Source organism: Alkaliphilus hydrothermalis, assembly GCF_016908555.1.
Taxonomy (GTDB): Bacteria; Bacillota; Clostridia; order Peptostreptococcales; family Natronincolaceae; genus Alkaliphilus; species Alkaliphilus hydrothermalis.
The window spans coordinates 1-57,671 of the sequence record NZ_JAFBEE010000014.1; the positions used below are offsets into that span (position 1 = coordinate 1).

General features: G+C 34.1%; 57 protein-coding genes and 2 tRNA genes. 9 read left to right on the forward strand and 50 right to left on the reverse strand.

What is annotated here, in order from left to right; all coding sequences use genetic code 11:
* Window positions 1-151 precede the first annotated feature (151 nt).
* Window positions 152-2,089, reverse strand: a complete 1,938-nt coding sequence (locus JOC73_RS10235; protein WP_204402837.1) for an alkyl/aryl-sulfatase — start codon at window positions 2,087-2,089, stop codon at window positions 152-154.
* Window positions 2,090-2,415: 326 nt separating this feature from the next.
* Between JOC73_RS10235 and JOC73_RS10240 the strand changes: the two genes are divergently transcribed.
* Window positions 2,416-2,619, forward strand: coding sequence for a hypothetical protein (locus tag JOC73_RS10240; protein ID WP_204402839.1), 204 nt, complete (start codon window positions 2,416-2,418; stop codon window positions 2,617-2,619).
* 356 nt (window positions 2,620-2,975) lie between these two features.
* Here the strand turns inward: JOC73_RS10240 and JOC73_RS10245 are convergent, their stop codons facing one another.
* The 6 genes from JOC73_RS10245 to JOC73_RS10270 all read right to left on the reverse strand — a co-directional run bounded on the left by JOC73_RS10245 (window position 2,976) and on the right by JOC73_RS10270 (window position 7,000).
* On the reverse strand, window positions 2,976-3,188 hold the full coding sequence (locus JOC73_RS10245) for a hypothetical protein (protein WP_204402841.1): 213 nt from the start codon (window positions 3,186-3,188) through the stop codon (window positions 2,976-2,978).
* A gap of 78 nt (window positions 3,189-3,266) precedes the next feature.
* Window positions 3,267-3,716 (reverse strand): SRPBCC family protein, encoded by a 450-nt coding sequence (locus tag JOC73_RS10250; RefSeq protein ID WP_204402843.1) that lies wholly within the window; start codon window positions 3,714-3,716, stop codon window positions 3,267-3,269.
* 320 nt (window positions 3,717-4,036) lie between these two features.
* Entirely contained in the window at window positions 4,037-4,576 is a 540-nt protein-coding gene (locus tag JOC73_RS10255; protein ID WP_204402845.1) for a TetR/AcrR family transcriptional regulator, read from the reverse strand.
* Window positions 4,577-4,637: 61 nt separating this feature from the next.
* A complete protein-coding gene (locus JOC73_RS10260; protein ID WP_330613170.1) occupies window positions 4,638-5,114 on the reverse strand; it encodes a pyridoxamine 5'-phosphate oxidase family protein in 477 nt (158 codons plus the stop codon).
* A gap of 227 nt (window positions 5,115-5,341) precedes the next feature.
* Window positions 5,342-6,382 (reverse strand): DUF4846 domain-containing protein, encoded by a 1,041-nt coding sequence (locus JOC73_RS10265; protein WP_243427931.1) that lies wholly within the window; start codon window positions 6,380-6,382, stop codon window positions 5,342-5,344.
* A 183-nt stretch (window positions 6,383-6,565) separates the two neighbouring features.
* Entirely contained in the window at window positions 6,566-7,000 is a 435-nt protein-coding gene (locus tag JOC73_RS10270; RefSeq protein ID WP_204402850.1) for a MarR family winged helix-turn-helix transcriptional regulator, read from the reverse strand.
* Between the two features lie 158 nt (window positions 7,001-7,158).
* On the opposite strand from JOC73_RS10270, the gene JOC73_RS10275 reads away from it, so the two are divergent.
* Entirely contained in the window at window positions 7,159-8,160 is a 1,002-nt protein-coding gene (locus tag JOC73_RS10275) for a YhdH/YhfP family quinone oxidoreductase (RefSeq protein ID WP_204402852.1), read from the forward strand.
* A 209-nt stretch (window positions 8,161-8,369) separates the two neighbouring features.
* On the opposite strand, the gene JOC73_RS10280 is transcribed toward JOC73_RS10275, so the two are convergent.
* The 4 genes from JOC73_RS10280 to JOC73_RS15420 all read right to left on the reverse strand — a co-directional run bounded on the left by JOC73_RS10280 (window position 8,370) and on the right by JOC73_RS15420 (window position 12,989).
* A complete protein-coding gene (locus JOC73_RS10280) occupies window positions 8,370-9,038 on the reverse strand; it encodes a DNA alkylation repair protein (protein ID WP_204402854.1) in 669 nt (222 codons plus the stop codon).
* A 210-nt stretch (window positions 9,039-9,248) separates the two neighbouring features.
* Window positions 9,249-10,622, reverse strand: a complete 1,374-nt coding sequence (locus tag JOC73_RS10285; RefSeq protein WP_204402857.1) for a Na+/H+ antiporter NhaC family protein — start codon at window positions 10,620-10,622, stop codon at window positions 9,249-9,251.
* A 178-nt stretch (window positions 10,623-10,800) separates the two neighbouring features.
* The gene (locus JOC73_RS10290; protein WP_204402859.1) at window positions 10,801-11,472 is read right to left on the reverse strand and encodes an ABC transporter ATP-binding protein; all 672 of its coding nucleotides are present in this window, start codon (window positions 11,470-11,472) and stop codon (window positions 10,801-10,803) included.
* Window positions 11,473-11,486: 14 nt separating this feature from the next.
* A complete protein-coding gene (locus tag JOC73_RS15420) occupies window positions 11,487-12,989 on the reverse strand; it encodes an ABC transporter permease (RefSeq protein ID WP_204402861.1) in 1,503 nt (500 codons plus the stop codon).
* Window positions 12,990-13,214: 225 nt separating this feature from the next.
* Between JOC73_RS15420 and JOC73_RS10300 the strand changes: the two genes are divergently transcribed.
* Window positions 13,215-13,397 (forward strand): hypothetical protein, encoded by a 183-nt coding sequence (locus JOC73_RS10300; protein ID WP_204402863.1) that lies wholly within the window; start codon window positions 13,215-13,217, stop codon window positions 13,395-13,397.
* A 91-nt stretch (window positions 13,398-13,488) separates the two neighbouring features.
* On the forward strand, window positions 13,489-13,677 hold the full coding sequence (locus JOC73_RS10305) for a hypothetical protein (RefSeq protein WP_204402866.1): 189 nt from the start codon (window positions 13,489-13,491) through the stop codon (window positions 13,675-13,677).
* Between the two features lie 98 nt (window positions 13,678-13,775).
* On the opposite strand, the gene JOC73_RS10310 is transcribed toward JOC73_RS10305, so the two are convergent.
* The 13 genes from JOC73_RS10310 to JOC73_RS10370 form a co-directional block, all read right to left on the reverse strand.
* Entirely contained in the window at window positions 13,776-14,558 is a 783-nt protein-coding gene (locus tag JOC73_RS10310) for an epoxyqueuosine reductase (RefSeq protein WP_243427932.1), read from the reverse strand.
* A gap of 107 nt (window positions 14,559-14,665) precedes the next feature.
* Window positions 14,666-15,100 (reverse strand): NUDIX hydrolase, encoded by a 435-nt coding sequence (locus JOC73_RS10315; RefSeq protein ID WP_204402868.1) that lies wholly within the window; start codon window positions 15,098-15,100, stop codon window positions 14,666-14,668.
* Window positions 15,101-15,290: 190 nt separating this feature from the next.
* Window positions 15,291-15,770: a 23S rRNA (pseudouridine(1915)-N(3))-methyltransferase RlmH gene (gene rlmH / locus JOC73_RS10320; protein WP_204402870.1), complete on the reverse strand. Its 480-nt coding sequence runs from the start codon at window positions 15,768-15,770 to the stop codon at window positions 15,291-15,293.
* A 169-nt stretch (window positions 15,771-15,939) separates the two neighbouring features.
* Window positions 15,940-16,107: a CxxH/CxxC protein gene (locus tag JOC73_RS10325; RefSeq protein ID WP_204402872.1), complete on the reverse strand. Its 168-nt coding sequence runs from the start codon at window positions 16,105-16,107 to the stop codon at window positions 15,940-15,942.
* Window positions 16,108-16,324: 217 nt separating this feature from the next.
* Window positions 16,325-17,617: a serine protease HtrA gene (gene htrA, locus JOC73_RS10330; RefSeq protein ID WP_204402874.1), complete on the reverse strand. Its 1,293-nt coding sequence runs from the start codon at window positions 17,615-17,617 to the stop codon at window positions 16,325-16,327.
* A 117-nt stretch (window positions 17,618-17,734) separates the two neighbouring features.
* The gene (locus JOC73_RS10335) at window positions 17,735-18,535 is read right to left on the reverse strand and encodes an MBL fold metallo-hydrolase (RefSeq protein ID WP_204402876.1); all 801 of its coding nucleotides are present in this window, start codon (window positions 18,533-18,535) and stop codon (window positions 17,735-17,737) included.
* 57 nt (window positions 18,536-18,592) lie between these two features.
* Window positions 18,593-19,849, reverse strand: coding sequence for a UDP-N-acetylglucosamine 1-carboxyvinyltransferase (locus tag JOC73_RS10340; RefSeq protein WP_204402879.1), 1,257 nt, complete (start codon window positions 19,847-19,849; stop codon window positions 18,593-18,595).
* Between the two features lie 261 nt (window positions 19,850-20,110).
* On the reverse strand, window positions 20,111-20,983 hold the full coding sequence (gene yycI / locus JOC73_RS10345) for a two-component system regulatory protein YycI (RefSeq protein WP_204402881.1): 873 nt from the start codon (window positions 20,981-20,983) through the stop codon (window positions 20,111-20,113).
* 14 nt (window positions 20,984-20,997) lie between these two features.
* A complete protein-coding gene (locus tag JOC73_RS10350) occupies window positions 20,998-22,458 on the reverse strand; it encodes a hypothetical protein (RefSeq protein WP_204402883.1) in 1,461 nt (486 codons plus the stop codon).
* Between the two features lie 15 nt (window positions 22,459-22,473).
* Complete coding sequence (locus tag JOC73_RS10355; protein WP_204402885.1) at window positions 22,474-22,986, reverse strand: hypothetical protein; 513 nt, start codon at window positions 22,984-22,986, stop codon at window positions 22,474-22,476.
* Window positions 22,987-23,096: 110 nt separating this feature from the next.
* Window positions 23,097-24,896 carry a sensor histidine kinase gene (locus tag JOC73_RS10360; RefSeq protein WP_204402888.1) on the reverse strand — a complete coding sequence of 600 codons (1,800 nt, stop codon included), beginning with the start codon at window positions 24,894-24,896 and terminating at the stop codon, window positions 23,097-23,099.
* 2 nt (window positions 24,897-24,898) lie between these two features.
* Window positions 24,899-25,588: a response regulator YycF gene (yycF, locus tag JOC73_RS10365; RefSeq protein WP_204402890.1), complete on the reverse strand. Its 690-nt coding sequence runs from the start codon at window positions 25,586-25,588 to the stop codon at window positions 24,899-24,901.
* Window positions 25,589-25,725: 137 nt separating this feature from the next.
* The gene (locus JOC73_RS10370) at window positions 25,726-26,538 is read right to left on the reverse strand and encodes a peptidase MA family metallohydrolase (RefSeq protein ID WP_204402892.1); all 813 of its coding nucleotides are present in this window, start codon (window positions 26,536-26,538) and stop codon (window positions 25,726-25,728) included.
* 183 nt (window positions 26,539-26,721) lie between these two features.
* Here JOC73_RS10370 and JOC73_RS10375 point away from each other — a divergent pair, with 183 nt between their 5' ends.
* On the forward strand, window positions 26,722-28,014 hold the full coding sequence (locus JOC73_RS10375; protein ID WP_204402895.1) for a S8 family peptidase: 1,293 nt from the start codon (window positions 26,722-26,724) through the stop codon (window positions 28,012-28,014).
* A 43-nt stretch (window positions 28,015-28,057) separates the two neighbouring features.
* Here the strand turns inward: JOC73_RS10375 and JOC73_RS10380 are convergent, their stop codons facing one another.
* Window positions 28,058-29,542, reverse strand: a complete 1,485-nt coding sequence (locus JOC73_RS10380; protein ID WP_204402897.1) for a peptidoglycan DD-metalloendopeptidase family protein — start codon at window positions 29,540-29,542, stop codon at window positions 28,058-28,060.
* 198 nt (window positions 29,543-29,740) lie between these two features.
* The gene (locus tag JOC73_RS10385; protein ID WP_243427933.1) at window positions 29,741-31,243 is read right to left on the reverse strand and encodes a M1 family metallopeptidase; all 1,503 of its coding nucleotides are present in this window, start codon (window positions 31,241-31,243) and stop codon (window positions 29,741-29,743) included.
* 133 nt (window positions 31,244-31,376) lie between these two features.
* On the opposite strand from JOC73_RS10385, the gene JOC73_RS10390 reads away from it, so the two are divergent.
* Together JOC73_RS10390 and JOC73_RS10395 are read left to right on the forward strand one after the other, a co-directional pair.
* A complete protein-coding gene (locus JOC73_RS10390; protein WP_204402899.1) occupies window positions 31,377-32,474 on the forward strand; it encodes a DnaD domain protein in 1,098 nt (365 codons plus the stop codon).
* Window positions 32,475-32,493: 19 nt separating this feature from the next.
* The gene (locus JOC73_RS10395; protein WP_204402902.1) at window positions 32,494-33,474 is read left to right on the forward strand and encodes an ATP-binding protein; all 981 of its coding nucleotides are present in this window, start codon (window positions 32,494-32,496) and stop codon (window positions 33,472-33,474) included.
* Window positions 33,475-33,534: 60 nt separating this feature from the next.
* Here JOC73_RS10395 and JOC73_RS10400 read toward each other — a convergent pair whose 3' ends face one another.
* The 17 genes from JOC73_RS10400 to JOC73_RS10480 form a co-directional block, all read right to left on the reverse strand.
* A complete protein-coding gene (locus JOC73_RS10400) occupies window positions 33,535-33,975 on the reverse strand; it encodes a hypothetical protein (RefSeq protein ID WP_204402904.1) in 441 nt (146 codons plus the stop codon).
* 169 nt (window positions 33,976-34,144) lie between these two features.
* Window positions 34,145-34,219, reverse strand: a tRNA-Glu gene (locus JOC73_RS10405).
* A gap of 56 nt (window positions 34,220-34,275) precedes the next feature.
* Window positions 34,276-34,351 (reverse strand) — tRNA-Lys (locus tag JOC73_RS10410).
* Window positions 34,352-34,576: 225 nt separating this feature from the next.
* Window positions 34,577-35,860 (reverse strand): adenylosuccinate synthase, encoded by a 1,284-nt coding sequence (locus tag JOC73_RS10415; protein ID WP_204402906.1) that lies wholly within the window; start codon window positions 35,858-35,860, stop codon window positions 34,577-34,579.
* A gap of 274 nt (window positions 35,861-36,134) precedes the next feature.
* Window positions 36,135-36,338 (reverse strand): DUF1858 domain-containing protein, encoded by a 204-nt coding sequence (locus JOC73_RS10420; RefSeq protein WP_204402907.1) that lies wholly within the window; start codon window positions 36,336-36,338, stop codon window positions 36,135-36,137.
* A 172-nt stretch (window positions 36,339-36,510) separates the two neighbouring features.
* Window positions 36,511-37,023, reverse strand: coding sequence for a GNAT family N-acetyltransferase (locus JOC73_RS10425; RefSeq protein WP_243427934.1), 513 nt, complete (start codon window positions 37,021-37,023; stop codon window positions 36,511-36,513).
* Between the two features lie 237 nt (window positions 37,024-37,260).
* Window positions 37,261-38,457, reverse strand: coding sequence for an FprA family A-type flavoprotein (locus JOC73_RS10430; RefSeq protein ID WP_243427935.1), 1,197 nt, complete (start codon window positions 38,455-38,457; stop codon window positions 37,261-37,263).
* Window positions 38,458-38,517: 60 nt separating this feature from the next.
* The gene (gene dnaB, locus JOC73_RS10435) at window positions 38,518-39,849 is read right to left on the reverse strand and encodes a replicative DNA helicase (RefSeq protein ID WP_456298334.1); all 1,332 of its coding nucleotides are present in this window, start codon (window positions 39,847-39,849) and stop codon (window positions 38,518-38,520) included.
* Window positions 39,850-39,910: 61 nt separating this feature from the next.
* Window positions 39,911-40,357 carry a 50S ribosomal protein L9 gene (rplI, locus tag JOC73_RS10440; RefSeq protein ID WP_204402910.1) on the reverse strand — a complete coding sequence of 149 codons (447 nt, stop codon included), beginning with the start codon at window positions 40,355-40,357 and terminating at the stop codon, window positions 39,911-39,913.
* A complete protein-coding gene (locus JOC73_RS10445; protein ID WP_204402912.1) occupies window positions 40,354-42,354 on the reverse strand; it encodes a DHH family phosphoesterase in 2,001 nt (666 codons plus the stop codon). Before JOC73_RS10445 ends, rplI begins: the two co-directional genes overlap by 4 nt.
* A gap of 27 nt (window positions 42,355-42,381) precedes the next feature.
* A complete protein-coding gene (locus JOC73_RS10450) occupies window positions 42,382-43,305 on the reverse strand; it encodes a DUF2232 domain-containing protein (protein ID WP_243427940.1) in 924 nt (307 codons plus the stop codon).
* Window positions 43,306-43,330: 25 nt separating this feature from the next.
* Window positions 43,331-43,660 carry a MazG-like family protein gene (locus JOC73_RS10455; protein ID WP_204402916.1) on the reverse strand — a complete coding sequence of 110 codons (330 nt, stop codon included), beginning with the start codon at window positions 43,658-43,660 and terminating at the stop codon, window positions 43,331-43,333.
* 175 nt (window positions 43,661-43,835) lie between these two features.
* On the reverse strand, window positions 43,836-44,843 hold the full coding sequence (locus tag JOC73_RS10460; protein WP_204402918.1) for an FUSC family protein: 1,008 nt from the start codon (window positions 44,841-44,843) through the stop codon (window positions 43,836-43,838).
* A 311-nt stretch (window positions 44,844-45,154) separates the two neighbouring features.
* A complete protein-coding gene (locus tag JOC73_RS10465; protein WP_243427936.1) occupies window positions 45,155-45,421 on the reverse strand; it encodes a pro-sigmaK processing inhibitor BofA family protein in 267 nt (88 codons plus the stop codon).
* A 132-nt stretch (window positions 45,422-45,553) separates the two neighbouring features.
* Window positions 45,554-45,853 carry a YaaL family protein gene (locus JOC73_RS10470; protein ID WP_204402923.1) on the reverse strand — a complete coding sequence of 100 codons (300 nt, stop codon included), beginning with the start codon at window positions 45,851-45,853 and terminating at the stop codon, window positions 45,554-45,556.
* A gap of 126 nt (window positions 45,854-45,979) precedes the next feature.
* Complete coding sequence (locus tag JOC73_RS10475; RefSeq protein WP_204402925.1) at window positions 45,980-47,311, reverse strand: PhoH family protein; 1,332 nt, start codon at window positions 47,309-47,311, stop codon at window positions 45,980-45,982.
* A gap of 335 nt (window positions 47,312-47,646) precedes the next feature.
* Window positions 47,647-47,973, reverse strand: a complete 327-nt coding sequence (locus JOC73_RS10480; RefSeq protein ID WP_204402927.1) for a cupin domain-containing protein — start codon at window positions 47,971-47,973, stop codon at window positions 47,647-47,649.
* Window positions 47,974-48,069: 96 nt separating this feature from the next.
* Between JOC73_RS10480 and JOC73_RS10485 the strand changes: the two genes are divergently transcribed.
* Window positions 48,070-48,735, forward strand: a complete 666-nt coding sequence (locus JOC73_RS10485; RefSeq protein ID WP_204402930.1) for a Crp/Fnr family transcriptional regulator — start codon at window positions 48,070-48,072, stop codon at window positions 48,733-48,735.
* Between the two features lie 334 nt (window positions 48,736-49,069).
* Here the strand turns inward: JOC73_RS10485 and JOC73_RS10490 are convergent, their stop codons facing one another.
* The 7 genes from JOC73_RS10490 to JOC73_RS10520 form a co-directional block, all read right to left on the reverse strand.
* The gene (locus JOC73_RS10490; RefSeq protein ID WP_204402932.1) at window positions 49,070-49,552 is read right to left on the reverse strand and encodes a hypothetical protein; all 483 of its coding nucleotides are present in this window, start codon (window positions 49,550-49,552) and stop codon (window positions 49,070-49,072) included.
* Window positions 49,553-50,754: 1,202 nt separating this feature from the next.
* Entirely contained in the window at window positions 50,755-51,354 is a 600-nt protein-coding gene (gene recR / locus JOC73_RS10495) for a recombination mediator RecR (protein WP_204402934.1), read from the reverse strand.
* Window positions 51,355-51,378: 24 nt separating this feature from the next.
* The gene (locus tag JOC73_RS10500) at window positions 51,379-51,723 is read right to left on the reverse strand and encodes a YbaB/EbfC family nucleoid-associated protein (protein ID WP_204402936.1); all 345 of its coding nucleotides are present in this window, start codon (window positions 51,721-51,723) and stop codon (window positions 51,379-51,381) included.
* 73 nt (window positions 51,724-51,796) lie between these two features.
* Window positions 51,797-53,500 (reverse strand): DNA polymerase III subunit gamma/tau, encoded by a 1,704-nt coding sequence (dnaX, locus tag JOC73_RS10505; protein WP_243427937.1) that lies wholly within the window; start codon window positions 53,498-53,500, stop codon window positions 51,797-51,799.
* A 78-nt stretch (window positions 53,501-53,578) separates the two neighbouring features.
* The gene (locus tag JOC73_RS10510; RefSeq protein ID WP_204402938.1) at window positions 53,579-54,259 is read right to left on the reverse strand and encodes a CvpA family protein; all 681 of its coding nucleotides are present in this window, start codon (window positions 54,257-54,259) and stop codon (window positions 53,579-53,581) included.
* A gap of 15 nt (window positions 54,260-54,274) precedes the next feature.
* Complete coding sequence (locus JOC73_RS10515) at window positions 54,275-55,390, reverse strand: DUF5711 family protein (protein ID WP_204402940.1); 1,116 nt, start codon at window positions 55,388-55,390, stop codon at window positions 54,275-54,277.
* 180 nt (window positions 55,391-55,570) lie between these two features.
* A complete protein-coding gene (locus JOC73_RS10520) occupies window positions 55,571-56,674 on the reverse strand; it encodes a YkvI family membrane protein (RefSeq protein ID WP_204402942.1) in 1,104 nt (367 codons plus the stop codon).
* A gap of 408 nt (window positions 56,675-57,082) precedes the next feature.
* Between JOC73_RS10520 and yyaC the strand changes: the two genes are divergently transcribed.
* Window positions 57,083-57,670 (forward strand): spore protease YyaC, encoded by a 588-nt coding sequence (gene yyaC / locus JOC73_RS10525; protein WP_204402945.1) that lies wholly within the window; start codon window positions 57,083-57,085, stop codon window positions 57,668-57,670.
* Window position 57,671: the final 1 nt, after the last annotated feature.

The following is a 57,671-nucleotide window of genomic DNA, read 5'->3' on the forward strand; positions in this document are numbered from 1 at the left end:
GCCCAAGACTCGCTATGAGTGATTTGCTAAATCTTTCTCAGCGGGGTTCCCACCCACTATATGGTGCGCCCTTTGCTTGGCGCACGAACCGTCCCTTTGACTCAAGAACGGTCCCTTTGACTCCTTTCGGCTCCTAAACTAGTTAGCTATTTTAATTATTTGATACTGGTGTCATTATATTGAAGTCTAAATTAATTATATCTTGTACCCATAAAAATAACTGCCACTTACAAATATCTCCTTCTACAATTATTTTCGAACTATCTGGTCTATTGTTAGTTGTTGCAATCTCATATAATGTATCTTTTGACATCGTAACCGTTACCGCTGCATCTTCTGCAAGCTTATTATCTAAATATCTAAATATACCACGTTTCACCTCAGCTGAGGCTACTTCTTTTTTATCTGGAATTACAAAATTTATTTTATAATCAAAATCTCCAGCCTTAAATCCATCTATTCTTATACTAAACAAGTATAATACATTCTCAAGAGGAATTGCATTTAGTACATCTTCAGTTATGACAGAACGCTTTACTTTAATAATACCATGACGTAGTTCTTGTGCTCCTGTCAGGTATACATTTCTCCATGGACCTGATTCTGCAATATATGCTAATTGTTCTAGCGCATCTGCACAAAGTAACTTTGCATTTTTATTTTCAGAGTTAGCAAAGATAAGTTGTTTAGTAACCTCTGCTACCCATTGATATTCTCCATCTTTAAAAGATTTCTTTGCTCTTTCTAATACTACATCCTCTCCACCCATATATTCTATATATTTCTTGGCTGATTCTTCTGTGGGTAACTTATTTAGGTCTACCGGGTTTCCATTATACCAACCCATATATTTCTGATAAACTGCCTTTGAATTGTGATTTACCGTTCCATAAAATGAACTATTATACCATTCATCGCTCAAACTCTCTGGAAGTTTTACCATCCTACCAATATCCTCTAATGTATATCCTTTGTTTATTAACCTGAGGGTCTGGTCATTTATATATTGATATAAATCTCTTTGTTTTTCCATATATTCTATACAATACTTATTACCAAATCTTGGCCAAGTATGCACTTCAAAGATAGATGTTAAACTATCTCCCCACAAGTCTATAGCTTTTTGAATATCTTTAGCCCATGCAACAGGATCTCTTACCTCCGCTCCCCTTAAAGTATATATATTATGGAGCGTTGCGCTACAATTTTCTGCAATGCATAAAGATTTTTCGCTTGGTATATATATATCCATTTCTGAAGGTGCTTCGGTATCCTCAGTCAATAGAAACTGCATAACAACTCCATCTATTTCTTTTTCTACATATTCCTGATTAGCAATTGGAGATATTTCATGTACACTGTTTATAAAGGTTGTTGTTCCTGAAGATACATACTTCCCAATTCCACAATCTATTTGACCTTTTTCATCTCGTGGTAGCACTTCGCCATACATATATATTCCACGTCTTGACATCGCAATTCCAGCGTTTACATTTTCCTCTATAACTGCATCTGTAAATCCTTTTGGAGCATACACTTTAATACCTTTTTCTGCATTACTATTTAAAACACCTATAATTCCTCCGTAGTGATCTACATGACTATGGGTAAATATTACTGCACTTATAGGTATATCTTTAAAATATTCATTAGCTAAATCTATTGCAGCTTCTGCTGTTTCCTGTGATGTTAAACAGTCAATTACAATCCAACCAGTTTCCCCTCTTACAAGGCTTAGATTTGCAAGATCAAACCCTCTAACCTGATATATTTTGTCTGAAACTTTAAATAAACCTGCATTTAGATTCATCTTACCCTGTTCCCAAAGCTTTGGGTTAACAGTATGTGGCATTTTTTCCTTCAGTAAAAAGTCATATCTTTCTAAATCCCAAACAGGTAATGATGATTGATTGCTTCTAATAATAGGTAACTCCTTTTTAACGACTACGTTCTTTTTAGATAGCTCTTCATCTATCTTTAATTTATCCCAGTTTATATTATCGTAAATTTCTTCATTTATTAGACGTGTTTTAAGTGTTGCATCTTTTCTTAAAGTGTTTAAGTCCTTCTTGCTTTTTTTATTGCTCATATTGACACCTCCCTAAATTATATTTATGCTGTCTATATGTTTATTGTGTTAGTAATCGATATATGCAACTTTTAAGTTAGTTAAAAAGTTATTATATTGCTTTTTACTTCAATTTATATTCTATTGTATGTATTGATATCACTAAGTTGCAAAAAAAACCGCCATTGCTTGTGGTAGGTTTCTCCATTTAATATTTATCCCATCAACGATATTGTCATCCATTTATTTTTTGAATTATATCTTGAATTTGAACTAAGGTTTTATATTTTGTATAATAAAATAAGAACAAAACTGTGTTTAAATATGAACGGGGAGGAAAAATAGATATGTCAGTCATTACTTTTATCATTGTTGGCTGGATTCTTAGCTGGTTTCAATTCGAACGGTTGATTATCCAAGCTTTTAAAGAGTTGTTTGGTAAAGAAATAACTAAGGCAACTTATTATTTTGTGTTTTTTTGTATAGGGATTTTTGGTGAAATTGTTTTACTCTTTCAAGGTGCTTATTATCAATACTTCTTGCATAGATGACTTAACAGCTTACTGAGAATATTTTCAAAATATTCCCTTAAGACGACTTTAAGGAACCCTAGATGAGGTTCCTTAAAAAATGAGGTAATATCAACAGTATTCTTAAGCATAGCCTTTAATTTAGATCCCTCTCTATATTGAAAAACTAAAATTCAGAGAAAACCGCAGTCACTTATGATACGGCTCACCGTAATTATATAATCGACAAACATATCTTACTATATGTGTATACTCATTAGGGGAAGCTTGTTAAGCTCCCCCTCTTTTTTTACACATTAAGGAATATTTATTAACCTTATATAGTAGTAAGACAATATAGTAATACCTAAAAATTTTATATAATGATTTTTGTCTTCCTATTCAACCCAAATAATTCCAAATGTATAAAGTATACCTAAAGCTATTAGAATTATGCCAACAATGCTATGAAAAATATATACTTTCTTTTTCCATAATATTTCAGAGCGTTTTACAAAAATCTGATATAATTTATTTTCACTCTTTGTAACACTGAAAACCAAAAATAATACACCTATAATTGTCATTATTACTCCAAAAAATACATCCACAAAAATCCCCCTCCCGCACTCTAATTTACTTTAGAAACTAAATAACGTTACCGTTAAATGTTTCACACCTACAATATATTAGGTTTCTGATAGTTTTTTAATCTTTTCAACATGTGTCTTTACTACAGAAGAATCGTTCCCCATCATTCTCATCATTATCTTTGCAAAAAACTTCATTGGTCTATTTGTTGTAGAATATACTAAATGAGTTTTATTTTCATCAACTTTTTTTAGCACATATTTCACAGTTATATCAAACCAATTACCTAGCTCAAATCCAATCTCAAACATTTTGTTATTATCGTCTTCTAGATAATCCTTTACTTCAACTACATACTCCATAACTTTCCTACCTTCTTTGTATTCTTGAAGGTATCTAGAGCCTATACGTTTTTCAGTTTCTTCTATTACCTTACTTGATATAATTTTAGGATCCAACTTCTTTAAATTTTCTTCACTTCCATCAATTACTTTCCATACTGTCTCAATGGGCGCATTTATTTCTATTTCCTCTGTCCACGTTTTCATAAAGTTCCCTCCTAGACACTGCCATTTTATTTTGATTTTACCCTTTAAATACATATAAAAACATATTTCAATAAGACTAATTCATTATAATTCTACTTTGCTTTATATCTTCTTTCTTATTGAAAAAAGTAACATCCGCATATATAGCATAAATTTATCATAGTGCTTTACACCCTCCGGAATCAAAGATCTTAAAAACAGGTGTTGAAAAGTTGCTTGTTGTAATTCAACGCTTGATTCAGATGTGTTCTTGTTCGTAATTCAAATAGAAAAGAGATGATTTACTTAAAAACCATCCCTTACTAAAATATATTGCATTCTTATATAACTAAAATACTATAAAAAGTGTACTTATTAAATATTTCGAAATGAACATCATTCTTGTCCAGCTTTGATAAAAGCATTGTACCTTCAAAAGCAGCTATTAATGCCTTAGCTTTTTCATGTGAATTTGCCACCTTTTCTTCCTCTAATACTTCTATTATCCATCTTTCTAAAATATTGTACCATTCTAAAAGCTTTAATCTAAATCTTTCATTCTCGTCTGATAATTCTAATATTAGGTTTCCTACAGGACAACCACGTTTCAAGCTAAGTTCAATTAAACGATTAAAGAATATATTAAAGAATTGATTTATTCCTTCTATTGATTTTTCTACTTGATTTAGACAGTTGGTTGTATCAGCTATATAAAAATCTATGATAGATAAGCCTAGTTCTTCCTTACTTTTAAAGTAATGATAAAAAGATCCTTTAGGCACATTCACTTCATCAAGTATAGCCTTAATCCCAACATTATTATAACCTTTTTCATGTATAAGTCTTGCAGCAGTAAACAATAAAGTTTCTCTTTTATTCATCACGTCACCTTCACTTCCTATCGTGATAATTATAGAGAAATAATGCTTTATTGTCAAATCTTTAGTAGTTAAATATATCTACGTGACCAAATCCTAAGCTGTTATCAGTAACTTTAACTTCTTTAAGATCTATTCTAAACAAACTCATCATTGAAGGATCACCTGGTAAGTCTTTTAAAAATGGATATTTGGTGATAAGTAGTCCCATAGCCTTTTGTATTTCTTCAGGTGAATCTAACTCTGTTGTAACACCTGTCCCTCTTATGTATTGAATCTGAGCAAGTTCTTCGATAGAATTAGCCGTCTTATCTACAACTACATATACCTTGTTATTCTTAGCAAGCTCTTTAACTTTGTTCGTTTCTTTAAATGTAGTAAAGTAAATTTTCGACTCATCCTCTTCATCATTTGCAAAATCTACTGATCTTACATTTGGAAATCCATTTTCATCTAATGTAGCTAATCTTAATAATTCATGTGATTCTAGAATTTTTTTGATTTTATTTCTCATGATAATCCTCCATTCATAATAATTAATAGACCAGTCGTCTAGTTAATAATATAATTTTTATCTTAACTTGTCAATATTAAATTTCAGAGAATTTATTAAAGTTTTAGTAGAAACATGATAATACTACCCAGTAATATCTACAAAAACCCAATATAGCTTTATAGTCAAGTTTTTTTGCTTCTTCCATAGATTAAGTAATTAACAATTAACTTATATCTTCTTCGAACATCCTTCGACTAAGTAAAATTGATTCTTTAAGGAAACCTTTTTAAGTCACTTCTTTTAAATGTCCATTCAGGAGTAGGGATTATCTCTTCCTCAAAGTTTAAAGAGTACCATGGACTCAAGTCCCTGTCAATGGGATTTACTAATATTTGTGTCTCTTGGGCTGGCATGTAACTTTGGGCCAATAAAAATAATTTTTCCCCTGTAGTTTCATTAAATGCCATATCTACTACAACTACTGCGTGACCAGGACTACCTCCTTGAATGAATATATCTCCAATCTCTATTTCATTTAAATCAACTGAGATTAATTCATTTTCTAATGAAATTGTACCCCCATAGGCAAAAATAATATCCATATAACGCCTAAAGTCTTGATATGTATTAGAAGGTTCTGATTTTTTAACCCAAAAACTTCGATTCCCTTCCAAAGCAATGCGGTACCCTTCCATCCATTTACTATAATCTACCCTAAATCCATTTGTAAAATTAAAGTGTATCTTATCATAGGAACCGATTCCGTACAAATACTCTCCTCTAAGACGCATTATTGCATCTGCACACTGCTGTAGATCTCGATCACTTATTTCCATATCAACTACTGCCATGTAGACATTTGATTTATTTTTCTCAGCACCATTATAATAAAGCACAGGCGAGCCATGGGGCTTTAATGGGAGAGTTCTTAAATATTCAGCAAAGGAGCCCTCTTCCACAGTAACCCTTTGAAAACCTATGGGTGGCAATATCCTTGTCCTAATGGTCCCTCCATCCTCCATGATAAGAGACTGCTTCGGCAATTGTGTTTCTAGCATTTTATCTGCCTTCATTTCCTGATCATCAGTATTCGGCATTTCTCCATGAAAACCCCATACGCCAATAAAAAACAGAGAGCTAAGCCCCATCACAATAATCCCTACTAATAAAAGGAATGCATGCGCATTGTGTCCCCACAATAATTTTGCACGAGCCACAAATAGCTTGTAGACAAAATTTTCACTTTTTTTCAGTGCACTAATAAACGTAAAAAAACCTATTATCGCCATTAGTGTTCCCCATAAATAGTTCATTAATTTTCCTCCTTTTACTCTAGATTTACTATTTCGCTCATAAAGATAAAAAACCGACGTTTCTTATAATACTGCTCACAGTATTGCTGTAACTGCGGTTTTTTATGTATTTGCTCCTTCTATTCCTATACTGTATAGTGTAGTTTTAATAATAACAGATTTCCCAATAGATTGAATAACTACTTACTCTAAATCAAAGTTATTATTAAGCTTCTTTAACAACTTGAGTAATACTTCTCTCTCTTCTATGGAAAAATTTTTATATGCTGTTAAATAAACCTCTTTAGAAATATCATTAAATTTATCTTCCACTTCTCTACCTTTTTCAGTTGTTTTTACGTAGGTCACTCTTCTATCTTCTTTAGATTTTTCTGTCTTTACATATCCTAATTTTGATAATTTGTTAACCAATGCTGTAATAGTAGACTTATCTTTCCCTATTAATTGCCCTATTTCTTTCATACTTAATTTCCCATTATTATCATATAATGCTGTGAGTATATTTCCATATGAAGGCGCTAAATCACCCATTTCTTTTTCTTTCAATCTTCTTTCAATGAAGTCAGTCATTTTTTTCTTCGTTTTACTTATAAAATATACAATATATTTATCCTTCATAATCAGACTCCTATTCCCCTGTATAATTTTAATTGCTTTATTCAATTATAATATTAGTAAAACTATTAATCAATTTACAAAATATAGTTTTACATTAAACTATATTCCTGATATAATTAGTTTGATATAAAACTATATTTCTTGAAAGGAGTTTTACAGTGAATAAAAATAAATTTAAATCAATGTTAGTGTCAGCAATTGACGAAAAAGTATTTCAAAGGGAGATTATAACGAGACAAGTCAAAGATCTTCCAAAAGGAGATATACTAATAAATGTAAAATATTCTTCGCTAAACTATAAAGACGCTCTTTCAGCTACAGGAAATAAAGGAGTAACTAGAAATTATCCCCATACTCCCGGAATTGATGCTGCTGGTGTTGTTGTAGAAAGTATCAATGATACTTTTAAAATTGGAGATGAAGTTATTGTAACTGGATATGATTTAGGAATGAATACATCAGGAGGCTATGGAGAGTATATTAGAGTTCCTGCTGATTGGGTTGTTAAACTTCCTGAAAATCTTTCTCTTAGAGAGAGTATGATATTTGGTACAGCTGGATTTACTGCTGCTTTATCAGTTTATAAATTAGTAAACTCAGATGTTAAACCTAAAGACGGAGATATATTAGTAACAGGCGCAACAGGCGGAGTAGGTAGTATAGCTATCTCCATCTTAAATAGAATTGGCTATAATGTCATCGCTGCTACAGGAAAAGCTGACGAAAAAGAAATGCTATTAAGACTCGGTGCAAAAGATATAGTTGATAGAAAAGAGATAGATGACAAATCTGAAAGAGCTCTTTCAAAGGGTCGATGGGCCGGTGTAGTAGATACAGTAGGTGGAAATATATTAGCTACAGCCATTAAATCCACTAATTATGGTGGTATTGTAACATGCTGTGGAAATGTCGCATCTCATGAATTTTTAACGTCAGTTTATCCATTTATTTTGCGGGGAGTAACATTATTTGGAATTGATTCTGTTCAATGTCCTATGGCTATTAGACTAAAAATTTGGAATGCTTTATCCTCAGATTGGAAGCCTGATAATTTGAATGATAATGTAGATGAAATATCTTTAGAAGGATTAAGTACAAAAATAGATATGATATTAGCAGGTAAGCACAAAGGTAGAACTATAGTTAATCTTGAATTATAAGTAATCGTAAACTCTACAGTACATAGTACCACTAAAAATCCTTTGATAAAATCATCTCAATTAAACTCGTGAGGTGATTTTTTTATGGCAAGCGGGGACGGTCCTTGCTTGCCTCCTAATTGAACCCTACCATAACCCAAATAAGCTCACCTCAGCATATAGTCTAATTTTTCTCACTCCACATAAATTAAAAGATTTTTCAAAGGTAACTAATTATTATCTCGTTTGCTAACTTCAATCGCTATGAAATTGGGTAAATAGTTAGGAGTACATCCTTTTGATACCATTTCATCCTTGTAAAGACCCGTTTTCTCACCAAGTTTAATACAACGTACACGATTCTTTTCATCATAAACGCCTATCCAGCCTGCGGTGAAATTCATAGCCCATTGAACTTCCGGTTCTTCCTTGGTAATATTAGTTTCTAATGTAGATAGTAAGTCTGCGGTGTTATCAGGCGGTGTTTGTCCAGTCCATCTCAATCGAGCTTGATAATACCAGAAAGCTCGCCTTTGAAGAGCTGAAGGACCATTTTTCCATGACTCCATCAATGCAATTGTCTTCTTATCTTTGATGAGCTGATTAGCCATTAACCAATCCATTAAGTTATTTCGCTCATCAAAAGAATGAGTCTGCATATCCTTATCAATCCTATTTAGCGCATCTTGTGAAAGAAGTTTTTTATCCATAATTAAGATTGCTAACAGTCTGGGCAAAAACTCTTCGGTTGACCAAAGTTCCATAGCTAGTTCGTGATCTTTTGTAATGTCCTTTGCGATTTTTCGTAAGTCGCCTAGCTTAGTTTTACTATTGATCTGAGTTAGGATGTTTTCTACTTTTGAAGATCGTTTTACTTCTATGCTTTTAGCTTCATTCATTTTATACAACTCCTTTATTAAAGCACTGTTTTATAATGAACTTATTTATTTTGCACTCTTCATTATCAAAGCTTATGAGTCACTGGAACCGTCCCCATCGACTCACTTACTTGATAAACATTTAGATCCTCCTCTCGCTAATCATCCTTATCAATTTACTAAATCTATTAATCAATTAATTTAATCAAATTTATTAGCTTAATTAGTTCCTTAATCATCCCCCGTCAAACTTCTCTTTTTATAACTATAGCAAGACAAGAAAGAAACCACAGGACAAATATAGCAAAGGACAGCATAGGGCCCGTAATTTACTGCCGACACACCTGAGATCATTCCAATAATAAGGGCATTTACGTTCCAAGGCATCAAAGGTGCTATGATTGTCCCTGTATCTGAGATTGTTCTAGCCAAAATCGTCGGACTAAGCTTCATTTCCTCATATTTTTCCTTAAAAACTCTTCCGGGTAAGAGAATTCCCACTGTTTGATCACAAGTGACCACAGTAAGAAGGCTGCTGATAACTCCTGTTTTCATCACTAGCTCTTTTTGACTCTTGATGTTGGCAATACTTTTTCTGATAAATGGTTTAATCAGCCCCGATTCCTCTAAGATACTACTTAAGCAAATGGCCCCCGCCACAATCAACACCACTTCTAGCATAGAAATCACACCGCCGCTGATCAAAATACGATTCAATTGACTAGAGGCTGTAGTTCCTTTATAGCCAAAAAACACAGCATCCAAAACTGCAATAACCGACATCTTCTGTAGGCTAATGCTGGCTATAATCCCCCCCAAAAGACCTATGGAGATGGTGGAAATGGTCTTCATTCCCCTAATGGGCAATGCCACAATGGCTATGGGGAGTATTAATAACCAAGGCGAAACAAAGAACCCCTTCAAGATAGCTGTTTGATATTCTCCAAGGCTTCCAGAATTCCCTGAAGCAATATATCCTTTTCCTAGATAGTAATATATAGCGGTAGTGATTAAATAAACAGGAACTAGGGTCGCCGTCATACGCTTAAAGACATCTCTATATTTTGTTTTTGTAACTGACAAAGTAAGGTTCAATAATCCAGAAATAGGAGAAATTTTATCGGCTATAAAAGCCCCTGAAATAACTGCCCCCAACAAAACATGTTCTGGTACTCCAAAACCCTTGCCAATGCCCAACAAAGCTAAACCAATGGTACTGATGGTTCCTACTGCTGTCCCCATAAAGATAGCCATAAGGGACGTAATTATAAAAGCCGCCAGAAGAAAGTTCATACCCTCCATATATTCCAGTCCATAGTAGATCATGGTGGGAACAACCCCTGAGGATAGCCATATTGAAACTGTTGCACCGATCAATAATATCAATAAGTAAAGATTCCTACACTCCATTACTCCTTGAAGGATCATATTCTTTAAGCTTGAGGGTTTTAATCCTCTTCTCACCAATAGTAATGAAGTGATTAAGATACTTGCTAGAAAGCCCCAAAATAGAGTTACGCTAAAAAAAATACAGCTTCCTATCAATATTGCTGTTATCAATAATACAAACGTGGTGTCTTTTTTTCTTATTTGAATGTTATCCATACATCACCCTACTTGTCTTTGTTAATTATTTTGTTACACTAAATATTATACAATATTTTTTCATTTAGAGAAATTACAAAATTTACTTTGAAATAAAAAGAACTCCCTTCCTAAGCGTTAGAAGAGAGTCCTTTTAAAAGGAGGTCTATAGTATGTTTGATATTAGTAAGTTAATAGATTAAACTTCAACCAATGTACCATTTTTTAAATGAAAGGCAATATCGGAGGCATCTGCCACTTCCTGTGAGTGACTAACAACGATAACACATTTATGATATTTGTGGGCTAGTTCTTGTAATATGGTTGTTATTTCTCTTGCTGTATCTTGATCTAGGTTTCCTGTAGGTTCATCCGCCAATATAATATCTGCATTACTGGCTAAGGCTCTAGCGATAGCAACTCGCTGTTGTTGTCCTCCCGAAAGTTTCAAAACATTTCTTTTAGCCTCATCTTCTGTTAATCCTAAATCATTAAGAAGCTTTAGTGCTTTTTTCTTCCTTTCTCCTTTGTAGGAATTTGAAACTTCCATCCCTAGCACTACATTCTCTATAGCTGTCAAGTAATTAATCAAGTTATAATTTTGAAAGATTAAAACTACATTTTCTCTACGGTGTTTTGAATATCCAATTTTCTTAATGTCTTTTCCCAGGAAATGAATTTTTCCCTTTCGAGGTACATCTAAAGCTGAAGCCAGTGCCAAGGTAGTTGTTTTACCAGAGCCAGAAGGCCCAATAATAGTGTAAAATATGCCTTTTGCAAAGGATACATTTACATCATTTAAAATTTCTACTCTTTTTCCTCCATCTACATAACCAAAAGTAACATCTTTAAATTCTAATAATGCTTCCAATTATATCATCTCCCTTACGTAGCTTTTGTTAGGATCGTTTTAGGATTATATCTCATGACTGTAACTGCCGGCAGAATCGTTCCAAAGATGATAACTAATAACCCCACCAAAGACATTTTCATGATTTCTGTTAAAGTAACATCAATATCAAAAGAATTAATTGGTTCAATATCCCCTTGATTACCTAGCTGATATCGCTGTTGTAGAAGTCTACCGTATTGACCTCCTCCAATTCTGCTATTTCCACCTATTTGACCACCATCAAGTCCCTGTTCCTGCACCACCTGAATCTCTCTTTCCAGCAAAGAATCTCCAATGTCCTGTGCTATGACACTCCCACTAAAGATAGATACTGAAAAGGCGATAACTGCAATGATTAATACCTCTGCCACATATTGACCAAGCACCTTCAACTTACCTTCCCCCATTGACAGTAATACTCCTGTTTCGTACATCCTTTCCTTAATAGAAAGCGTCAATAATAAAGCTAAAATCACAGCTCCTGCAACAGCAATAATATACACTACCGTAATTGAGAAGGAAGATACGTTTTCTATAGGCCCCATCATTTGTTGGTAGGCCTGGTCATTTGCATCCAGTATGTATTTATCCCAATCAATAGCCATACCTTCTGCATCAGTTTTTACTTGATCAATATTTTTAGGATCATCTACGAAAAATACTGCTGAGTCTATACCAGTCACTTGTGTATCAGCGGTTGAGGACTCAAATTTTAATGCCATTGCAGTTGGATAATCCACATATATCCTGTTATAGGGTTCTGTAAAGGTCATTTGTCGCATCCCCATACCACCCGTGGCTACTTCTTCATTAGATTCATAGATTCCAACAATTTGTAGGTCTATGGCTTCATCAGCTTCCATTGCACCTATGCTGATGGTATCACCAATCTTCAGATCATTTTCTGCTGCAAGATTTTTTTCAATGATAGCAACTTTTCCTTCACTGTCATTAAAATCTATATGCCTTCCTTCTAATAGGGTCGCTGCTTCACTATTAAATTCATCCAAAAGATCAGAAACTGCAGTTCCTACAATCGTAACGTCTGGCATAATAAAACCCTGACTAACTCCTCTCAAGCCTTGATCTGTATTTCCTGAGGTAGATTCTTCAGAATCTTCTTCCTCCACTGTTACGACAGGTTCAAATCCTTCTGCCATCCCCATGGTATTGACAATATAGTTATATCCTATAATGTTTTCGTGCTGGATTAGGGGCTGTGCCATATCCTCTGGGATTGGCTCAGTTTGAAATCTTCCCATCCCCATTTTCATACCTTCACTCCTGGCTGTTTCCATCACCTTTTGATTATCAAATCTAAGGGTAAGCTTACCTCCAAGTTTTTGTCTTGCCAGTTCACTGGCATAATCTGTCGCATTTTGTATTGCAAAACCAGCAATGACTAGATTTGCTATCGTAGCAAATATCACTAACATGATAAGAGATTTTCCTTTTCGTCTAGTCACAGCCAACATTGCTCTTTTTATGAAATTCACCTTGTTCATCCTCCTTCAATGTATTATTGCTTTAATTAAATATAGCAAAGAAATATGTCCATTAAAGGTATTCATTGTGACAGTTTCGTGTCATTTTTCATGATAGAAGAAATCATTAATATAAGCTATAATAGTTATCACTAGGGAAACTATAATCTTCTTAGAATTAATGTGATTGATGCAATACTAAAGAAACTATTTTCAGTCTAGACAGGATGTGGGATAATGGTGGATTTTACAAAAGAATTGAAAGTCTCAAAGATACTTTTGAAGGAGGACATCCTTCGTCTAAGAAAATACATAGAAAATAAGTATCCCCATGATACCCAGCAAAGAAGGGCTCAGATCTTAGCGAATGCCATTGAAGGAGTAGTAGAGAAACCTAAAAACCTTCTCCCCTCAAAGTAGACGGAATATACAAGACAATCTCTTTAGAGGTCTTCTGTTAACGAATCATGAAGGTCTTTTTTTATTTGATATCTTTGAAGTTTCTCTGTCTATGGACTTAAAAGAAGATGATTTATTAAATGATCTCTGTACTTGGGTTAATGAAAACATCACCGCTTCAATTAACTCGAATGAAATCATGGCATATAAAAATATTTATGCTAACAATATCATTTCTGAAATAAGGATTCCAGCAAAAACTATTCCAGAAAATTTGTTTCAGAAGTTAACCAAGTTTTAGAACCAATTTTCATAACAGATGATGGGACTCAACTGTAGAGTCACTGGAACCGTCCCCATCGACTGTCCATCGACTCACATTTACCTATGTCGGTATATCTATTCTAATAGCTTACTTACAGGATTTGTTAAAGAGCACGGCACATTACACATACATTTACCACATGCATCTCCAATACCTATAGAGTACTGTGGTATATTGTCATCATAAATTTGATTATTACATCTTTTTTTATCAACAAAAGGATATCCAGTGTCAATCGAAATTGCATTGGCTACACAATAATCAATACACTTTCCACATGTCCCATTATGCTTATATAGGCAATTTTCCTGTTCCTTTTTTATAATAGGCATTAATGCCATATTGGTAATAATACTTCCCATTCTCCCGCAGCACCCTTTTTCAGTTATCAGCATATTATTTATGCCAAATGTACCAATCCCAGCTATATATCCAACATGACGATGTGACCAATCACTGATTAATCCTTTCTCATCATAATTATAAGTAGGAGGCAAGACAGTAGATGTATATCCTTTTTCTGTTAGTATTTCATGTAAATATTTGTTTATATCTACAATAAGATTATTTGTCTCAATATTGGCAATGTCCCATTCCCTTGAACTCTCAATATCTCCAATATTGCTTTTTACAATTCTTTCTTGAAACGGCAGAAAAAATACAATAACGGATTTAGCATCATTAATGAAATCAGAAGGTAGCGCATGAGAAGGACTTATTATGTCTTTAAGCTCCAAAAACATAGGATTACCAGCATCAGCGATTCCAACAATTGGTTCACGCCAATCGGTCTCCGTTCCTTTCATTTCCTTGTAATTTTTTACATAGTCTTTGATTAAGGATATCACTTCTTTCATTATTATCATTCCCCTTAACATAATATTCTATGGTCTTTAAAAGCGCTTACTGCTTTCAGTAAAATACATGATTTGAATGTGATTTGTGAATAGTCTTTTTATCCTTCTTATTGAAGCATTTTTTCTGCCAAATCAATAAACAGAGGATGTGCATATGGATAAGTCCAGTTACTAGGTAGTTCTTCGAAAAACTCAATCTTTTCCATTTCAAAATTAGGTAATTTCCCAATATCTTTTATGTCTGCATAAAATATTTTACCAAAAACTTCTTCAACACTTTCTATGGTACCATCACTGCCTTTTGCACCATAATATCCAATTGATTCAATATTGAATTCGGTTGCTCCTGTTTCTTCCCACAGTTCTCTTTTGGCTGCTTGTTCTGGTGTTTCTCCTTTTTCTATGTGACCACTAGGGCATTCCCATGCATCCCTGCTTTTTTTCTTACACAATACCCATCGCCCATTATATTTAGCCACAATATCAACATAGATTAACTTACTATTATCTATGATATAATCATATAAGTTTATCTCAACCATTTCATACCTCCGTCATAAATTCTGATTTGTCGAGTAGTTTATATATTTCCTATGAGTCATTGGAACCGTCCCCATCGACTCTACAATGGAACTCCACTTCGATGAAAAAATAATAAAATACTTCCTAGACAAAGAACCTCCTTCAGATGAAGGAGATTCTTCTTTCAATAATAAGTACAAAAGTTTGCAGTTATTTATGATACGGTTCACCCTTAATAATCCTAAACCCCCGATATACCTGCTCCAACAACACCACCTTCATCAACTGATGGGGAAAGGTCATGGGAGAAAAAGACAACTTAAAGTCTGCTCTCTTAATCACCTCATCAGACAGCCCAAGAGATCCTCCAATCACGAAATAAATATTGCTATTCCCCGTCAATGCCAATTGATTGATCTTTTCAGCCAGTTCTTCTGAGGATAGCATTTTACCCTTGATCACCAATGCTATCACATAGGCTCCATCCTTTAAATGTTTTAGTAAATTTTCCCCTTCCTTAGTTTTTATTATTTCCATCTCTGTGTCACTCAGGTGCTCTGGTGCCTTTTCGTCTGGTACCTCAATTAAATTTAGTTTACAATACCTAGACAGTCTTTTGGTATATTCATCAATAGCTTGTTTAAAAAATTTCTCCTTAATCTTCCCTACCGTTAATATTGTAATATTCATTAAATTTCCACCCATCTAATATAAATTAGTTATTCAAATGAACAAAGTCTTCCTTCGGAAAATTTAAATGATGACTTATGTTGAAACTCATTTACGAGATAGTTCTCTTCTATATTAAATTAATGTAGAACTTTGCTATTGGTTGTAAAAAAGTCGAGAAGGCTCCCGACTATACAATCAGATATTTAGGATTCATATCACAGAAATGACAACAGGTTGGGGCTGTCCATTCTGTAAAAGTAATGGTTTCTAACTCATATAAGTCTGGTGGTTGCTCATAGACTTCAATAAATTCATCTATTGCTTCTTCTAAGTGCTTAGAACACACAACGTACATAGTATCACTCCATTTATATGGTTATTTTAATTATCCCTATATTTATTATCTGTATACTATATAAAAATCATACAAAACAAAACATATTTCTTTAATTTTATACTTCTTTTCCTTCATTATATAAAATTTTTGGGAACTTGACAAATGAAACTAAAGGTTTTATCACAAACAAACCGAGCCCTAATAAGACTCGGTTTATTTAAACTCACTTTATATATTATTCTTCAAAAGTAATATTAATCACTTGTTCCTTGCCATTTCGAATGACAGTTACTGCAACCTCATCTCCAGGACGATATTTATACAATTCTTTCTGTAGATTTCCCATTGTTTTAACTTCATTTTCACCGATCTTGATAATAACGTCCCCCACCATCATACCATATTTATCAGCAGGTGAATCTGCTATGATTTCCCCTATATAGATTCCATGCTCAGCTTGGATATCCAAGCCAGTGGCACTTTCATAGGCTTGAACGTTAAGGCCCCTAATTCCAATTAATACCCTCGTAAACTCACCCTTTTCAATAATCTGCTCTACAATTGGCTTTGCAGTATTAATGGGAATGGCAAACCCAAGTCCTTCGCCGGATTGAATTTTTGCTGTATTTATTCCTATTACCTGCCCCTTTGCATTAAGAAGAGGTCCTCCACTATTACCAGGGTTAATAGAAGCATCTGTTTGAATTAAGTCTTCAATCGTTTGCTGTTGGCTTACGGGGATCGATCTATTTAATCCACTGACCACTCCTTGGGTTAATGTTCGTTCAAAATTAAGCCCAAGAGGATTACCGATAGCTACAGCAATTTCACCAACAATCAGTTGATCACTATCCCCTAGCTCAGCCACAGGTAAATTGGCAGCCTCTACCTTTATTACCGCTAAATCTAGATTGCTATCCTGCCAAACTACTTTAGCAGGCAATCTATCGCCATCATATAGAATTACTGCTATTTCCTCTACATTACCATCCATTACAACATGGGAATTAGTAAGAATATAGCCTCTAGAATCCACTATAACACCTGTTCCTAGTCCTGGCGTTTGTCTTCCAAAGAAATCTCTTTGGGCAGATAAAGTAGTGACTCCTACAACTGAAGGCATGGCTTTTTTAGCCACAGCCGAATAAACTGATATGTCTTGATTAGGTTCAATCACCACTGATTGGCCTCCACCTCCACCGAGGTAAACTCCCCTGTGGGCCAGTATATCTGGTAGGAAGGTATAGGTAAGCCCCATAGTAATACCACTGCCTAATATGGCTCCTGCCAATACTAGGGCTAAATATCTTAACTTAGACGGATTTTTTTTCCTAACCTCGCGTTTAGTTTGTTCATATTGGTAATGATGTCCTCCCTCTACAGATGTTGAGTCCATACCATTACCAGAATTGAATTTATCAGTTACTTGATTAGTCACTTGGTTTTCTACCTGTTCATCTATTTCCTCATCTTGTTTTTTCAAGTAACTCTCTTTGTTTTGAATATCATCATTGTTATCATAGCCCATAATCAGTTCCTCCTTGAATAGTTGTAATTTAATATTAAAATTACTAATATCTCTGATTTTAAATCCTATAACAATAATTATACCCATAAAGATTGGATATTTTCAGTTTAATTGTAATTACCTAGAAAGAGCATATAAGTTGCTCACTCGATCCCGATGAGCTAGATCGATTTGAATATCCTTATTAAATCCTACTTTATTCATTTGTAGGATACTCTTGATGGTTTCAATCGCTAACTCAGGAAAATTATTATCTTTACTTAAGTGAGCTAGCATTACAGATTTAACATTTCTCTTCACTAGGTCCACTATGGCGTTACCTGCCGCCTCATTACTAAGATGTCCTACATCAGATAATATACGTCGCTTTAAATAATAGGGGTACCCCCCCGCCTTCAACATCTCGACATCATGATTCGATTCCAACACAACTAAATCTGAATCGCTAATTTGATCTAAAATCTCCCCAGTGACATGTCCAAGATCTGTAGTAACACACACCTTAACCCCTTTATTTACAAAGGAGTATCCAACAGGCTCATTGGCATCATGGGATATAGAGTAAGGCATAACAATAAAATTTCCCAATTCAAATGGCTTATCACTTTCAAATACTCGAATGTTCTCTTCCTTAATGTTCCCTAGCTTATGCTCCATCCCTTGCCAAGTGCCTTCATTTGCGAAAATCGGTATATTAAACCTTCTTGATAAAATCCCTGCACCATGGATGTGATCTGAATGTTCATGACTAATCAAAATTCCTGAAAGCTGCTGAGGGTCAATACCAACCTCTCCAAGCTTTAACTGAATTTGTTTACCACTTAATCCAGCATCAATTAATAGGGAGCTAGTATGATCAGTTATTAAATGACAGTTACCACTACTTCCACTGGCTAAGGAACAAAAGTCTATTGTCATATCACACCTCCCGTCGAAAATAGAATTATATTAACCCCGCTAAATAGAAGGATTAAATTACAATTGAATCTTCTTTATTTCTGCCCCTAAATTAGTAAGTTTTTCAACAAAATTATCGTATCCTCTTTCTATATAATGAACATTATCAATTTCTGTTTCACCTTCAGCCATCAATCCAGCTATTAGTAAAGCCGCCCCTGCCCTCAAATCACTGGCAGATACCTTAGCACCAGACAGTTTATTCACTCCTTGGATTACAGCTATCCTACCTTCCACCTTGATATCTGCTCCCATTCTTTTAAGCTCATCCACATGCTTGAAACGTCCCTCAAAAATAGTCTCAGTCACCACTCCAGTTCCTTTGGCAGTAGTTAGAAGACTGGACATTGGCTGTTGAAGGTCAGTAGGGAATCCTGGATAAACTAAAGTTTTGATACTAACATTCTTTAACTCACTTGAAGAGATCACCCTTAGAGAGTCACCATTCTCAATGATTTCTACCCCCATCTCCTTCAGCTTTGCAGTAATCGCCTCTAAATGCTTAGGTATCACATTGTTAATTACAACATCTCCACCAGTTGCTGCTGCTGCAACCATATAGGTTCCAGCTTCTATTTGATCAGGAATGACCGTATGGTTACATCCCTTTAATTTTTCAACTCCACGAATTTTAATCACATCTGTCCCAGCGCCACGGATATCAGCCCCCATACAGTTTAAGAAATTAGCCACATCAACAATATGGGGCTCTTTGGCGGCATTCTCGATGACAGTATTGCCCTCTGCCATAGATGCAGCCAGCATAATATTAATGGTAGCCCCTACACTAACAACATCCATGTATATCTCAGCTCCTACTAGCTTTTCAGCCTCCACTGATATAATCCCATGCTCAATAGACACTGAAGCTCCCATGGCCTCAAACCCTTTAATATGTTGATCAATTGGTCTTGTTCCAATGGAACATCCACCAGGATAAATTACTTTTGCTTTTTTAAATCTACCAAGACCAGCACCTAATAAGTAATAAGAAGCTCTAAGCTCCTTAGCCATATCATAATCTGCAAAGCATTGTTTCATTTTTGTCGTATCTATTTCAACAGTCTTATCATCTATTTGGACTACATTAGCCCCAAGATTAGTTAATATATTTCCAAGGGTCTTCACATCACTAATTTCTGGTAAGTTATCGATCACACATTTCCCACCAGCTAAAACGGCTGCCGGAATAATGGCTACTGCTGCATTTTTAAATCCACTAATATCCACTTGCCCCTGTAATCTTCTACACCCGTTAATAATAATTTTTTCCATATAATTCACTGACTTCTGTCAGCTAGCCACCACCTTTATATTTATTGTGAATATCCATTAATTAACGTAATATCTATCATAACTTCTATTTTATCATTTCATAACATGTTTGTTAATGGAAAATATGCGTTATGATTTTTTTTATATATATAAAATACTTTCAATGAAATTGCACTATCAATCCAATAAAAAAAGCAGAAAAAGTTTTATTATACTTTTTCTACTTTGTATTAAAAAATCCTTTATTTTTTTAAAAAAACATTAATTTTCCAACGCTTCAACATAGTAGACTTTCCCATTTTCTAATGTAATTTTCCATGCAGGAACAGCATCTCCTGATTCAATGGATTGCCAATCAGTAAGATCGTATGGATTAATGTAATACCCAACTTCTATGTTGCGTATTACGATTTTATCCTGATTGTCATTAATAATCTCATTCATCTTTTTCAACAAAGCTTCTGTTGCATGGATTAATAGGTTTTTTTGCTGACTATCATTACCCTCAATTTCTAATAGCATACTTTCAAAACCAACAACACCATCATGATTCACATATACATTAATATAACTTTCACCTAGAAATCGTTTCTTAAAAACCTGATGGTATACTAACTTATAAGTCATTGAATCCTGTTCTAATTCTGGACCCGATTGATAAAATATTTGTTTTAGATGTACATCCTCCGTCAAGAAACCTTTTTCCTTCAGAAACTCGTTACTGATTTCTTGTGCTTTAACTTCACTAATTTTATCCATTACCTTTGTCCTAGAAGCATTATAATATCTAATTTTTTTATTACCTTCTATAATTAGTTGTTGATGTTGGCTACCGTAAGTACCTTCACTGACTTTATAATAGTCTTTACCTAAAAACAATTCTGCTGTTTCTTCATGATCATAGATTTTGTATTTCACCCTCACTTTTGGTAGAGAGATGATTTCTCTAGGAATCTCACCACTAACATATATCCCCTTTTCATTCAGGTGCCTTTCAACGTTTAAGATATATTCATTACTGACTAAATCCAGCTCTCCACCCACCAAAAGTCCCTTACCTACGTGGTAGAATAAAAAAATATTGGTCAGTATGAAAGCTATTATTAATATATTTTTTGCCTTTGACCAATCCATTATTTCACCACCATTTAGTTTTCAATCATAGTATATAATAATTTACCATCATAACTGTCAAAGTAATATATTCGTTTTCCTACTCTTATCAGCCAACTAGGTCTAATTAATTGCATGCTATTTTCTTCAACAGTATCGAAATATACCATTTCTACTCTGTTAACATTTTCTAATATTATTTTATAATCTATTACTGGTTCATTCTTTGCATTTGTAGATTCCATTGTTTTTGAATTTTCCAAGTCTTTATTATAGTAGTCTAACATAACCCCTAAGTTATCTTCAATAATCTGAATTGGTGGTGTTATATCAGTATCTATATGATCTATAGATCCTAAGTTCATTTTTTCCCGTATAAACCTTCTGTAGGATTTAACGTCATTGCCATACACTTCAATTTCAAGTTGATTTAGAGTATTTTTATTAGCTATAGGATAGCCTACAATATCATAGTTAAAACCAAAATAATATCCACGATTTGAACCTGTGGAAACATCTTTTATCTCACTTAAGTAAGCTGTTTCCATAATGCCTCCATGTTTTTCGATGAAATTTAAAGCCACATTCAGAGCTTCCAATATATTGGTGCTTGAGTTGCTAATCATCTCTTGATTATAGCTCAAGTAACCCTGTGGATTAATCCTAACACTCTTTTCCCCATAACCATACAAATATATAATCGAGCCACTGGTTTCTCTGATTGCTTTAACAAAATCAAAATTCTCATTGAAAAAACTTTTAGCTGTCCTCACAATGATTTCTTCCTCTTTAATGTCTATTTCACTTTCAACAAAAATCTCTGGTAGCAACTGTTTATACTCAATAGGCATCAAAGTCTTATTATTCACAAAGCCAAATGTTGTACGATATCTTACGAAATCCTTTTTGTCTTCATCATACTCCGTAATATAATCTTCTAAGGTAGTGTTTTCATACTCCGATAGTGACACTCGATAAACATTATTTTCATTTTCACTAAGTATATAAATAGATCCTGTGTTGCTGGCGGGTATAAGTATTTTTTTTATTGTCCTTATTTCATTGGTAATTCTATTATCCATTGTATTAAAAACAGATGAAATCAATACAGAGGGCATCCCTTTGCCAAATTCCAACTCAATAGATTTCAATTGCTTACTCTCAAAATATTCATCCAACGATACAGTATCCACATTCGGCTCCTTAGCAAAAAAATCAAGAAGAAGGAGCTTGCTTTTTTCCCATACCAGCTTCGTCTCTTGATAATTCAATACTGTATAATAATTATTGCTAATACTACCACCAAATCCTAAGGTGACTTCCCTTGGAGATATAATCTGGTTACGGGTATCTAAAATTGTATAGCCTTGATCCCTTCCATTAGAGGCCTCTGACTGTAGTGATATCGGAGAGTCAAACCAAATCCTATGAAGGGACATAATACTTAATATTACCAGTAAGGATAATATTAGAGTCTTAGTTCTTTCCCTATCCATTTTTTTCACTCCAAATTATTTATTCCCTGTAATATCTTTTAAGAACTCAGAAGTTATTTTACCTTCTAGAATTCGTCTTTTTACATCCTCTACTCCTTTAACCGCTACATATCTTCTTACAGTTTCAGCAGTTCCATCTTTGTATTCTGCAGTAATTTCGATTTTATTACTACCTCTTTTTAACTCAATCTCAGCCCAACCTCTTTGTAGAATCCCTACATCTACAAGCAAAGGATCATTAATAAGGACATAGTTCTCTCCGCCCTTCTCAATGCTGGTGTTGTGATACACTCTTACCTTGATTTTAGTATCTTTTGGCGCAGTAAATTCTAATACTAACTTAGTAGATGAGCTCACACTTTGCTCCCTTTCAGGGGTAATAATTTGTAGTGATTGATTTGCAGTCTTTACAATTTCATATTTTGTAGTATCAACATTTCTTATTGCAGGTGTAGCATAGGTAAAAGAACCAGCAGTTCCTAATATTATTAGTACACATGTACAAGAAATTAGCTTATTTTTTATCATATAAATTCCTCCTGTAAAACAGTAAATGCCTAACTTACTATTCATTATACATAAGCAATATTACAATCGTATTACAATGAAATTAAAAATAAATTACACATTTCTACATCCTATTCCTCCAATAGGAGTAATGTAATCATTACATGGGTTCCCTGGCCTTCTTCACTTAAAATCTGAATTTTCCCTTCATGGGCCTCGATTATTTCCTTGGCAATAGACAAGCCTAATCCAGTGCCTCCCATTTCCCTTGAACGGGCTTTATCTACCCTATAAAACCTTTCAAATAGCCTTGGTAAATCTTCTCTAGGTATGCCGATTCCATTATCAATTATATTAATTGTAGCTAATGAGTCGGTTTTTTCAACATATACCTCAATAGCACCGCCTTCTGGAGTATATTTAATTGAGTTACTTAAAATATTTAGAAGAACCTGCTCAATTCGGTCTTCATCTCCATATAGCCTAGTGATTCCTTCACCAAGATTATATTTTATTTGTTGGTTTTTATTTTTCGCAAAAACTTCTAATTTTAGTACTGCTTTTTTAGCTAATTCATTTAAATCTAAAGATTTTTTGTTCCATATACCTTTTTGAAAGTCAATATTCGACAATTGCAGTAAATCCCTCACCAGACGAGTCATTCGATCAACTTCTGTATCAATCACCTTTAGGAATTGTAGGGACAAGTCATGATTTTCAATAACTCCATCTGCTAGAGTCTCTGTATAACTTTTGATTGTTGTTAAAGGTGTTTTAAGCTCATGGGAAACATTAGCCACAAACTCTTTTCTCATATTTTCAAGCTTCTCATGCTTTGTTACATCCTGTAGTAATACAATAATTCCTCCAAACTCATTCTTTTCATTAAGGAATGATGCATAGTTAGCCCTTAAAATAATTCCATCTGACATGGCCATCATTTCGCTTCCTGATTCGCCATTTTCTAAACTTTTAAGCTGTTTAATTGTCAAACTCTTATTAAAAGGCATAAAGATTTCATCAAATACCAGGTTGTCTAATTCACCTTTGCTAATTTCAAGCATTTCCATGGCCCTTGGATTTGCGCGAATGATTTTTCCTTCTTCTGTGGCAGCCACAAGTCCATCTGCCATATAAGTAATAATGGTATCCATTTTTTGTTTTTCACTGGACATTTCCCTCAGTACTTCTTTTAATCGTCCCGTTAAATGATTAAACATAAATGCTAATTGGCCTATTTCATCATCAGATTTCACCTCTACTACCTGATTAAAATCACCCTTGGACATTTTTTCTGCTTTTATGGTAACATCCTCTATTGGCCCAGTGATACTTTTCGCTATAAAAAATCCTAGTATAATTGTGATAAACAATGCTAATAGGGTGGCATTAAGCAATATTTCCTTTGAGTTATTTAATGTATCATATATATCATCTATATTTTTTCTTACATAAATCGCTCCTATTGTTCGACTGTGTTGGTCATATAGCGGGTACGCCATCTCCTTTGATCTTGAGATGGACTCACCCTTCCCCCTCGTGACGTCTCGTTCTGGTTTATTTCCACTAAAGGCACCTATAATTAAATCTGTCTCTAATACATTTGTTGCATTTTGCCCTAAGTAGACAGTATCCGTATTTGGACTAGAGATAATGGTCCAATCTTCCTTGTCTATTACATAGATTTCCATTCCCACCATAATCATCTCAAAGCGACTAATGTTTGCTTGTATATCATCTTTATTTTCCTGCCAATCCATATCATTTAAGGTCCTGGTAATTGTTGCTGCTGTATAGTTCATGTTTTTCCGAACCTCTCCCAAATGATACTGTTGGAATTGCTGGATCAAAAATACGCCAATAATAATCATGGCAATAAATACAAGGAGGAAGTAGATCGTTATAAATTTCCACCTTATGCTTTTAAACATACTTAAGCCCTCCTAAAGTAATACCCAACCCCTCTTTTGGTCATAATGTATTTAGGACTACTGGAGTTTTCTTCGATTTTTTCTCTTAATCTTCTAATAGTTACATCCACTGTTCTAATGTCTCCATAATACTCATAACCCCACACTTCTTTTAATAGTTGTTCTCTTGTAAAGACTAACTCCGCCTGCGTAGAAAGGAATTTTAGTAACTCGAATTCTCTAGATGTCAGTTCTACTACATCATTTTCCTTCTTTACTTCGTATCTATTAAAGTCTATCGATAGAGCTCCTGCGGCTATTGCTTCGTTTCTCGAATCGCCGTCGGCAATATTAATTCTTCTTAAATTAGCCTTTACTCTAGCTAATAATTCCCTCATTCCAAAGGGCTTTGTTATATAGTCATCTGCACCCATCTCTAATCCTAGTACTTTGTCTAATTCTTCTTCTTTGGCTGTTACCATCAATATTGGCATGGAATAATTTTCTCTTATTTTTCTGCATACTTGAAAACCATCAATTTTAGGAATCATGACGTCTAGTAGGACTAAGTCTGGGTTTACTTTGTCAACTTTATGTAATGCCTCTTCTCCATCTACTGCTACTTCTACCTTGTATCCTTCCTTCTCAAGATTAAATTTCACAATCTCAGCAATAGGTTTTTCATCTTCTACAATAAGTATTCTCTTTTCCATAATTCAACCACCTTTGACTGATTTTATATTTTGATTCTACTTATATTCATATTTTTCCTGCTTATTTTCATACATTTTTAAACATAAGCAAACCTATACTTTAAAAAAGGAGGAATGTAGGGAATAATTCTTCCCTACTATTCTTTGAATAAATGATAATAATCCTCAATATCTTTACCTTCACCTAAATCATTGACCAATCCAATAAGGGCCTCTAGTCCATTCTCTTCTACGTAGGACTTTACTAATCTAAAGGATTTTGTATAGGCCATGTATTGATCTAACTCATGAAATGAGTCTGTCAACTGTTGTAGAGTATATTCTCCATATGATAAATCGATTCCTTCTCCCCACTGATATTCATCAACCTCATATTCAAAGTAGAGACTAACCCCCTCTGTAAACCAGATAGGAAAGTTGCCTTTAGCTAAATGATCCACAAACAAATGGACCAACTCATGTAGAACAGGTCCTTCTTTGTAGAATATTTCAGTTAGTTCCTCTCCATCAGATACCCAGTGGTTCGGATCTAAAATATGCAGGGTATCTCCATAATACACCCCCATAGGGGGTGTCCCTTTACGCAGCGTCGTAATTTTCATCATTGGTTGTGGATTATCGTATAAAATCAATAGTATCTTTTCATTAGGTTGGTATTTAAACAATTTAACTACCTTATTAAACTTGTCCTCTGCTGTTTCAGCTACTAAATCCAATACTTCTTTATCAACTTCTTGATATTTTATAATAAAATTGTCCGTCTCCAACTGATTATAGTTTCTTACTTGAAACGCCACCATCTGATGTTCAAAATATCTAATCGCAGGATTAACAGCTGCTATCATCTTGCCTTTGCCCATAACACCTATCAATAGGATACAAGCAAATAGTACTACCATTATAGGCTTCCATTTTGGAGTAGGACGTTTTCTCGTTAGTACTTTTTCCATAGCTATCCCTCCTTTACACTGAGCTATGTAAGGTCTTGGGGGATAGTTCTTATATATTATAGCATATTGTTATGTAAACTTCTACAATGGTGAATTTACAATATATGTATACCCTTTTTTTAATCACTTTTTTAAATCATCGGCATATCTTATATTAGAATCTTTTTTAAAGGGGGCCTAATTGTGTTTGGATATAGAAATATAATAGAAGATGTTTTAATTGAAAAGTTGATGGGCTCTGAGGAAGAGCATATCCCCGTAATAATTACAGCTAAGGATTGTCAATGTGATGACCTTGAAGCCTTTGTCCAAAAACTAGGAGGAAAAGTAAAGCACAAATTTGATATTATTAATGCAGTGGCGGTTTACCTTCCACCGGTGGGTGTACGAAATGTTGCTAGAGAAAGGGTAATACAGAAGATTTTCTTTGATGATATGGCCTTTAAATTAATGGATATTGCTTCTGTTACTGTGGGTTCTGATTTTGCCAATGAACATAATTTAACAGGAAAAAATGTAGGTGTGGCTGTAATCGATACAGGTGTTCATCCCCATAGCGACTTAGTCACACCAAATAACAGAATTATTGCCTTTAAGGATTTTGTAAATAATAAACACCAGCCCTATGATGATGATGGCCATGGCACCCATGTGGCAGGTATTATTGCAGGAAATGGTTTTTCTTCAAAGGGTAAACTCATGGGGGTTGCCCCCGATGCAAATATTATCGGGGTTAAGGTTTTAAATGAAGATGGTGGTGGTAGTATTTCAGATGTAATAGCAGGAATTCAATGGGCTATTCAAAATCGTAAACGCTACAATATCAAAGTACTAACATTATCTTTAGGTGCTACAGCCAAGAAAAGTTATCAAGATGATCCCCTATGTCAGGCAGTCGATGCTGCTGTTAAAAATGGCATAACAGTAGTTACTGCTGCAGGAAACAATGGCCCTGAAATCGAAACCATTAACTCACCTGCAATTAGCCCAAATGTTATTGCTGTTGGGGCCTGCGATGACAGGGCGTCAAATACTCCTAGAAACGTAAAAATCGCAGATTTCTCCAGTAGAGGGCCTACAATAGACGGTTTAAATAAACCAGATATTCTAGCTCCTGGTGTTGACATCCAATCCTTAAGTAATGAGGGAAATAAATATAGAAGTTTATCCGGGACTTCTATGGCAGCACCTATTGTAGCTGGCTGTGCAGCTCTACTATATGAAAAGAACCCCAATCTAACGCCAGCAGAAACCAAGAGATACATTATTGGTAATGCCCTCCCTCTAGGGATGAATCCTGATACCCAAGGGGCTGGCTTGTTGGATATTAAAACTATGGTCAATGAAATTGATCCAAATCCTGTTCCAAAAAATCCAGCTAAAAATCCTAGCTCCAAGAATCCGCAAAATCTCTTAGCTGGCCATGGAAGCTGGTTCTGGGTTCTAGTACTAGTCATAGTTCTTTTACTTCTATAAAAAAAAAGCGTGACCGGTGGGTCACGTTTTTTCTATATCTTATTTAATACTTTACAAATTTTGATGGGTTAATTGCTTTACCATTCTTTCTTACTTCAAAGTGTAAATGGGGTCCAGTACTTCTACCAGTGTTTCCGACAGTTGCTATTTTCTGCCCCTTGTATACTCTCTCACCTTTTTTAACTAATAATTTATTAGCATGGGCATAGTAGGTTTGATAGCCATTTTCATGATCAATAATTACTAAGTTTCCATAAGCCCCGTTTCTTCCAGAAAAAGATACTCTTCCTCCATCTGCTGCTGTTATTGGTGTACCAATACTATTGGCTATATCAATACCTTGGTGCATTTTTCCCCATCTCATACCATAGGGAGATGTTAATCTTCCACGGGCTGGACTAGCAAATATACCAGTTGCCATTGTTTTAGGTCTTGGTTTTGTACCTTTTGCAATAAGCTTTTCCGTAGGTTCCGAAACAATTTTTTCTTCTAATACTTCCCTACCTACTTCAACACCATTTTTCTTAACAATAAAAGCTTTTAATTCTTTTTTCCCCTCTAATCCTTGCTTCAGTATTTTACTATCGCCTTCATATAGAGAACTGGTTTCTTCATATTTTGTATTAAAAGGAATCGTTTCTACTAGCTCAACATACTCCTTGGTCTGTACTGATATAAATGGTTTTGGCACAACAAGGCTAATCTTTTGACCAATCTTCAATCGATCAGGATTCATGTCTGGATTTGCCTTTACAATATCCTCCACCGATAAATTATACTTACTTGCGATAGTCCAGGTACTTTCTCCACTGGCTACCTCGTGAATCTTTTCTTCATCTGTTCCTTTTATAATGTAATTGACGGCATCCTCTTTCGTTTTAATCATGCCAGCTTCTGTGACCTTATCTACTAATTCTACTACTTCACTAAATTTAATTTCTTCGTATTTAGTACCCTCTTGATTTAAAAAAGGTGCTTTTATATTTTCCAATATTTCCTCGGCAGTCTTTCGATCCTTTACTAAAAGCACTTCCTTGCCATCTACAACCAAAGCCACCGACTTAACTTGAAAGTTTAATATACTCTTTATATTTTTAATCATATTAGCTTCTTCTGTAATCTTTGTATCATCAGCCTTAACTTGGTTAAATGTAATATTTTCTGGATCCACCATTTCCTGCTGATAGGTATTCTCTACCTCTTCTTTAACAGCATTATAAGCCTCCCAAAAAGCTTCTTCATTCCTTACTACACCCAGTACTTTGTCATCTAGTTGTATTTCATAAGCTGCCAATGTACCCTCCATCCAAAAGCTTGTCACTAGTGTCAAGCACAGTATCAAAGATACTAAAGCCACAGCTCCACCGAGATATTTCTTTTTGTTTAATGGACTTTGTCGATGATAAGCCGAGATCCCCGTATGTACATTTCTCTTTATCCGATGGGAAACTTTAATATATCTAACATTAGCTCTCCTAAGAAGTAATTGTATTCTCTTTTTGTAAAGCTCCATATTCTTTTGGTTCATTTTATAAAACTCCTCTCAAAGTTATGGGCTTGTGAATTTATCTATAAAATTAGGGCTACAGTTCTATTTTTTAAATTTTTCTAGGACTTTTGTAATGATTTTGTAATATTCACCCTATTATTATATAATAATTATTTTGAACTATTCAACCCCAAACTAATGTTTGCACTAAAAGTATATTTCCCAATATTATGTTTTTTATTCAATTTTTACATTTAGCCACTCTTCAAAGGTTGATTTTAAATCTTTTTGGCTGTTTTTTTGTAAAATCATGTAGAAGTTTTCTGTTGTGGCATTCTTAAATTTATATTCACTATAATATTCTTTTATAGCTTTACGGAAAGCTTCGTCTCCCATTTCTTGTCTGAGATGATCAATAAATAATGCACCTCTGCTATATACAATACTACTATACTCTAAAGAATTATCAAATTCTGCTAAGCTTCTCATAATCCCTTCTCCCCTATCTGCCTTAAGGTCTAAGAAATTTTCATATTGAGCCTTAATCATTTTCTCTTGGATTTGCTGCTTTATATGTGTACCATACTTTTCTTCAAAGTATAATAATGTAGAGTATTCTGTCAGGGCTTCATCTAGCCATGGTTCTGTCACCTCATTGTTGCCAACTATACCATACCACCACTGATGAGCAATCTCATGGGCTATGACATATTCAAGTGGAAAATCTTCTTCCATTGTATATAGGCCATCACCAATCATCACTAGATTGGGATATTCCATTCCCCCTAAGGAGAAATTACAGGCCACCACTGATAACTGCTTGTAGGGGTATTTGCCGAAAATCCGATTAAATACTTCTAAAGAATCCACTGCTACCTTTAAAGCAACTTCCTTCTTTTCTCCTTTAATCGTATAGGACTGTATTGTGGTGTCCTCTACTTTTACTCCTTTTACATCAAAGTCTTTGCTTAAAATCATTCCAAAATCCCTAACACCCTCTGTCTTTATTTTGTAGGTGGTTATGGTATCCTTCTCCTTCTTACTTTCAATATTTCCTGTAGTTGCCAATATATATTCTGATGGAATGTCAATTGTAACTTCATATTCTGCAACTTCACTATAAAAGGGGTCTCCAATGGCATAATAGGGATCTAAATTCCAACCCTGCTGATCGTATACTGCCAAAATAGGATACCAGTTTGTTATATTTACAGTATTGTCTCCATACCCCATTCTAGCTAATACATTAGGTAATTTAACCTCAAAGTTTATTTCAAAGGTTCTTTCCTCTCCTATTTCAATAGCTTTTTGAGGTGTCACCCTAAGAACAGTTTCTCCATCCCCCATTACCTTATGATAAATTAGTTTATTGTTCTCTTTGACATTATTTATCTTGATCCAGCCAGGATTAAATCCATTTGGATAGACAAACTCCATATCCCCCTCCTCAAATGGTACATTATTTTTCTTCTTAAATATGTTGGGGTATATATGAAAATATACATTTTCAAAACTACTATCAAAATTATTCTTAAATGTAATCGTTTGATTACTTTTTAAAGTCATAGACCCTTCGTCAAAAACCGTCTGTATTTTATAAAGATTATATTGTTCCTCATTAATCCATATACCGGATGCCCTCTGGATAGGTGGATATTCAACGTAAAATTGAAAGCATAAAGTTAAAAATAGTATCCCAAATACGATAACTAATGATTTGAATCTTCTGCTGAGTCTCAATCTACTCCCCCCTCACATGAAAATTTATGCTATATAATTGTATGAAATATAATTGTATATTATGTTCTAAAGGATAAAACTCTTTATGTATGTTATAATAGAGCATAAAGTTTTTAATACAGGAGGGATTCATATGGGCTTTATTATAAATCCACCTTCAATCGACTTGGGGGATACCCCTATAGAAAACATTTTTCTTGATGTCTATATGCCGATGGCCAATGGAACCTTTGTTAAAGTATATTTATTGGCTTATAAGTATGCTCTGGATACAAAATCCTTAGGTCCAGAAGAAGACAATAAGTTCAATAATGCTACCTTGGCTAAGCATCTAAAAATTCCATTAGCAGACGTTCTGTCAGCATGGGACTTTTGGGAGGATAAACAGATTATAAAGAAGCATTTTACTTCGGAGGATGAAGATGAAACAAACTACTCAGTTGAATTTGTCAGCTTGAAACAACTCTATATTGATAACACCTATAAGCGTATTCAAGCTAAGGATAATCGTTCAAAAGCTGAAGCTGAAGAATCCTTTTCTTTAACCACTAAGGACTTGGTGGAGGCAAATCAAGTGCCGATGATTAAAGAAATGTTTGTAGAGATTAATGCCGTCATGAATAGACCTCTAGTACCTAATGAGAAACGAACTGTCCTAGAGTGGTTTCACCAATTTAATATTGAACCACCATTAATTATTAAAGCATTTAGCTTCTGTAAGCATAAAAAGAAGATTAAAAACGTTAATTATGTAGGTGGCGTCATCCGCAACTGGTATGATCAGAACATCACCACAGTTGAGCAGCTACAGGAGTATCTATTGAAACAGGGAGAACGGTACGGAGTATATGACAGGGTCTATAAAGCCCTGGGATTTGGCTATAGATCCCCTGCTGAAGCCGACATGAAGATCATGGATCAATGGATAGATGAATATAAATTTACATTGGAAATTATCTTAAAGGCATGTGAAAATTCCAGTAAGACCTCCAATCCTAATATAAACTACATCCATAGCATATTGACGGACTGGTATAACAAGGGTATAAAGACACTAGATGACATACAACTACTGGATGTAAAAAAAGATACTCCTTCCCCTAAGAAGCCTTTTGCTTCTACTAAGGAACCTCGTTTTAAAACTAGATTTCATCTTTCGGAGAGTCGTGGAGATAAATATTCAAATGACGAGATAGAAAAAATGCTTTTAGAAAAGCAAAAAAGAAATTAGGAGTAAAGGATGAAGGCTGATGAAGAATAATAAAAGTTTTATAAACGACATTTTAAGGGATTTAGAAAGAAGGAGGGACAAAGCCAAAAGAGAAAAGGAACAACGAATAGAAGAAATCTATTCAAAGATTCCCCGCATTGCTGAAATAGACAGCGAGATTACACGAATTAGTATTAACATTTCAAGATCTATTTTGAATCAAGCGGGTGACCCTACAAAAGCCCTCAGTGAATTAAAGTCAAGGCTTGAGGTATTGAAGCAGGAAAAGGCCTTCCTCTTAACAGAGAATAATGTCCCAGTGCAATATCTAGAGGAACAATATCAATGTGCCCAATGTCAAGATAGGGGTTTTTTAACTACTGGTGAGAAGTGTAGCTGTCTAAAACAACAGCTGATCAACAGGGCTTATTCTATGTCCAATTTGACAAATGTTCTTTCAAAAGAAAACTTTCAATCCTTTAATATAAATTTATTTTCAAATGAATCTGTGGCAGGTCAAGACCTAAGTCCAAGAGAAAATATGCTACAAGTACTAAATGTATGTGAGGGATTTGTCTTTAATTTTGAAAAGAATAATGAAGAGAATTTATTATTCTATGGACCTACAGGGCTAGGTAAGACCTTTTTAACGAATTGTATCGCTAAAGCACTACTGGATAAGGGAAAAATCGTAGTCTATCAAACAGCCTTTAAGATATTTGAAGTCCTTGAAGGTATTCGATTCCACAATGCTCAAGATAAGAGTAGTTACCAACTATTATTTGATGCTGACCTACTGATTATCGACGACCTGGGTACAGAGATTACCAACACCTTTACCAATAGTGAGTTATTTAATATTATTAATAGTAGATTATTGGCAAACAAAAAAACCATCATCTCCACCAATCTAACCCTAAAGGATATCATGACAAGTTATGATGATCGTATATTCTCTAGACTATTTTCTAAATATACTCTACTAAAATTCTATGGAAATGATTTGAGATGGCAAACTTAAAAAGACATATAACAGGGCATCCTTTATAGATACAATATCTGTAAAGGGATGCCCTTAAAATTACTCAACTTCATCTTTCTTTATGTATTTATTTTTCCCGTTATATCCCCCCACAAGTACTCCCAAGAACCCAAAGTAATATAGCATTAAATTTATATCCAACTGGATTAATGCCTTAAAAGAAAAGACTATTCCAATGCTTGTAAATAAGTACATTACAGCATTTACAACGCTAACTAAAACGTTTCTTCGATGTTCTTCCCCTACACCAGACCCTTCCCATCTAGCCACAGATGTTCTAATATTCATTACAACAACAAACCTAGAGAAAGTATGTATAAACACCGACATTATCACAGACCCCAATAAAAAAGAAAGGTTTTGTTGTAGATTACTACTAATCGGTCTGACCAAAACTACCCCACAAGCAATCAGTATTAGCAATACATGAGTAAACAGTACCATTTTCTCTAATTTTGATATTTTTAATTTTAATCCCATAGCTTTCCCCCTCAAAAGAATTAATATTATATAGGAAGAATTGGACCACCATCTATTTCTAATATATCTCCAATCGACCTTCCACAATATATTATTTTTTACATATTTAGTATAACACATCCACACAAAAAAACCTTACTCAAAAGAGTAAGGTTTTCATATGGCTTATTGGTGACCCCTAGGGGAATCGAACCCCTGTTACCGCCGTGAAAGGGCGGTGTCTTAACCGCTTGACCAAGGGGCCAGTTCAATTCAGAAACCCCCGGTATTCCTCACCAAGAACAACTGAATTATAGGTAATGGTGACCCATCCGCGACTCGAACGCGGGACACCCTGATTAAAAGTCAGGTGCTCTACCGACTGAGCTAATGGGTCAGATGTACTAGCCACAGTTATATATAATATAGTATTCTTCGACATATGTCAACACATTTTGTCGAAAAAAATTACTGTCTGATTTTATTTTTTATTCTTGATTTCCTTAGGCTACAAATTTAGACTGGGATTTCATGTTAACAAAAACGGCTACAACTAAAACACCCCACCCTCCTCATATCTTAGAAAAGTGGAGTGCTACTTATGTCATTGCTTTATTTATACTTACAAGATCTCTTCACGAATAATCGTTTGATTTCTCTTAGGACCTACAGAGATGATTTTCACTGGTACCTGTAGATATTCTTCGATTGCTTTAATATAGTTTTTAGCGTTTTGAGGTAGGGCTTCATAGGTTTCTACGTTACTGATGTCCTCATGCCATCCATCTATCTCTTTATAGACAGGAGTACATTCACCCAACACCTTTAAATCTGCAGGGAAGTGTTGTAGAACCTCACCTTTGTATTCATATCCTACACACATCTTAATTTTATCAAATCCACTTAAAACATCCATCAGCATTAAAGAGATGGAAGTTAGACCATTGATTCTTGAAGTATACTTCACCATTACCCCATCAAACCAACCGCATCTTCTTGGTCTACCTGTAGTCGTACCAAACTCATTCCCTTTAACTCTAATATTGTCACCTGTTTCATCATGTAATTCTGTAGGGAAAGGACCACTACCTACTCTCGTGGTATAGGCTTTAACTACCCCTATAATCTCACCCATTGCATTAGGTCCAACTCCAGCACCTACACAGAATCCACCAGATGTAGGATGAGAAGAAGTAACGTAAGGGTAAGTCCCTAAATCAATATCTAATAATGTCCCTTGAGCTCCTTCAAATAAAACCTTTTTACCAGAGGTTAAGGCATCATGTACGATCACAGTCGTATCTTTAATATAATTCTTTAAACGGTCTATATACCCGCAATAATTATCATACATTTCTTGAGGGTCAAAGCCTTCACTTTCATAGAACTTTTCAATCAGCTTATTTTTACGGGTAACCTGAGCAAATAGTCTAGTTTTGAAATGTTCTTTATCTAACAATTCCCCCAAACGAATACCAGATCGTTCGATTTTATCCATATAACAAGGACCGATTCCCTTTTTAGTTGTACCGATCTTGTCTTCTCCCCTTGCTTCTTCTTCCAAAGCGTCTATCTTCTTGTGATAAGGGAAGATTACATGTACTCTTTCATCAATCATTACATTAGAGGTATCTATTCCTTGGGCTTCTAGTATATCTATTTCCTTTAAAAACCCTTCTGGATCAAATACAACCCCATTGGCAATTATATTCTGTTTATCGTTATAAAGAACGCCAGAGGGTAACAAATGAAAAGCATATTTCTTATCGTCAACAATCACTGTATGGCCGGCATTATTTCCACCTTGGGCCCTTACAACGACCTCTGCCTTACCTGCTAAATAATCAATAATCTTTCCTTTACCTTCGTCGCCCCATTGAGCTCCTACTATTACAACTGATGGCATTTTCCCACCCCTATTCAAATAATGTTTGTATTAAATCGAACATCCATACACAATATTATCATAGACACCCCATATAGTCAATAAATAGTCGAATGTTATTTAATTAAAGTCTATTAATATTCGATTTTGATTGTTTCTACTTTTTTTTATTTGATTTATTTTCATTTATTAGTGTGCCCTAGGTTATTATTATTTTCCTAATCCCATAAAATAATAGATAAGAAAAAAATAAAGTTAAAGGCTACAAAGCCCTTAACTTTATTTATAAGTATTATTATTTTCCTTCAAAATGCTTATTTAAATCATCAACTAATTTGCTTACATCTATTCCGTGAACTCTACCAGCATCTCCGATGCTTTCCATTGTAGCACCTGGTCAGCCAAGGCAGTGTAATCCATACTTCATGAAAATTGATGCAACTTCACGATCCATTCTTAAAACATCCATGATTGTCATATCTTGAGTAATCTTTGCCATTTGTTTCCCTCCTCTTATTATAGACTTTATTAATAATATTACCATTATTTATAGAAATTATCAATAATACTTTTATTAATTAACAATAAAATATATGTTATCCACATATGTTTCATTATTCAAATAATTATCATTACAATTGTTCAGCTACTTATTCACACAAACCACAAAGCTATGCACAGGTGTTCGGTGGATAATGTGGATAACATTTTAGGTTGTCAATAAACATTCCTTTAGTTATGTACATATGGATATAATTACACTGCAACATATCATCTGACTTCTTAAAAAATCTTTGATATTCCTTTAAATTATCATTCTCAAATACTGGTAATGATTGGTCCTCAAAGTTTTCATATACGCTCTCTTTTGTAGCAAATCCACAATTTTCATAGCACCTTTGGGCTCTAATATTAAACTCAGCTACCCGTAATTTCAATTGTTTCATTTTTAGTGTCTTAAAATAATAATAGATAAAACTCTTTAGCGCATCTGTTCCATATCCTTTGTTCATATATTTGGGATCAAATACAATCCCAAGTTCACTACTTCTTCTTAACCAATTAATATCCCTTAAAGATATATATCCTATTAAGACATCGTCCTCGTTAAATATTGCAAAACTTTTTCGTGTTAAAGAGTCCTTCTTTCTACCAAACCAATAATTCCTTTCCTCTCTATTCATCTTAGGAAAAGTATAACAGTAAAACAATGGATTTCTGTGTGTACCCCAAAGTTGCATCTTATCTATATGAGGTCTTTTGAGTTTAGTAATATATGTTTTCTTCCCCCTTACAAGCACGATTATACCTCCATCCATTCCCCATTTGGATAGTTATTTAAGCAGAGGAAATTACATATTTATTCTCTAAATACGCAATTTCCTCTTTAGTATTTTTATATTCTTATTAATTATTGCCCATTACTTTTCTTTTATACTTTGGGCAAATGATTTACCAAAATCTCTACAAGTACAACAAATTTCAGCATCCGGTAGGAAAGTAATCTTTAATCCCTTTTCGTATACTTTTAATTTAAGAGCTTTCGATAAACTTTCAATAATATCGACTGCTTCCCCACTCCAACCGTAAGAACCAAAGGCAGCTGTCAGTTTTCCCCTATTGGTGATTGGATTCACTACAGAGAATAAATCATATATTTGTGGTAATATATTTTGATTAATTGTTGGAGAACCGATAATTAAACCATCAGACAATTCTACCTTTATAGCCACATCTGCAACATGCATTGTTTCAATATCACATAAATCTGCCATAAGACCTTCTTCTTCCACACCTACAGCAATGGCCTCTGCCACCTTCTTTGTATATCCATATGCAGATACATAAGGAATAAATACACGTCCCTGTTGACGAGTGTTTACCTTTTCTATAGCCCATTCTTTATATGTGTTGACATATTCCCATACATTTTCCCTAAGCACTGGGCCATGACCAACTGCGATTAAATCTATTTCAAGGTCTTTTATTCTATCAATAGCCTCTAGTAGATATTTACTAAAGGGACTAATAATCACATCAAAATAATATCGATAGGCTTCCGTAAAATCCCCTGCTAAGTCATTAAATATCTTATCATCACAGTAATGACATCCAAATGAATCGCAGGTAAATAATACTTTATCCTCCACTAAATAAGTGTACATACTATCGGGCCAGTGTAAAAATGGGGCATCAATGAATTTCAACGTCTTATTCCCTAGATCAAGGGTATCCCCACCCTTTACAATAAGAGATTTAAATTCATGATTTATCATTTCTCTTAAGAACCTGATGGCTGATCTAGTACCAACCACTGTTGCATTAGGTGCCACCTTTAGTAGTTGCTTTAGACTACCTGAGTGGTCTGGTTCAGTATGATCCATAATGATATATTGAATTTCAGAAGGATCTGTTAACTCTTTAATTTTATCAATATATTCCTCATGGAATCTTTCCTTAACAGTTTCTACAATTGCTTTCTTCTCAGCATCAATAAAATATGAATTGTATGTGGTTCCAAATTTTGTTTCCATGACCACATCAAAGGTTACTAGATTAGGGTCTAATGCGCCAATCCATTTAATATCGTTAGTTATGTCTACAATTTTATTTTTCATTAATAAAATCCCCTCCCAATACATATTTGCCCCTTTTTTTGCTTTACAATCACTTTTTTATCATTCTCTATATCTTTCAAAATCATGGAATTTTTGGAAGTTGCCCAACCATACTAATTCAACTGCTCCAGTCTCCCCATGTCTATGTTTTGCAATAATAACTTCGGCTAGATTTTTCTTTTCACTATCTGCATGATAGTATTCATCTCGATACAAAAACATGACTAAGTCAGCATCCTGCTCGATGGCCCCCGACTCCCTTAAGTCTGAAAGAATCGGTCTATGATCTGCTCTTAGCTCTGGTGCACGGGATAGCTGTGATAGGGCAATTACGGGACAATCAAGCTCCTTTGCCATAATCTTAAGATTACGGGAAATTGCTGAGATTTCCTGTTGTCTACTCTCAGACCTTTTATCCCCTTGCATTAATTGCAGGTAGTCAACCATTACCAAGTCTAACCCCTTTTCCATCTTTAACCGCCTGCATTTGGATCTCATCTCCATTACCGATATACCTGGTGTGTCGTCGAAGAATAACTTTGCTTGGGATAGAGGAATCATCGCTTGTGCAATTTTGCCCCATTCTTCTTCATTTAGATTACCTACTTGAATTTTTCCTAAGTCCACCATAGATTCTGAGGCCAGCATCCTTAGCATCAACTGTTCCTTCGACATCTCCAGACTAAATACAGCTACTGAAGCACCAGCTTTAACAGCGGCATTTTGGGCTAAATTAAGGGAAAAGGCCGATTTACCCATTGCAGGTCTTGCAGCTACCAAGATTAAGTCTGTTTTATGAAGACCACTCAATTTTTTATCAAGATCAATAAAACCCGTTGATAAACCCGTTAGCCCTGTTTTATCTTCATAAAGCTTTTCAATCTGGTCAAAGGTAGTTGATAGTACTTCTTTGATGGGGGTAAAGCCCTCTTGTGATCTATTTTGAGATAGGTCATAGATACTTTTTTGGGCCTGCTCAAGAATATCTGTTACTTCCAACTCGGCACTATACCCTAAGCTTATAATCTCCTCTGATGAGTGGATCAGCCGCCTCAATGTAGCCTTCTCTTGTACAATTTCTGCATAATACCTTACATTGGTTGCAATAAAAACTGCCGATGATAAACTTGTTAAGTAGGTAATACCCCCAACAGCATCAAGGGTCCCTCTATTTTTTAGTTCTTCTGTAATTGTAATCAAGTCAACTGGCTCATTCTTATTAAATAGTGTATAGACGGCTTCAAAGATCTCTTGATGGGCCTTTTTGTAAAAGTCCTCTGTATTGAGTACCTCCAAGGCAACTAATATTGCCTCTCGATCTAGAAGCATTGAACCTAGTACTGATTGTTCTGCTTCTATACTATGGGGTGGTACTTTGTTAAATTGATTCAATGCTTCCATAAAAATCCTCCTAATTTCAATGAAGGGTTGGAGAATACTCCAACCCTACGTGCTACTCTTCTACAACATGTACTTTTAGATTGCCAACCACCGTAGGATAAACCTTCACCTCTACTGTACTCATTCCTAATACTCTTATTGGTTCTGGTAGAACCAGTTTTCTCTTATCAATTTTGATTTTGTGTTTCTTTTGAAGGGTTTCTACGATATCTTTACTGGTTACAGATCCGAATAATCTACCACCTTCACCAGCTTTAGCTTTAATCTCTACAGTTACCTTTTCTATTTTATCAGCTAAAGCCTTTGCCTCGTCCAACTCTTTATCCTTCTTCATTTGTTGGGACTTTTTTTGCTCTCCAAGGGTTTTCATATTACCAGCAGTTGCCTCAATAGCAAGGTTTTTAGGGAATAAATAGTTTCTTGCATATCCATCACTGGCGTTTACTACATCACCCTTCTTACCCATTCCTTTTACATCTTCCATTAATATTACCTTCATTCTTCTTCACCTTCCTCAAAATATTCATCTATCACTTTCTCTAATTGCTCTCTTCCTTCTTCCAGTGGACAATCCTTCAGTTGGGCCCCAGCCACCGTAAGGTGACCTCCTCCCCCTAACTTTTCTAGGATTACTTGAACATTCACAGCCCCCATGGACCTTCCACTAATAATGGTGGTTCCATCTTCTAATTGTGCTAATACAAAGGAGGCTTCAATCCCACGGATATTTAATAATTCATCAGCCGCTTGGGCTGCAATTAACTGTGCATTTTTAGTATGCAAATAAGCGGATATTGCAACTGTCCCTTGGGTAATGTGGGCATCTTTTATCACCTCTGCCCTAGACAGCATCGTATCTAAATCATCTTGAAACAACTGTTTAACAGAAATGGTATCAGCTCCTGCCCGTTTTAGAAGGGAGGCGGCCTCAAAGGTTCTTGCTCCTGTTTTAAAGGTAAAATTCTTTGTATCTACAGCAATACCAGACAAAAGTGCATCTGCCTCAATAGGGTCGATGGATGCCTTCTCCTCCATATAGAAAAATACTTCCGTCACCAACTCACAGGTGGAGGACACATAGGTCTCATGATAATTTAACACAGTGTTTTCTATGAACTCCATTCCCCTACGATGATGATCCATTACAACAATATTATCTGTCATCTCTAGTAGTTCAGGACCTTCTGTAAAGCTTGGTCTATGGGTATCCACCACCACTAAAAGGGTATTAGGATTTATTATTTGCCTAGCCTCATCACTGGATATAATCGTCCTTTTATAAATCTCCTTCTCCATCAGGCGATTCATTAAAACGCTGATGGCTGGGTTACTACCATTCAGTACAATGTAAGATTCTTTTTTTGCATTTCTAGCTGCCCGATGGATACCAATGGCGGCTCCAAGAGAATCTAAATCTGCATTTTTATGCCCCATTACCATCACGTTTTCCGATTGCTCCATCAATTGCCTTAGGGCATGGGCAATGACTCTGGCTTTAACTTTTGTTCTTTTTTCAACAGCCTTTGTTTTTCCACCATAAAAACTAATTTTTTGATTCTTCTTTACAACTACCTGATCCCCGCCTCTACCAAGGGCTAAATCTTTTGCCGTATTGGCAAATTCGCAGGATTGCATTAAGTTTTCTCCCTCTAGACCGACTCCAATACTCAATGTAATAGGGATCTTATTACCTATATTAATATCTCTAATTTCATCTAATAGTTCAAACTTTTTAGCCTCTAGGGCATCAAGGTATTGTTTGCCAAACACTACTATAAATTTGTCATTAGTGTACTTCCTCATAAACCCCTTGAGCTTCTTTGACCATATATTCAACCGATGATCTATTTCAGCCATAACCATTGGTCTATTGACTTCCTCTGTACTCTGCATAACTTCATCATAGTTATCAACTTGAATCAGAGCAATGATTGTCTTTTCTTCCTCATACTTCTTCTTAATCAATAAGTAATCAGTTTTTTCTACCCAATAGAGCATAATGATATAATTTGATGAATGTTCCTTAGAGAGCTTTATAATATTATACAAGACTTTAAAGTATCTGTCTCCTATCTTGATTTCACTAATTTTTTCTTTTTTATTCTGTAGTACATTCTTTAAATCAAATTCAGGTACAAGGTCTTGTATATCCCTCTCCAGTATGTCATTTCTTTCTATAATCTCTATAAACTTTGAGTTATACCAAGTAATGGTTCCATCAAATTCAATAATTGTCAAAGGGATTGGTAGATTTAGAATTGCTTGTTTTGTTGCAGAATCAATATCCGAAGATAGTCCTTCTATATATCTAGTCCATTCCTCCCTACGTATGTTACTGATTTTCAAGTTATAATAAATTAAGTAAGCCAGTAAAAATACTCCAGTAATTCCAATGACATGATTGTAGAAGGATATGATTATTATGAAAAGAGATATAATAATCAAATATATTCGAGTATCCGGTACTAATAGTTTGAAAAACCTGCTATTTCTCATATGGATTCCTCCTAATTAACCCTATCATTATTTCACTCTAATCTTTCTCATATCCGTTAATGAATCAAAGAGCCCCACCATTGCAACAAATATAAGTAGTGGACTAATAGCTGCTACTATTGCTAGTATTATTATCCTTAATACTAAAGGTAGTTTCTTATTTTTTAGGAAAAAACTTGCAACCGATAATCCTTGAAAAAAGAAAACAAAAGTAAAGATTAGTAATACATTACTCATTAGACTATCAGTAGGTAGCCCATCAAAATACCTTGTGAAGTAACTTAATAGCATAATAATAAAGGCCCCTAAAACAATATTTTCTGGTAATTTAAAATAACTAAACTCTGAAAATATTACATCTTCAAATTTTAATTTATTTAAAATAGCAGTGGTTACATAATAATTAATAAAGGTTAGAAAAATAGAATGTATAATAACAATACTTGGAAATAGGATCAAAAAATAATCTATATAATATTTAACATCATCAGCCTGAATATTCATTTCCATAAGTGGGTTTTTTTGATGTTGAAGTGCATCCTGCAATAGGGTGGATATCTCATTAATAAAATTAAATTCTCCTACTATCGATACAAGCTGAATTAAAAGAAAGACCGTAAATATACTTATGGCTGTACCTATTCCTATAATAATAAAATCATCAATCCTCTTTTTTATCATAGAACCCATTACTAAGGCTATTGGCCCAAACAAAAATATAAGTAATACAGCAAACACTATGTCTATTAGAAAACCAATTATTAAACTAGCAATGAAAAAAGAAAGTACACCATATTTTATATTATATTTAGTTGTGAGGACCATAAAGGGCACTGGTATTAGGAATAATACCAAATACAACAATGGTATATAGTATAGACTAATAGCATACAGAGAGACCATAACTGCAATTATAATGGACTCCATTAATGCCCTTCTATTAGATAACATATTCAATTCAATTCACTCCTAAAAATTATTTTCCTCTATTCTTCAGATGTTGGTTTAAGCTAGATAAATCACCATACCATTTTTCCAAGTGATGATCCTCCAACATATGAAGTTTTGCCATTTCTTGTACTTTTTTATCAACTGTAGTGTAATCCATCCCCAACCTCTTCCCTAAGGAGTAGGTCACTAAAATGATATTCGCTAATACTTCAAGTATTGCCCCCTGACTATTCTTTACATTCCTTACAAGAGTATCAAAAAGAATAGCAATACTATTTAATAGCTCACACTTTAAAAATTCTATCATCTTTATATTTCTTCCAATATCAATATTGTTTTTATCCTGATTTGACATATTTTCACCCCTATACTATCTTCCCAATAAGACTATCGGTTAATCAATTACCCATGTATAAAACATTCTATTTTTTCTTCTGTTTTTCCTTCTACCTACTGAGTATTTACTGTAATTTCTAATAAAAAAATCTAGTGGCTTTGAAATATAAATAAGCACGATGAAACCTACGTGCTTAGAAACTTTTAATAATATTAAACTTTGACAAGGCTTCTTCTAAATTGTACAGTATTACCATCATTTTTACAACTTCATCGGTTGGATACTGGTTAATATCTTCAGAAAACTTCAATCTATTTTTTATTTTTTGAATTATCTCCATTACTGGAGTTAAATCTATTGGTTTTTCATTTTGTAAAATTTCAACTTCATCCTCACTATAGCGCTTCATCCTTTCCAAGATGAGTATCAAGTCAGCCTTAATCAGGTCCGTTACTTCCGGTGCAATATCTTTCTTTAGTACACTATATAGGTTGAGAAAATGCTGAAAATTTTCTTTGATGAGCTTTATAATAATGACAATTTCCTTGCTATTTCGCTTTCCATACACCCACAGCTTATCTTCCTTTAATTGTAGTTTTATGAACTTCTCAGATTCTTTAATTTCTTGGTCCATCATTTCAATCTCTTTATCGGATATATCCATGGACTCTGGTTTCTGTCTTAAAAGAATACCCAAAGCTACTATATAATACTTCCATATGTCCCTTGATGCCTTTTTAATCTCTTCTGTAGCCTTTACGTCATATGTAGGGGGGTAAATTAAGTAATTGATCAACACTGCAATGCCTATCCCGATAAAGGTATCTATTAATCGATTAAAAGCATATCCCAAATGATTTGTGCTGATATTTACAAAGACGGCGATAAAAACAACCCCTGCTATATTAATAGACTCGTTCCAGCGGAGTTGATTCATGATGTATATTAGTAGTATAATTCCAATACCTGCAAAAATAAAGTTTTGAGGCGTAAACGAAACAAATATCAAACCCACCAATGCTCCAATAAAGGTGCCCAACATTCGATTAACCCCGATCCTCCAGGAGTCAGATATTGTTGGTTGAATAGCTATTAGAGCTGCCACCATAGTAAAGAATGGGTCTGTATCTAATAAACCTACCACCAACATTGATAAGCTAATGGCTATACCAGTCTTTATGGTCCGTAATCCTATTTTCATAATCTCACCGATCCCATCCTTAGAAGATGAATTTTTACTACTATTTTAAGATGTCCTATTACCCTATATAACATTATATAACACTTTTTAGTTTGATAATATACTTATATATGCCTCCCAAAAGATATTATTAATCAGTCCATTAGTTTAAAATGAGCTATTATAATAAAAGTACTATGTTTTGTAATAAAAAAACTAATTATGATTTTTAAAACTCCTGTAACTTCCCTTGAATGATAAAACAAAATAAAAAAGACCGATCCTCTCAGTCTTTTAAAACTACTTCCATATACGCTATACTATCAAACTCTTTATAATACCATACCTAATGCTAGTATTAATACCAATCCTGGTACTCCTAAGAATCCAACTATCAGTGCAGTAAGTGGATTAATAGTGATATTTAATCCAAAGTATGCCCCAATGAAGTTAAATATTAATAAACAGACCCCTCCAATAATTCCATTCCATATTAGTTTTCCTACAAGCTTTAGAGGGACTAAAAGCACCCATCCCACTACATAAAGTAATATTAACCCAAGGGCGTAGGCCAATATAATATTAATTTCTAATCCCATATCCATATCCTCACCTCAGCATTAGATTGCTAATTCTATCTGCATTATAGATAAATAAAAAAATAGGAGTAGTAATATTTTTACTACTCCTATAATTATATAGCTTCTTGTTACTTATTATGACGGCTTCATCTAAAAATTAACTCTGATACCTTCCTCTTTAGCTTTTTTAAGTAAGTAAACATATCGACTTCTAGCTGCCTCCACCTTGTATATTGCATGATCTATCAAGTCCGGATCAGAGACATTTTGAAATAATTGCTCTGCATTACGCCACTCTTCGTGGGCTTTATTGATAATATTAACAAACTCTTGATTCTCATCAACTTCTTCTTCCTTTAAATCATTTACCCTATTATATAATTCCCCTAAAAAACTACCTATGCTTACAAAAACATTATCTTTCTTTACAGCAACTTTTTCTTGACTCATTATGGATCGCCCCTTTTTGATTACTCTCTTATCAATTAGGTTATCCATTTTTTCCATTTTTGATACAGTTTAAGTATTAAAAAAATGAAAAATTTACCTAAAATTATGCTGTGTATTTTATCAATCTTATAGTATTTCTGAGGCTAGTTGTGCCAACGTTGATCTTTCTACCTTCTTAAAGTGTATATGGGCAGCCATTGGCTGTTCCTTCAGCTTGCTAACTGTATAACTTAAGCCGTTACACACACTGTCTAGATAGGGATGATCTATCTGGTCTGTATCCCCCATTAGAACAATTTTGGTTCCCTCTCCTACCCTAGTGATTAGTGTCTTAATTTCATGCTTCGTAAGATTTTGGGCCTCGTCAATAATTACAAATTGATTCGGTATACTTCTACCTCTAATGTATGTCATAGCCTCAATTTCTATGCGGTTCATTCCTACCAATGTATCTTCTAATTTCGATATTGTCTTAGTACCTAAAATAAGTTCTAAATTATCGTAAATAGGCTGTACCCAAGGCCTAAGCTTTTCATCCTTGTCACCAGGTAAATAGCCAATATCTCTTCCTACTGGAATCACCGGTTTTGTAATCAATAATTTTTGATATTTTTTAAGATCATTTGTCTGATAAAGACCTGCTACTAGAGCTAATAAGGTTTTTCCCGTTCCTGCCCTGCCCGTTAAGGTAACAATTCTAACTTCATCATCCAATAATGCCTCTAAGGCCATCCTTTGTTCTAGATTTTTACCTTTTATCCCCCAGTAGGTATCTTCTCCCTGATACAACTGTTCCAATTTGCTTAATTTATAATTATATTTAGCAATAGCCGTTTGATTAGGGTTACTAGCATCCCTTAATAACACAAATTGATGAGGAAACAAATCTAGATTCTTATTTTCTTGCTTTAAAATACTAACCTCTAAGTAATTCTTTTGATAGAACTCTGATAGCTTTTCAGAGGCTATATAGTGCTCCGAATATCCTTTGTATACCTCGTCACTATTGTACTCCACTGTATCATGTATAAAGTCCTGACTTTCTATTCCTAAGGAATCTGCCTTAATCCGCATAATGACATCTTTACTTACCAAGATAACATTTTCTTTTCCCTTTTCTTCTTGAAAGTTTAATGCAACAGCTAAGATTCTATTATCATTGTTAATTTCACTAAAACTCTCACTCAATTTGTTCATACTCTTGTGATTAAGCTCAATTTTCAATTTTCCCTTATTACTTAAATCGATGCCTTGACTCAGACTCCCCTCCTGCCTTAGTAAATCCAATTCTCTAGCTACTTCTCTAGCATTTCTACCAATAATATCTTGAAGATTTTTCTTTTTATCAATCTCTTCGATTACCACTGCTGGTATGACTACTAGATTATCACCAAAGGCATGTATGCAATTTGGATCATGTAATAATACACTGGTATCTAAAACAAAAGTTTTTCTCATAAATCCCCTTAAATAAATTAAGGGTCTTCACCATCCTTTCACTTTTAAAATAGGTACTTTTCAGTAGAAGTTTAAGCTGGTATTTTACACTGCTTTCTACCATTTAACATTTCAATAAAGTGCCTATTATATTTTTATGTAAGAAAAATAGGATAATGAACAATATGTTGTTATGTTACATAAAATTAGCTTTATTTATTAAGTTAGACAAATATTTTTTAGTAATAGACAAAAAAATGATCAAAAGGATTCTACAAAGCCTTTTAAACCATTTTTTTATTTAAAACTCTTGTATTTACTTTACTATGCTGTATGCTGATTTACTAGTTTAAAACTTATTCAGCTTTATAATCCTTAGGATTTGGTGCTTTTACAACAAAGAATTCTAATACTTCATCATGGTGATTTTCTACATTCATTTTAGTGTTAAAGGGGATATTTAGAATGTCGCCGACAGTATACTGATTATATTCTTGATCATTTAATTTGATTGACATCCTTCCTCTAACAATTATCATGTAAACATTTGAGTTTGAAAAATGTTCTGGTAATCCAGTTCCCTTAGTCAAAACCATATGGTTTAAATGGATATTTTCGTCATCAACAAGACGTTCTATTATTTTTTCATCTATTACCTGATACTTATAATTTTTTTCTATCATAATATTTCCTCCTTTAAATTTAATTAATACTATAATATAATAATTTATAATCTTATGTAGTTACCAAGGTAACTAGTTATGAAAAAAGGTGATTAAATGAATATGAAGAAACAGTTATCATTAATCAAAGTAAATAATTTGTTTAAGGATATATCTACAGACCAACTAATAGATTACTTTCACTCTGGTTCTTTTATTATATCCGACTACAATAAAAATAATATGATTCATTTTGAAGGAGAAAAATGTCAGACATTAGATTTAATCTTAAAAGGAGAAGCCCGTGTTCAAAGAATTGATGAACAAGGTAATATTCTAACAATTACTGACTTTAGTTTTGGGGATTCAATTGGTGGAAATATATTATTTTCGAAGTACCCCCACTATCCCATGACTATTATTTCAAAGACTAATTGTACTATACTACATATTAAAAAAAGCTTAGTCCTCAATCTATGCCAATCAAATGAAACTTTTTTGTTGGAGTTTTTAACCTGTATTTCTGATATAACAACAATTTTAACCGACAAGATAAAAACTATTTCATTAAAATCTATTCGAGAATCCGTCATTGATTTTCTTAAATATGAATACTATATTCAGAAAAGCTGTAGAATCATCTTATCCATGACAAAGAAAGAGTTAGCTGAAAGACTAGGTATTCAGCGAACATCTTTGTCACGGGAGCTTAACAAAATGAGAAAAGATGGTTTAATCGATTTTAATGCGGATTCCATTACTATTATAGGTCTTGAGTTCTAATTCTAATAATAGACAAAACAAAAACATGGTTAGAAGCTGTATTTAGCTTCTTCTAAACATGTTTTTGGGTCTACTATAGCAATGAAAGTAAGTTTTAATTAAAATTAATTCATTCCACCAATGGTTTAAGATATCATCATCAATAGCAACGCAATAGTATTTTTGAGGATCATATTCAGTGGAGTAATCTTTATCTTTTTCAAATTCATCTATACCGAACTAGGCAACACAAGGCATATTATTACCACTTTCCTGAATAAAGCAGCCTTTTTTCATTAGTTTTCTACTAGATAGTCTCTAATGAAATTTCTGAACTAACTGCTGCTAGACATACTCATTTAATATAGTTAAAATATCTTACACCATTATCAAAAACTGTAGTCTTAAAAAACAGATTTTGTTCTGATGTAAGTTTTATATAACTACCTTTGTATTCTCCAAAATTAAATCCTAATTTAATATTTTCTGGATACCCATATAAGTAACACACTACCTTGCCATCCTTAACAAATACAATCTGATTCATTCCTTCGCTTACAGATTCAGTTATATTGTCCCATTTGTATCCTATAGTTTCATATATTTTTTCTTTAGGTGTATATGGTGCAAAACTATAGAGTACATCCCATTCATAAGGAGTAAATTGAGACAAATCTTCAATATCTGCATCACCGCTTATAATATTGAATGAGTTTCTTAAATTATCAGCATTAATGTTCCAAATCTCCTCTTTAAATGGATTAGTAATAAATAATGTTCCAATAATAATAACACTAATAATCCCAACAATACATAAAATTGAATTTTTTCTTTGCATAGAAAATCTCCTTCTAAGTATTATAAGTCCGCAACAAAATAATAATAACGCGTTTTATCCTATATAAACTTATCTATGTTGATGCTAACTTTTGTTCCCTTGTAATTTTAAGCTTTGAACACACTTTCCAAATCCCTCTAGTTCCCGTGCTTTAACACCATCAATATAGAAACTGCAATTGTGATCTTCTAATGTGCCTCCATTATCCTTTCACATACTTCTATTCTTATATGTCCTCTTTTATCTTTACAAAATACTCTCATTATAAAATCCGTTGTAGGGATCGTTACCCCAATTACCTGTTTCACATACAAATTTTTCATTTTTTATGTGTGAATTTATATGTATTATCTGTTAATTTGTTGAATAATTTATAATTATAATCATAACAGTAGTTATATTTATTATCAGAACTTACTCTACACTTTATTTTAAAGTAATTTAGCATTTAGATGTCTGTGACTTGACCTGCATAGTCTTATATATCTACAAGCACTAACACTAAGTACAAAGTGCTTATACTTCCTATTAATATGGCTGACCCATAAGCCTGAATATAATCTTATTCCAACTTACTAATGTGTACCCCCTCATTGAAAATCCTAAGAAATATTTGTATTCTGATATTGCTTTTTTCTTGGATAATTCATACCATTTCTTTGCCACATCTTCTAAGTTAAATAGAATCCAGATGCCTAGTGGAAGTAGTAATGCATGCAGTAAAATTAAAATTATGTCCTTAGGGATTCCAGTGGCATCACCTTTATATTCACCTTCTAACTCCTCCCCTCTATCAAACTGACTACATCATCATTTTCAAATTTTATAGTAAATCTATGAAAATCCCTCTTTCTCTCTGGGTTACATATACACTCACATTGTAAATCAGTAAGCCCTTGATCTCGATATAATTAATTTCCACCCTCTACCCTCTTATTATGTAATGCCGTAAATTTTTGTAAATTTATAGATCTAAGCACAGTTTTCAAGAAATAAGAATTTTAGTAGTCCATGTATCAATTTAATAATGTTGTTTAAAATTAAACCATTTTCCACTTTGGAATTGAGGCCTTTATTTTAGGGCTTTTTAGGGACTAGGTTCAATGAACAATGGGTAAGTCCCAAAAACTAAAAAAACATGGTACAGGAAGTTTTTACCCTTCCTGAAACCATGTTTTTTGATAGAACTTTAGTATTTTATGCTACAACTCTCTTCGTCCCTCTAGTGCCTTTGTCAGAGTTACTTCATCTGCATATTCTAAATCTCCACCTACAGGAATCCCGTGGGCTATTCTTGTGACTTTAATTCCCATTGGTTTTAACAATCTAGAGATATACATGGCAGTCGCTTCACCTTCTATGTTAGGATTAGTAGCCAATATAATTTCATTTACAACTCCATCTCCCAGTCTTCCTAATAATTCTTTTATTTTAATATCCTGTGGTCCAATACCATCTAAGGGAGAAATTGCCCCATGCAATACATGATAATATCCTCTAAACTCTTTTGTCTTTTCCATAGCCACAACATCTCTTGGGTCCTCCACCACACAGATAGCAGATGCATCCCTCGATTGATCGCTGCAAATAGAGCATGTGTCCAAATCAGTTAAGTTAGTACATACATTGCAGTGTTTTACATTCTTTTTAGCAGATATAATCGCACCTGATAGCTTTTCAGCTTCTTCTTCTGGTAAGCTAATTACGTGAAATGCCAATCTTTGTGCTGTCTTTCTGCCTATACCAGGTAGTTTAGTAAATTCATCTATTAGAGTCGCTATGGGGGTTGAGTAATAATTCATGAATATTCTCCTTGTTTTGTCAGATTAAAATAAGCCTGGTAAGCTTACATTTCCAGTTACTTTAGACATTTCTTTGCTGGTCATTTCTTCAGCAGAGCGAATCGCTTCATTGACTGCTGCCATAATTAAGTCTTGTAGCATTTCAACATCATCAGCATCAACAACCTCTGGTTTAATATCTATTGCCAAGATTTCTTTCTTACCGTTAATTTTCACTATTACAGCACCGCCACCAGCACTTGTCTCCAGTTCCTTTTCATTTAACTCTTCTTGAAGCTCTACCATTTTCTTTTGCATTTGTTGTACTTGCTTCATCATATTATTCATATTGGGCATTCCACCCATACCTTGAAATCCTTTTTTAGCCATTGTTATTCCTCCTCATATATTTATTTATAAATTTATCCATCTTACTATTATAACATAATTATTTCCAACTTATCTAATCTTCTACAATTTCAAACATATCTTCTGGCAAAATATTTTTTAATTGATCAATTGGATCATAAGATCCTTGATTAGACTTTTGATGGTGAAGCTCCGACTCCATTATCAAAGATAACTGCACCTGTTGTCCAGTCACCTTATGGATTACTTCTATAATGAAATTCTTAGTTTTCTCTTTATTTAATGCATCCCTATGAAAACTAAAACCATCCTTAAATCCAATAACAAGGGTCTCTCCCTTTAAATCTATGATTTCCCCCTCCATTAAGAAGGCTTTAATTTGGGCTTTTTTGTTTTGTCTAATTGTTTCCAAGATATCTGCCCACTTTGCTTTTATTTTCTTTAGTTCAATTGGGGCTGAACCTCTATTTATACTAACAGACTCTTCCTGTTTTTCCACTTCACTGGTTTTATATTGATTTTGGTTTCTGGTAGTAGTGGAATGAGCTTTAGTCGTATTATTAATTTGCTTATTTTCAGCCACCATTTGAGGAGCTGATACTATCCTCGTATTTGCATTTTTTACCATTTGTTCTAAATCTTCTATTCTTTGAATCAACCCATCTATCGATTGATCCATTTGCGGATTACACAAACCCACTAGGGTAACCTCTAGAATAATCTGTGGCTGAGAAGCATATTTTGCCTTTCCCTCCGCCTCAGTTAAGCTATAGATATATCGGATAATATCTTCTTCTTTGAAGGTTTGACTTTGTTTCTCCATCAATTCTGCAATTTCTCTAGAGTCCTCTCCACGATCTGCCTCCACAACCTTCATTCTTAAAAGCAATAATTGTCTTATATAGTTTATTAAATCTTTAATTAGTAACTGAACATCCTTACCCTCCATAATTAGAGATTGTACAATCTTTAGGGCATCTGAAGCATTCCTTCTATGAATCGCATCCACTAGCTTCATTAATACTTCTTCATTTGTCAATCCAAGGGTATTGACTACTTCCTCATAGGTCAATTTTCCTCTGCTGAAGGATATACATTGTTCTAAAATGCTTAATGAATCCCTCAGACCACCTCTTCCGTTTCTAGCTACAGTCCATAGGGCCTTCTCTTCAAACGCTATATCCATACTGTTACATATTCTAGCCAAACGTTCAACAATGTCCTTGTTTTTTACTGGCTTAAAGTCGAATCTTTGACATCTAGACAATATGGTGGCAGGTAGCTTATGGGGTTCTGTTGTCGCTAAAATAAATACCACATGACTAGGGGGCTCCTCCAAGGTTTTCAGCAGGGCATTAAAGGCTCCGGTGCTGAGCATATGAACCTCGTCAATAATGTATACCTTATACTTACCTTTTGAAGGAGGATACTTTACATTTTCTCTAATCTCCCTTATATGGTCAACACCATTATTGGAGGCTGCATCAATTTCAATAACATCCATAATATTCTCAGAAAGAATACCGTGACATACTTCACAGTGATTACAAGGATCAAACCCATTAGGCTCAATACAATTGATTGCCCTTGCAAATATTTTAGCTGTGGATGTCTTACCAGTACCCCTTGTTCCTGAAAACAGATATGCATGGGATATATTCTTTGATTTTATTTGATTTTTTAAAGTTGTTGTAATATGATCTTGTCCTACTACATCTTCAAATACTGTAGGTCTCCATTTTCTATACAATGCCTGATAAGTCATTTTATCACCTTCACTAGTTTTCAATATATTCATTATACCATAAAGACCTAAAAAAAAACTTATTGATACCCTTCAATTGTAATGGAATTCCGTTTTATACTGATTGTTTCACTATAATAACCAATCCATAAGAGGTGGAAATAAATCTCTAAAGAAAATTTGAATTAATAATGATTCTTCAATAGCTGCTGCTACAACTCCTTTTGGTGAAGTGGTGGCAAATACAAACATAATAACTAATACCACCATTACCAATAATAATCCCTTTATACCACCTACCACTAAGCCACCAGTCTTATTTATACCACTTAATAATGGTAGTTTAAACAATTGATCTAACATAGTTCCGATTAGTAGAATCGCAGCCTTAACAATGATAAAGATTAATATGATACTAATCATATTAAGCAGGAGATTAGCAACTCCTTTTGAAACCTCCTCCTTTACAATATCTACTGTTTGCTGGGTATATGCTTGAATATCTATATCCTTTACTAAAAACTCCCCTATTAATCCCAACCCCTCTAAGGTTGATTCCCCTGTGTCCAGCTTACTCTCTGCACTCCCTTGGAAGAAACTGAAGAAATTATCCTTTATAAACCCTTCTAATCCCCTATATAAACCTGTATATGTTTTTAAGGCTATTGCAACATCTAAATAGAAAACCTTTGCACATATGGCTGCTATTATATAGCTGGCTAATCCAAAGAAGGACCAGATAAACCCCCTCTTATATCCTGCAATCATATTTAAACCGATGCAGGCAATGATAAATAAATCCGTTAGTATCATAGACGTTCTCCTCTTCTACTGTATTTTCATAAATACTAGTTTTTCTTTAGAAATGACCGCTATATGTTTTTGAGGTAATAAAAATACCTTTTCAATATCCACACTTAATTGATGCTCCATCATCATATTACACTTTTTATCATATAGATAAATAGATCTATCTGAATAGGCAATGAAAAACTCATTATCATAATCCATCCCCATAATGGACTCCCTTGGCTTACTTTCCCCTATAACATTGCCCTCCATATCTATAACTTGTATTTTTTCTCTTGATCTTCCTTGTAGAATGCTATTCTTTCCTTCCCCCCCATAAGTAACAATATACTCACCTGATAAATCCATTACTTTTATTAATTTATCTGTTGGTTGCTCCCAATTAATCTCTTGGCTTTTATCAATACTTACTAATTTATTTTCGTGGGCAGTAATTAAATTCCCTTTATAATCAAAGAACATGTTAACTATCAACTGGTCTTCTATACCCTTTAGTTCTAGTAACTCCCCCTGTAGGTTATAACTAATTAGTTTTGTTTGAAGTTTTCCTCCACCTATACCTACAGTATGGAGGATAATTCTTTCCTCATCTTTTGATATTGCAGTACTCACAACTTCTCCATCGTTAATTACTATATCTCCAATTTTTTTCCCTTCTCCATTAAGTATAGATAGTTTTCTAAATCTACTATTGTCTGGTGTATGATACACGAGCGTTACGTCATCTTTTTTTCCTTCTATAAACCCTATATCGTCATTTAGAGTTGTTCTATATATAGTTTCACCTTGCTTATTAATTCTAATTATTTGCTTTTTGCTTTTATCTATTATATAGACACTATTTTTACTAGTCTCTACTGTGGGATTGTTTATACTTAGGTTAGTACTCCAATTTTGACTCCCATCCATACTATAGGAGTACAAAATACCATCCCAGTACTGTAGTAATTGGTCATCTAGTTTATGATACACCATTTGACTACTATGGGGTAGCTCCAATTCCATCAAATCAATAACTTCTCTTTCATCTCCCAAAAACTGCTCTTGTAGATATGTTATGGTTTTTGGATTAAAAATTAATAGAAGTAGTAATAAAGATATTAGTATCAGCATCATCCTCTTTTTTCTATTCACTATTAAATCCCCCTTATGTTTCACGTGAAACATTCCTATGTTTTTTTACATCTTATGTCCGTCCTTTTCTCTATTTTACCATATTAACATGACATAATCACAGACTATCTTGAGTATTGTTTTGTTTTAATAAACCTTTCTCAAATAGCCATATTCTCTATTAATTATAATTTTCCTCTGCTACTTCTTTCTTCCCATCAGTATCAACAAGATAAATAACAGCCCCATATAACCTAATATTGGGTAGAAAAAGCTAATTAGTTGCTTAAACCCAACCATAGCCAGTGGAATAGACACAACACAGACTAATAACCTACTCCACCCTTCAGGAATTTTCCCAAGCTCTACAACATTAGTAATACAACCATATCCATTGGCGATGGCAGTTGTAAACATTGCAAACCATAATAAAAGACTATAGATTTGCTTAGGAACAGCCCCTAAGTTATTGGCTACAGCAATCATTGGAACTTCTAATCTATACACTGTAGAGTAATAAAACAAGAGACTTATTAATATTAAGAGAGCCATCCCTCCTAATCCCACACCTCCAATGATTCCACCATATTTTGCTGACTTTCTATCTCTGATAAACGGTCTAAGGGAGGATAAGACTACAACTGCCACAAGGCTATTAAATGCGCAGTATAATATAGCTGACCACAGCCATCCAAAGCCCATATAAAGACTAACTTTCCATTCCCCACTTCCAAACCCTCTTATGACATTATCGTAAAATATTTTAATTTCTCCTAATGGATTCTCCATAAAATAGTCAAGCATAAAGGCATTATAATAAATGATTAACGAAGTAAATATAACTACAATAAGCATTAGTACGGGGACAATTATATTATTAGCCTTAGCGATACCATCAACTCCAAACATAAATGTACCAAAACAAAGCCCTGACATGATAAGGATACCATATATGCTATCTAGGCCAAGCATGGCCTTTAGAATAGCCCCACCCCCTGCTAACATTACAAAATAGCCTATTAACAAAATAAAAGTCATCATTGTATTAGTAGCTCGCCTGCTCCTTGGATCAAAGTATATACTCAAGAAATCATCAAAGTTGTTCAATCTTCTTTCATAGACCATCTGTAGTAGCTTCGATCCTAATGCACAAAACATAACTGTTGATAAAACAACCCCTATTATTCCAATTTTACCATGTTTACCAAAAAATTGTAGTATTTCCTGTCCTGAGGCAAAGCCAGCTCCAATCACTGTTCCTATGTAAATACACCCCAGTGTTAGTATAGATGCTCTTCTTGTCATTATTTCACCCCTCCATCTCTATACAACAATATATTATGAAGGCACCAAGGTATATTACCATGAAATAATACTACCTGACTTAATCTAGGATTACTTCTTAAAAATAGGCTCTACTGATAATTGACCTGTGTTCTTCTTTGCTCTTGTGAGGCCCTTGATATGTCAACCACTTAATCTCTTCTTAAGCTCCGCCATGAAGCTAGCGTATCAAAATTGAATTTTGGGGCAAACTGTTAATAGAATTTACTTGTTTGAGAATTGTCTTTTTATATTCTATATCAACCCAACAAAATCATATATTTAAGATAACTCTATTTTCATATGGACTTGTTTAATACTAAAAGATAATACTTAAGCCTATTTCATAATTCCTATATAAAATTTATGTATTTCAGGGAGGAAATTTTAATGCCAATAGTAAAGCCTGAACTGTCAGATTCGATTAATGTAAATATACCTATGTCTCACATCGATTTCAGTGTTATATTATTGAAGTACATACAGGACCACTATCATTTTCCTTTTAAGGAGCTCGTATTCGTTTGCATAGGAACAGATCGTTCTACTGGAGATGCATTAGGTCCCCTAATCGGATATAAACTAGCGAACCATATTAAAAATTATCCTAATGTTTATCTATTAGGTACCTTAGAGGAACCTGTCCACGCTAAAAACCTACACGATAAAATTTCTGAAATATATAATAACTATGAAAACCCGTTTATCATTGCTATTGATGCTTGTTTAGGTAGAATGGAGAGAGTCGGCTACGTAAAAGTAGGAGATGGGCCTTTAAAGCCTGGAGCCGGTGTTAATAAAGAACTACCTAGTATAGGAAATATTCATATTACAGGTATTGTTAATTTAAGTGGCTATATGGAGTACTTGGTTCTTCAAAATACAAGATTAAATCTTGTAATGAAAATGGCTGATACCATTTCTGAGGGGATTCGTTTTTCTCTTTGGAAAATGAAACAGCAGCAACAGCTGGTATAAA

What these genes read in the sequence shown, in the direction of transcription:
- JOC73_RS10235 (WP_204402837.1), bottom strand. Translation starts at nt 2,089, where the DNA reads ATGAGCAATAAAAAAAGCAAGAAGGACTTAAACACTTTAAGAAAAGAT.
- JOC73_RS10240 (WP_204402839.1), top strand. Translation starts at nt 2,416, where the DNA reads ATGTCAGTCATTACTTTTATCATTGTTGGCTGGATTCTTAGCTGGTTT.
- JOC73_RS10250 (WP_204402843.1), bottom strand. Translation starts at nt 3,716, where the DNA reads ATGAAAACGTGGACAGAGGAAATAGAAATAAATGCGCCCATTGAGACA.
- JOC73_RS10255 (WP_204402845.1), bottom strand. Translation starts at nt 4,576, where the DNA reads ATGAATAAAAGAGAAACTTTATTGTTTACTGCTGCAAGACTTATACAT.
- JOC73_RS10265 (WP_243427931.1), bottom strand. Translation starts at nt 6,382, where the DNA reads ATGAACTATTTATGGGGAACACTAATGGCGATAATAGGTTTTTTTACG.
- JOC73_RS10270 (WP_204402850.1), bottom strand. Translation starts at nt 7,000, where the DNA reads ATGAAGGATAAATATATTGTATATTTTATAAGTAAAACGAAGAAAAAA.
- JOC73_RS10280 (WP_204402854.1), bottom strand. Translation starts at nt 9,038, where the DNA reads ATGAATGAAGCTAAAAGCATAGAAGTAAAACGATCTTCAAAAGTAGAA.
- JOC73_RS10285 (WP_204402857.1), bottom strand. Translation starts at nt 10,622, where the DNA reads ATGGATAACATTCAAATAAGAAAAAAAGACACCACGTTTGTATTATTG.
- JOC73_RS10300 (WP_204402863.1), top strand. Translation starts at nt 13,215, where the DNA reads ATGGTGGATTTTACAAAAGAATTGAAAGTCTCAAAGATACTTTTGAAG.
- JOC73_RS10305 (WP_204402866.1), top strand. Translation starts at nt 13,489, where the DNA reads ATGGACTTAAAAGAAGATGATTTATTAAATGATCTCTGTACTTGGGTT.
- JOC73_RS10310 (WP_243427932.1), bottom strand. Translation starts at nt 14,558, where the DNA reads ATGAAAGAAGTGATATCCTTAATCAAAGACTATGTAAAAAATTACAAG.
- JOC73_RS10315 (WP_204402868.1), bottom strand. Translation starts at nt 15,100, where the DNA reads ATGGTTGAGATAAACTTATATGATTATATCATAGATAATAGTAAGTTA.
- rlmH (WP_204402870.1), bottom strand. Translation starts at nt 15,770, where the DNA reads ATGAATATTACAATATTAACGGTAGGGAAGATTAAGGAGAAATTTTTT.
- JOC73_RS10325 (WP_204402872.1), bottom strand. Translation starts at nt 16,107, where the DNA reads ATGTACGTTGTGTGTTCTAAGCACTTAGAAGAAGCAATAGATGAATTT.
- htrA (WP_204402874.1), bottom strand. Translation starts at nt 17,617, where the DNA reads ATGGGCTATGATAACAATGATGATATTCAAAACAAAGAGAGTTACTTG.
- JOC73_RS10335 (WP_204402876.1), bottom strand. Translation starts at nt 18,535, where the DNA reads ATGACAATAGACTTTTGTTCCTTAGCCAGTGGAAGTAGTGGTAACTGT.
- JOC73_RS10340 (WP_204402879.1), bottom strand. Translation starts at nt 19,849, where the DNA reads ATGGAAAAAATTATTATTAACGGGTGTAGAAGATTACAGGGGCAAGTG.
- yycI (WP_204402881.1), bottom strand. Translation starts at nt 20,983, where the DNA reads ATGGATTGGTCAAAGGCAAAAAATATATTAATAATAGCTTTCATACTG.
- JOC73_RS10350 (WP_204402883.1), bottom strand. Translation starts at nt 22,458, where the DNA reads ATGGATAGGGAAAGAACTAAGACTCTAATATTATCCTTACTGGTAATA.
- JOC73_RS10355 (WP_204402885.1), bottom strand. Translation starts at nt 22,986, where the DNA reads ATGATAAAAAATAAGCTAATTTCTTGTACATGTGTACTAATAATATTA.
- JOC73_RS10360 (WP_204402888.1), bottom strand. Translation starts at nt 24,896, where the DNA reads ATGTTTAAAAGCATAAGGTGGAAATTTATAACGATCTACTTCCTCCTT.
- yycF (WP_204402890.1), bottom strand. Translation starts at nt 25,588, where the DNA reads ATGGAAAAGAGAATACTTATTGTAGAAGATGAAAAACCTATTGCTGAG.
- JOC73_RS10370 (WP_204402892.1), bottom strand. Translation starts at nt 26,538, where the DNA reads ATGGAAAAAGTACTAACGAGAAAACGTCCTACTCCAAAATGGAAGCCT.
- JOC73_RS10380 (WP_204402897.1), bottom strand. Translation starts at nt 29,542, where the DNA reads ATGAACCAAAAGAATATGGAGCTTTACAAAAAGAGAATACAATTACTT.
- JOC73_RS10390 (WP_204402899.1), top strand. Translation starts at nt 31,377, where the DNA reads ATGGGCTTTATTATAAATCCACCTTCAATCGACTTGGGGGATACCCCT.
- JOC73_RS10395 (WP_204402902.1), top strand. Translation starts at nt 32,494, where the DNA reads ATGAAGAATAATAAAAGTTTTATAAACGACATTTTAAGGGATTTAGAA.
- JOC73_RS10400 (WP_204402904.1), bottom strand. Translation starts at nt 33,975, where the DNA reads ATGGGATTAAAATTAAAAATATCAAAATTAGAGAAAATGGTACTGTTT.
- JOC73_RS10415 (WP_204402906.1), bottom strand. Translation starts at nt 35,860, where the DNA reads ATGCCATCAGTTGTAATAGTAGGAGCTCAATGGGGCGACGAAGGTAAA.
- JOC73_RS10425 (WP_243427934.1), bottom strand. Translation starts at nt 37,023, where the DNA reads ATGAATAGAGAGGAAAGGAATTATTGGTTTGGTAGAAAGAAGGACTCT.
- JOC73_RS10430 (WP_243427935.1), bottom strand. Translation starts at nt 38,457, where the DNA reads ATGAAAAATAAAATTGTAGACATAACTAACGATATTAAATGGATTGGC.
- rplI (WP_204402910.1), bottom strand. Translation starts at nt 40,357, where the DNA reads ATGAAGGTAATATTAATGGAAGATGTAAAAGGAATGGGTAAGAAGGGT.
- JOC73_RS10445 (WP_204402912.1), bottom strand. Translation starts at nt 42,354, where the DNA reads ATGAGAAATAGCAGGTTTTTCAAACTATTAGTACCGGATACTCGAATA.
- JOC73_RS10450 (WP_243427940.1), bottom strand. Translation starts at nt 43,305, where the DNA reads ATGTTATCTAATAGAAGGGCATTAATGGAGTCCATTATAATTGCAGTT.
- JOC73_RS10455 (WP_204402916.1), bottom strand. Translation starts at nt 43,660, where the DNA reads ATGTCAAATCAGGATAAAAACAATATTGATATTGGAAGAAATATAAAG.
- JOC73_RS10460 (WP_204402918.1), bottom strand. Translation starts at nt 44,843, where the DNA reads ATGAAAATAGGATTACGGACCATAAAGACTGGTATAGCCATTAGCTTA.
- JOC73_RS10465 (WP_243427936.1), bottom strand. Translation starts at nt 45,421, where the DNA reads ATGGGATTAGAAATTAATATTATATTGGCCTACGCCCTTGGGTTAATA.
- JOC73_RS10470 (WP_204402923.1), bottom strand. Translation starts at nt 45,853, where the DNA reads ATGAGTCAAGAAAAAGTTGCTGTAAAGAAAGATAATGTTTTTGTAAGC.
- JOC73_RS10475 (WP_204402925.1), bottom strand. Translation starts at nt 47,311, where the DNA reads ATGAGAAAAACTTTTGTTTTAGATACCAGTGTATTATTACATGATCCA.
- JOC73_RS10480 (WP_204402927.1), bottom strand. Translation starts at nt 47,973, where the DNA reads ATGATAGAAAAAAATTATAAGTATCAGGTAATAGATGAAAAAATAATA.
- JOC73_RS10485 (WP_204402930.1), top strand. Translation starts at nt 48,070, where the DNA reads ATGAATATGAAGAAACAGTTATCATTAATCAAAGTAAATAATTTGTTT.
- JOC73_RS10490 (WP_204402932.1), bottom strand. Translation starts at nt 49,552, where the DNA reads ATGCAAAGAAAAAATTCAATTTTATGTATTGTTGGGATTATTAGTGTT.
- recR (WP_204402934.1), bottom strand. Translation starts at nt 51,354, where the DNA reads ATGAATTATTACTCAACCCCCATAGCGACTCTAATAGATGAATTTACT.
- JOC73_RS10500 (WP_204402936.1), bottom strand. Translation starts at nt 51,723, where the DNA reads ATGGCTAAAAAAGGATTTCAAGGTATGGGTGGAATGCCCAATATGAAT.
- dnaX (WP_243427937.1), bottom strand. Translation starts at nt 53,500, where the DNA reads ATGAATATATTGAAAACTAGTGAAGGTGATAAAATGACTTATCAGGCA.
- JOC73_RS10510 (WP_204402938.1), bottom strand. Translation starts at nt 54,259, where the DNA reads ATGATACTAACGGATTTATTTATCATTGCCTGCATCGGTTTAAATATG.
- JOC73_RS10520 (WP_204402942.1), bottom strand. Translation starts at nt 56,674, where the DNA reads ATGACAAGAAGAGCATCTATACTAACACTGGGGTGTATTTACATAGGA.
- yyaC (WP_204402945.1), top strand. Translation starts at nt 57,083, where the DNA reads ATGCCAATAGTAAAGCCTGAACTGTCAGATTCGATTAATGTAAATATA.